Annotated in this window: 51 protein-coding genes (1 of these 51 running past the window's edge); 20 read left to right on the forward strand and 31 right to left on the reverse strand. The window is 74.8% G+C overall.

All coding sequences use genetic code 11. From position 1 onward, the window contains the following. Window positions 1-360, reverse strand: the start of a protein-coding gene (gene glnA, locus DQ238_RS04485; RefSeq protein ID WP_113780103.1) for a type I glutamate--ammonia ligase. 1,074 nt of this gene lie to the left of the window's left edge; 360 of the gene's 1,434 nt are visible here — the first part of the coding sequence; it begins with the start codon at window positions 358-360; the stop codon falls past the left edge of the window. A 306-nt stretch (window positions 361-666) separates the two neighbouring features. Between glnA and DQ238_RS04490 the strand changes: the two genes are divergently transcribed. Next, window positions 667-1,086, forward strand: a complete 420-nt coding sequence (locus DQ238_RS04490) for an RDD family protein (RefSeq protein ID WP_113780104.1) — start codon at window positions 667-669, stop codon at window positions 1,084-1,086. Here the strand turns inward: DQ238_RS04490 and DQ238_RS04495 are convergent. After that, entirely contained in the window at window positions 1,073-1,738 is a 666-nt protein-coding gene (locus DQ238_RS04495; RefSeq protein WP_113780105.1) for a response regulator transcription factor, read from the reverse strand. The genes DQ238_RS04490 and DQ238_RS04495 overlap by 14 nt on opposite strands. Continuing rightward, complete coding sequence (locus tag DQ238_RS04500; RefSeq protein WP_113780106.1) at window positions 1,735-2,904, reverse strand: sensor histidine kinase; 1,170 nt, start codon at window positions 2,902-2,904, stop codon at window positions 1,735-1,737. The genes DQ238_RS04495 and DQ238_RS04500 overlap by 4 nt, the downstream gene beginning before the upstream one ends. Before the next feature lie 134 nt (window positions 2,905-3,038). On the opposite strand from DQ238_RS04500, the gene DQ238_RS04505 reads away from it, so the two are divergent. Beyond that, the gene (locus tag DQ238_RS04505; protein ID WP_113780107.1) at window positions 3,039-3,947 is read left to right on the forward strand and encodes an ABC transporter ATP-binding protein; all 909 of its coding nucleotides are present in this window, start codon (window positions 3,039-3,041) and stop codon (window positions 3,945-3,947) included. Beyond that, window positions 3,944-4,801 carry an ABC transporter permease gene (locus tag DQ238_RS04510; RefSeq protein ID WP_113780108.1) on the forward strand — a complete coding sequence of 286 codons (858 nt, stop codon included), beginning with the start codon at window positions 3,944-3,946 and terminating at the stop codon, window positions 4,799-4,801. The genes DQ238_RS04505 and DQ238_RS04510 overlap by 4 nt, the downstream gene beginning before the upstream one ends. A 119-nt stretch (window positions 4,802-4,920) precedes the next feature. Here the strand turns inward: DQ238_RS04510 and DQ238_RS04515 are convergent, their stop codons facing one another. The 4 genes from DQ238_RS04515 to DQ238_RS04530 form a co-directional block, all read right to left on the reverse strand. Continuing rightward, entirely contained in the window at window positions 4,921-5,760 is an 840-nt protein-coding gene (locus tag DQ238_RS04515; protein WP_113780109.1) for a DUF4191 domain-containing protein, read from the reverse strand. A gap of 247 nt (window positions 5,761-6,007) precedes the next feature. Continuing rightward, on the reverse strand, window positions 6,008-6,973 hold the full coding sequence (gene lipA, locus DQ238_RS04520; protein WP_113780110.1) for a lipoyl synthase: 966 nt from the start codon (window positions 6,971-6,973) through the stop codon (window positions 6,008-6,010). 78 nt (window positions 6,974-7,051) lie between these two features. Next, window positions 7,052-8,197: a hypothetical protein gene (locus DQ238_RS04525; RefSeq protein WP_113780111.1), complete on the reverse strand. Its 1,146-nt coding sequence runs from the start codon at window positions 8,195-8,197 to the stop codon at window positions 7,052-7,054. Window positions 8,198-8,275: 78 nt separating this feature from the next. Then, window positions 8,276-8,728, reverse strand: a complete 453-nt coding sequence (locus tag DQ238_RS04530; protein ID WP_113780112.1) for a hypothetical protein — start codon at window positions 8,726-8,728, stop codon at window positions 8,276-8,278. A 253-nt stretch (window positions 8,729-8,981) separates the two neighbouring features. On the opposite strand from DQ238_RS04530, the gene leuS reads away from it, so the two are divergent. Continuing rightward, on the forward strand, window positions 8,982-11,912 hold the full coding sequence (gene leuS, locus DQ238_RS04535; RefSeq protein ID WP_113780113.1) for a leucine--tRNA ligase: 2,931 nt from the start codon (window positions 8,982-8,984) through the stop codon (window positions 11,910-11,912). A 122-nt stretch (window positions 11,913-12,034) separates the two neighbouring features. Here leuS and lipB read toward each other — a convergent pair whose 3' ends face one another. The 3 genes from lipB to DQ238_RS04550 form a co-directional block, all read right to left on the reverse strand. Further along, entirely contained in the window at window positions 12,035-12,697 is a 663-nt protein-coding gene (lipB, locus tag DQ238_RS04540) for a lipoyl(octanoyl) transferase LipB (RefSeq protein ID WP_113780114.1), read from the reverse strand. A gap of 124 nt (window positions 12,698-12,821) precedes the next feature. Next, the gene (locus DQ238_RS04545; RefSeq protein ID WP_233495696.1) at window positions 12,822-13,562 is read right to left on the reverse strand and encodes a peptidase E; all 741 of its coding nucleotides are present in this window, start codon (window positions 13,560-13,562) and stop codon (window positions 12,822-12,824) included. After that, on the reverse strand, window positions 13,559-14,803 hold the full coding sequence (locus tag DQ238_RS04550) for an NAD(P)/FAD-dependent oxidoreductase (protein ID WP_113780115.1): 1,245 nt from the start codon (window positions 14,801-14,803) through the stop codon (window positions 13,559-13,561). The genes DQ238_RS04545 and DQ238_RS04550 overlap by 4 nt, the downstream gene beginning before the upstream one ends. 119 nt (window positions 14,804-14,922) lie before the next feature. Between DQ238_RS04550 and DQ238_RS04555 the strand changes: the two genes are divergently transcribed. Then, entirely contained in the window at window positions 14,923-16,518 is a 1,596-nt protein-coding gene (locus DQ238_RS04555) for a serine/threonine-protein kinase (RefSeq protein WP_199506131.1), read from the forward strand. A gap of 26 nt (window positions 16,519-16,544) precedes the next feature. Here DQ238_RS04555 and DQ238_RS04560 read toward each other — a convergent pair whose 3' ends face one another. The 3 genes from DQ238_RS04560 to lpdA form a co-directional block, all read right to left on the reverse strand. Further along, window positions 16,545-17,453 (reverse strand): TIGR01777 family oxidoreductase, encoded by a 909-nt coding sequence (locus DQ238_RS04560; protein ID WP_113780116.1) that lies wholly within the window; start codon window positions 17,451-17,453, stop codon window positions 16,545-16,547. Window positions 17,454-17,537: 84 nt separating this feature from the next. Then, entirely contained in the window at window positions 17,538-19,406 is a 1,869-nt protein-coding gene (gene sucB / locus DQ238_RS04565) for a 2-oxoglutarate dehydrogenase, E2 component, dihydrolipoamide succinyltransferase (protein ID WP_113780117.1), read from the reverse strand. Between the two features lie 44 nt (window positions 19,407-19,450). Continuing rightward, entirely contained in the window at window positions 19,451-20,830 is a 1,380-nt protein-coding gene (gene lpdA / locus DQ238_RS04570) for a dihydrolipoyl dehydrogenase (protein ID WP_113780118.1), read from the reverse strand. A 151-nt stretch (window positions 20,831-20,981) separates the two neighbouring features. Here lpdA and DQ238_RS04575 point away from each other — a divergent pair, with 151 nt between their 5' ends. Next, the gene (locus tag DQ238_RS04575; RefSeq protein WP_113780119.1) at window positions 20,982-21,311 is read left to right on the forward strand and encodes an oxidoreductase; all 330 of its coding nucleotides are present in this window, start codon (window positions 20,982-20,984) and stop codon (window positions 21,309-21,311) included. 63 nt (window positions 21,312-21,374) lie between these two features. Here the strand turns inward: DQ238_RS04575 and DQ238_RS04580 are convergent, their stop codons facing one another. Further along, window positions 21,375-22,883, reverse strand: coding sequence for a leucyl aminopeptidase (locus tag DQ238_RS04580; RefSeq protein WP_113780120.1), 1,509 nt, complete (start codon window positions 22,881-22,883; stop codon window positions 21,375-21,377). Window positions 22,884-23,077: 194 nt separating this feature from the next. On the opposite strand from DQ238_RS04580, the gene gcvT reads away from it, so the two are divergent. Continuing rightward, window positions 23,078-24,196, forward strand: a complete 1,119-nt coding sequence (gene gcvT / locus DQ238_RS04585; RefSeq protein WP_113780165.1) for a glycine cleavage system aminomethyltransferase GcvT — start codon at window positions 23,078-23,080, stop codon at window positions 24,194-24,196. Between the two features lie 112 nt (window positions 24,197-24,308). Here the strand turns inward: gcvT and DQ238_RS04590 are convergent, their stop codons facing one another. Genes DQ238_RS04590 through DQ238_RS04605 form a run of 4 tightly spaced genes read right to left on the reverse strand, consistent with a single transcriptional unit; the run spans window position 24,309 to window position 26,713 of the window. After that, a complete protein-coding gene (locus DQ238_RS04590; RefSeq protein ID WP_113780121.1) occupies window positions 24,309-25,439 on the reverse strand; it encodes a YihY/virulence factor BrkB family protein in 1,131 nt (376 codons plus the stop codon). 1 nt (window position 25,440) lies between these two features. Next, window positions 25,441-25,716 carry a DUF4235 domain-containing protein gene (locus DQ238_RS04595; RefSeq protein WP_113780122.1) on the reverse strand — a complete coding sequence of 92 codons (276 nt, stop codon included), beginning with the start codon at window positions 25,714-25,716 and terminating at the stop codon, window positions 25,441-25,443. Beyond that, window positions 25,713-26,279 carry a DUF3618 domain-containing protein gene (locus DQ238_RS04600; RefSeq protein ID WP_113780123.1) on the reverse strand — a complete coding sequence of 189 codons (567 nt, stop codon included), beginning with the start codon at window positions 26,277-26,279 and terminating at the stop codon, window positions 25,713-25,715. Before DQ238_RS04600 ends, DQ238_RS04595 begins: the two co-directional genes overlap by 4 nt. Further along, window positions 26,276-26,713, reverse strand: coding sequence for a phage holin family protein (locus DQ238_RS04605; protein WP_113780124.1), 438 nt, complete (start codon window positions 26,711-26,713; stop codon window positions 26,276-26,278). The genes DQ238_RS04600 and DQ238_RS04605 overlap by 4 nt, the downstream gene beginning before the upstream one ends. A 123-nt stretch (window positions 26,714-26,836) precedes the next feature. On the opposite strand from DQ238_RS04605, the gene DQ238_RS04610 reads away from it, so the two are divergent. Beyond that, window positions 26,837-27,049, forward strand: a complete 213-nt coding sequence (locus DQ238_RS04610) for a hypothetical protein (protein WP_113780125.1) — start codon at window positions 26,837-26,839, stop codon at window positions 27,047-27,049. 35 nt (window positions 27,050-27,084) lie between these two features. On the opposite strand, the gene DQ238_RS04615 is transcribed toward DQ238_RS04610, so the two are convergent. Together DQ238_RS04615 and DQ238_RS04620 are read right to left on the reverse strand one after the other, a co-directional pair. After that, window positions 27,085-28,068: an aldo/keto reductase family protein gene (locus DQ238_RS04615; protein ID WP_113780126.1), complete on the reverse strand. Its 984-nt coding sequence runs from the start codon at window positions 28,066-28,068 to the stop codon at window positions 27,085-27,087. Between the two features lie 76 nt (window positions 28,069-28,144). Next, window positions 28,145-28,753, reverse strand: a complete 609-nt coding sequence (locus tag DQ238_RS04620) for a DUF3043 domain-containing protein (protein ID WP_113780127.1) — start codon at window positions 28,751-28,753, stop codon at window positions 28,145-28,147. Between the two features lie 145 nt (window positions 28,754-28,898). On the opposite strand from DQ238_RS04620, the gene DQ238_RS04625 reads away from it, so the two are divergent. Beyond that, the gene (locus tag DQ238_RS04625; protein ID WP_113780128.1) at window positions 28,899-29,246 is read left to right on the forward strand and encodes an iron-sulfur cluster assembly accessory protein; all 348 of its coding nucleotides are present in this window, start codon (window positions 28,899-28,901) and stop codon (window positions 29,244-29,246) included. 114 nt (window positions 29,247-29,360) lie between these two features. Here the strand turns inward: DQ238_RS04625 and asnB are convergent, their stop codons facing one another. From asnB to DQ238_RS04640, 3 genes are read right to left on the reverse strand one after another with little or no spacing between them, the layout of a single operon-like run. After that, a complete protein-coding gene (gene asnB / locus DQ238_RS04630; protein WP_113780129.1) occupies window positions 29,361-31,295 on the reverse strand; it encodes an asparagine synthase (glutamine-hydrolyzing) in 1,935 nt (644 codons plus the stop codon). Between the two features lie 52 nt (window positions 31,296-31,347). Then, window positions 31,348-31,734: a DUF3817 domain-containing protein gene (locus DQ238_RS04635; protein WP_113780130.1), complete on the reverse strand. Its 387-nt coding sequence runs from the start codon at window positions 31,732-31,734 to the stop codon at window positions 31,348-31,350. Then, the gene (locus tag DQ238_RS04640) at window positions 31,724-32,089 is read right to left on the reverse strand and encodes a metalloprotease (RefSeq protein ID WP_113780131.1); all 366 of its coding nucleotides are present in this window, start codon (window positions 32,087-32,089) and stop codon (window positions 31,724-31,726) included. Before DQ238_RS04640 ends, DQ238_RS04635 begins: the two co-directional genes overlap by 11 nt. Window positions 32,090-32,364: 275 nt before the next feature. Between DQ238_RS04640 and coxB the strand changes: the two genes are divergently transcribed. After that, on the forward strand, window positions 32,365-33,234 hold the full coding sequence (gene coxB, locus DQ238_RS04645) for a cytochrome c oxidase subunit II (protein ID WP_113780132.1): 870 nt from the start codon (window positions 32,365-32,367) through the stop codon (window positions 33,232-33,234). Between the two features lie 49 nt (window positions 33,235-33,283). Then, complete coding sequence (locus DQ238_RS04650; protein WP_113780133.1) at window positions 33,284-33,685, forward strand: cytochrome c oxidase subunit 4; 402 nt, start codon at window positions 33,284-33,286, stop codon at window positions 33,683-33,685. A 598-nt stretch (window positions 33,686-34,283) separates the two neighbouring features. On the opposite strand, the gene DQ238_RS04655 is transcribed toward DQ238_RS04650, so the two are convergent. From DQ238_RS04655 to DQ238_RS04670, 4 genes are read right to left on the reverse strand one after another with little or no spacing between them, the layout of a single operon-like run. Beyond that, complete coding sequence (locus tag DQ238_RS04655) at window positions 34,284-35,948, reverse strand: cytochrome bc complex cytochrome b subunit (protein ID WP_199506132.1); 1,665 nt, start codon at window positions 35,946-35,948, stop codon at window positions 34,284-34,286. Then, on the reverse strand, window positions 35,948-37,063 hold the full coding sequence (locus DQ238_RS04660) for a ubiquinol-cytochrome c reductase iron-sulfur subunit (protein ID WP_113780134.1): 1,116 nt from the start codon (window positions 37,061-37,063) through the stop codon (window positions 35,948-35,950). The genes DQ238_RS04655 and DQ238_RS04660 overlap by 1 nt, the downstream gene beginning before the upstream one ends. Then, on the reverse strand, window positions 37,060-37,947 hold the full coding sequence (locus DQ238_RS24200; RefSeq protein WP_113780135.1) for a cytochrome c: 888 nt from the start codon (window positions 37,945-37,947) through the stop codon (window positions 37,060-37,062). The genes DQ238_RS04660 and DQ238_RS24200 overlap by 4 nt, the downstream gene beginning before the upstream one ends. A gap of 7 nt (window positions 37,948-37,954) precedes the next feature. After that, window positions 37,955-38,569, reverse strand: a complete 615-nt coding sequence (locus DQ238_RS04670) for a heme-copper oxidase subunit III (RefSeq protein WP_113780136.1) — start codon at window positions 38,567-38,569, stop codon at window positions 37,955-37,957. 128 nt (window positions 38,570-38,697) lie between these two features. Between DQ238_RS04670 and DQ238_RS04675 the strand changes: the two genes are divergently transcribed. After that, window positions 38,698-39,114: a hypothetical protein gene (locus DQ238_RS04675; RefSeq protein WP_113780137.1), complete on the forward strand. Its 417-nt coding sequence runs from the start codon at window positions 38,698-38,700 to the stop codon at window positions 39,112-39,114. Then, complete coding sequence (gene trpD, locus DQ238_RS04680; RefSeq protein WP_113780138.1) at window positions 39,111-40,166, forward strand: anthranilate phosphoribosyltransferase; 1,056 nt, start codon at window positions 39,111-39,113, stop codon at window positions 40,164-40,166. The genes DQ238_RS04675 and trpD overlap by 4 nt, the downstream gene beginning before the upstream one ends. Window positions 40,167-40,467: 301 nt before the next feature. Here the strand turns inward: trpD and DQ238_RS04685 are convergent, their stop codons facing one another. Continuing rightward, complete coding sequence (locus tag DQ238_RS04685; RefSeq protein WP_113780139.1) at window positions 40,468-40,755, reverse strand: Lrp/AsnC family transcriptional regulator; 288 nt, start codon at window positions 40,753-40,755, stop codon at window positions 40,468-40,470. Then, complete coding sequence (locus DQ238_RS04690) at window positions 40,752-42,653, reverse strand: DEDD exonuclease domain-containing protein (protein WP_233495697.1); 1,902 nt, start codon at window positions 42,651-42,653, stop codon at window positions 40,752-40,754. The genes DQ238_RS04685 and DQ238_RS04690 overlap by 4 nt, the downstream gene beginning before the upstream one ends. A gap of 171 nt (window positions 42,654-42,824) precedes the next feature. On the opposite strand from DQ238_RS04690, the gene DQ238_RS04695 reads away from it, so the two are divergent. From DQ238_RS04695 to DQ238_RS04705, 3 genes are all read left to right on the forward strand, one after another. Then, window positions 42,825-43,145: a hypothetical protein gene (locus tag DQ238_RS04695; RefSeq protein ID WP_113780140.1), complete on the forward strand. Its 321-nt coding sequence runs from the start codon at window positions 42,825-42,827 to the stop codon at window positions 43,143-43,145. Between the two features lie 155 nt (window positions 43,146-43,300). Next, entirely contained in the window at window positions 43,301-44,584 is a 1,284-nt protein-coding gene (locus tag DQ238_RS04700; RefSeq protein ID WP_113780141.1) for a M48 family metallopeptidase, read from the forward strand. Then, complete coding sequence (locus DQ238_RS04705; RefSeq protein ID WP_113780142.1) at window positions 44,581-45,702, forward strand: glycosyltransferase family 4 protein; 1,122 nt, start codon at window positions 44,581-44,583, stop codon at window positions 45,700-45,702. The genes DQ238_RS04700 and DQ238_RS04705 overlap by 4 nt, the downstream gene beginning before the upstream one ends. A 124-nt stretch (window positions 45,703-45,826) precedes the next feature. On the opposite strand, the gene DQ238_RS04710 is transcribed toward DQ238_RS04705, so the two are convergent. Beyond that, window positions 45,827-47,641 (reverse strand): long-chain fatty acid--CoA ligase, encoded by a 1,815-nt coding sequence (locus DQ238_RS04710; RefSeq protein ID WP_113780143.1) that lies wholly within the window; start codon window positions 47,639-47,641, stop codon window positions 45,827-45,829. Between the two features lie 156 nt (window positions 47,642-47,797). Here DQ238_RS04710 and DQ238_RS04715 point away from each other — a divergent pair, with 156 nt between their 5' ends. The 4 genes from DQ238_RS04715 to DQ238_RS04730 all read left to right on the forward strand — a co-directional run bounded on the left by DQ238_RS04715 (window position 47,798) and on the right by DQ238_RS04730 (window position 50,857). After that, window positions 47,798-48,232, forward strand: coding sequence for an SRPBCC family protein (locus tag DQ238_RS04715; protein ID WP_113780144.1), 435 nt, complete (start codon window positions 47,798-47,800; stop codon window positions 48,230-48,232). A 7-nt stretch (window positions 48,233-48,239) separates the two neighbouring features. Further along, window positions 48,240-49,397 (forward strand): ArsA family ATPase, encoded by a 1,158-nt coding sequence (locus DQ238_RS04720; RefSeq protein ID WP_113780145.1) that lies wholly within the window; start codon window positions 48,240-48,242, stop codon window positions 49,395-49,397. Continuing rightward, entirely contained in the window at window positions 49,394-49,768 is a 375-nt protein-coding gene (locus DQ238_RS04725; RefSeq protein WP_113780146.1) for a hypothetical protein, read from the forward strand. The genes DQ238_RS04720 and DQ238_RS04725 overlap by 4 nt, the downstream gene beginning before the upstream one ends. A 105-nt stretch (window positions 49,769-49,873) precedes the next feature. Further along, a complete protein-coding gene (locus DQ238_RS04730; RefSeq protein WP_113780168.1) occupies window positions 49,874-50,857 on the forward strand; it encodes an ROK family protein in 984 nt (327 codons plus the stop codon). Between the two features lie 146 nt (window positions 50,858-51,003). Here the strand turns inward: DQ238_RS04730 and DQ238_RS04735 are convergent, their stop codons facing one another. Then, window positions 51,004-52,251: a TIGR00300 family protein gene (locus DQ238_RS04735; protein WP_233495698.1), complete on the reverse strand. Its 1,248-nt coding sequence runs from the start codon at window positions 52,249-52,251 to the stop codon at window positions 51,004-51,006. Window positions 52,252-52,388: the final 137 nt, after the last annotated feature.

The raw sequence follows: 52,388 nt of genomic DNA on the forward strand, positions 1-52,388 counted from the left end.
GGCGGACAGGTACGCCTCGGCCTTCTTCGCCACGTTGCGCGGGTCGCGGCTGTAGGCCTCCCGCGTGATCGGGTCGTGGATGAAGAAGTTCATGTTCAGCGTCTTGCGGGCCCGGAACGGGTCGAGGTAGGCGCTGTTGGCGTCGGGCAGCAGCAGCATGTCCGACTCGTTGATCGTCTGGAAACCGCGGATCGACGAGCCGTCGAAACCGAGCCCGTCGCTGAACGTGTCCTCGCCGAACGTCGACGCCGGGATGGTGAAGTGCTGCATGACGCCGGGCAGGTCGCAGAAGCGCACGTCGACGAACTCGACGTCGTTGTCGCTGATGTAGGCGGCGACTTCGTCGGGGCTGGTGAACATCGATCCTCCGGGAGTGGGCGGACGGCCGAGCCGAAAGCTACGTGCGGGGGGTTGCCCTCGGGTGTCCCGAGTGTTTCCGACCGGTAACAGCGCCCCCGGCGTCTCGCCGGCACGTCTCGACCATCCTCCAGCAGACCCCGTCCTCCCCAGCCCTCACGAGCTCGGGCCGGTGCCCCGGACGGGGCCGGAGCCTCGGCACGGGGCCGGGAGCCTGCGAGGCGGGGGGAGGATTGGCCCCCTGCAGGGGCCCGCCGCGAGCCTGCGAGCGGTGGGGGGGCAGGGGGTCCCTTCTCTACGCTGACGGTCATGGTCGGCGGAGCACAGCCACCCCCTCAGGAGCGCCCCCGCGGCGTCGCACTCGGGCTGCCCGCCGACGGTCCGGGGTCCCTGGCCAGCTTCTCCGGCCGGGTCGGCGCCTTCCTCGTCGACGCGCTCGCCGCGGCCCTCGTCGCCGGCCTGTTCACCGCACCCCGGCTGCCCGGCAACTGGAGCCTGGTGTCGTTCGGGCTGGTCACCGTGGTCACCCTCGTCGCCTTCGGGCAGACCCCGGGCATGCGGCTGCTGGGGCTGCGCCTGGCCCACCCGCGGGCGGGCGCGCGGCTGGCGCTGTGGCGGGCCGTCGTCCGCACGGCGCTGCTCATGCTGCTGCTGCCGGCGCTGGTGGTCGACTCCGACGGCCGCGGGCTGCACGACCGGCTGACCGACACCGCCGTCATCCGGTCCTAGGAGCCTGCAGCCCCGACTCGATCGCGAACACGACCAGCTGGGCGCGGTCCCGCGCGTGCAGCTTGAGCATCGCCCGGCCGACGTGCGTGCGGACCGTCGCCGGGCTGACCACGAGCTCCTCGGCGATCTCGTCGTTCGAGCGCCCCGTCGCGACCCAGGCGACGATCTCCCGTTCCCGCTCGGTGAGCTCGCCGATCCCCGGGCGGGGCGCGCTCCGCCGCGCCGGCGCCGTGGCGAACTGCGCGATCACCCGGCGGGTCACCGAGGGCGACAGCAGCGAGCCGCCGTCGGCCACGACCCGGATGGCCCGCAGCAGCTCGGTCGGCTCGCCGTCCTTGAGCACGAACCCGCTGGCGCCGGCGGCCAGCGCCTCGAAGACGTACTCGTCGAGCTCGAAGGTGGTCAGCACGACCACCCGCACGGCCGCCAGCGCCGGGTCCTCGGTGATCCGGCGCAGCGCGGTCAGCCCGTCCGTGCCGGGCATGCGGACGTCCATGAGGACGACGTCCGGCACGGTCGACCGGACCAGGTCCACGCCGGCGGCGCCGTCGGCCGCCTCGCCGACCAGCTCGGTGTCCGGCTCGCTGTCGAGCAGCACCCGCAGGCCCATGCGCACCAGTGCCTGGTCGTCGACGACCGCCACCCGGATCACGACGAGTCCCGGCCTGCCGGGGACGCGACGGCGAGAGGCAGCTCCGCCCGGACGACGAAACCGCCACCGGCCGCGGGCCCGGCGGTGAGCCGGCCGCCGACCGCGGCTGCCCGCCCGCGCATGCCGGCGATCCCGGACCCGGCACCCGGCCCCCGGGTCGGTGCGGCGGACCCGGAGTCGCGGACCTCGACCGTCAGCCGCCCCTCCGCGCAGCACACCGACACCCGCGCCGGGGCCTGGCCCGCGTGCCGCAGCACGTTGGTGAGCGACTCCTGCACGATCCGGTAGGCGGCGGCGCCGACCGCGTCGGGCACGCCGGAGCAGGGGTCGACCTCGGCGCGCAGCTCCAACCCACCGGCGCGCATGCGGGCCAGCAGCCCGGGCAGGTCGGCCAGCGCCGGGACGGGACGGCGGGCGGCCGCGTCGTCGGCCGACCGCCACCGGTCGAGGTCGGCGCGCAGCCCGTCGAGCGCCTCGCGGCTGGTCGCCTGGATGGCGGCCAGCAGCTGCCGGGCACGGTCGGTGTCGCGGTCGAGCACGTGCAGGGCGACGCCGGCGTGCATCGCCACGACCGCCAGCGCGTGGCCGACGCCGTCGTGCACGTCCTGCGCCATCTGCAGCCGTTCCTCCGAGACGGCCCGGCGGGCCTGTTCGGCACGGACGCCCGCCTCCGACCGTCGGCGCACCTGCCGGGCGGCGCCGATCGCCGCCACCCCGCCGACCGCCGCCGCCCACCCCGCGCCCCAGGCCAGGTGGGTCAGCCACCCCTCACCGGGAGCGCGGCCCATCGCGGGAGCCGCGCCCGTGAGCACGACGAACGCACCCGTCCACGCCGCCGCCTGCCGCCACGGCACCGAGGAGGCGACCGCCCACACCGCCACGGGAGCGCACAGCAGCACCGGACCGTTGGCGTACCCGGCGCCGAGGTAGGCGGTCGTCGCCAGCGCGCACACGACCAGCCCGGGCACCGGCGCCCGCCGGCGCAGCACGAGGGCCAGCGCGGCGACGGCGACCAGGACGTAGGCCCAGGTGTCCGGCGGGCGCACCCAGTCGGGCTGGTCGGCCGACGCGCGAGCCGTGCCGACCAGCCCGACCGCGAGCAGGGGCAGGGCGGGCACCAGGTCCCGCCATCCGGAGGGCGGTGCGGCCGCGGTCGCGGAGGCCACGCCGCGACCCTAGACGGCGCCGGAGGCCCTCGTCCTCCGCTCCGCAGCGGCCCTCGCGTACGCAGATCCGCGTAGCCGCGGAGCCGCCCGCCGGCCGACGCGGGAGACCGAGACCGGGCAGGACGCTGCTCGGCATGGACGAGACCGTGGTGACCACCGACTCCCTGACCAAGCGCTTCGGGGACCGGTTGGCCGTCGACTCCGTCAGCCTGACCGTGCGGCGCGGCGAGGTCTACGGCTTCCTCGGCCCCAACGGCGCGGGCAAGACCACGACCCTGCGGATGCTGCTGGGGCTGGTCCGCCCGACCTCGGGCCGGGCTCGCGTGCTGGGTGCGCCGCCGGGCACCCCGGCCGCCGTCGCCGGCACCGGGGCCCTGGTGGAAGGCCCGGGCTTCTACCCGTACCTGTCGGGCCGCGACAACCTGCGGGTGCTGGCCCGCTACCGCGGCCTGGACGACCGAGCCGTCGACGCCGCGCTCGACCGGGTGGACCTGGCCGCGCGCGGGCGGGACCGCTTCCGCGCCTACTCCCTGGGCATGAAGCAGCGGCTCGGGGTCGCGGCGGCGCTGCTGGGCGAGCCGGAGCTGCTGGTCCTCGACGAGCCCACCAACGGGCTCGACCCCGCCGGCATGGCCGACATGCGGGCGCTCGTCGTCGACGTCGCCGCGGGCGGGCAGACCGTGATCCTCTCCAGCCACCTGCTCGCCGAGGTCCAGGAGATCTGCGACCGCGTCGGGGTGGTCTCCGACGGCCGGCTGGTGGCCGAGAGCACCGTGGCCGAGCTGCGCGGGGCGACGGCCGTCCTGGTGCGGGCCGAGCCGCTGGACGCCGCGCTCGCCGTGGCCATGCGGGTCGCCGGCGACGACGCGGTGGCCGTCGTGGGGGAGGGCCACGACAGCGGGCTGCGGCTGCAGGCCGGCGCCCCGGTGGTGCCCGAGCTCACCCGCGCGCTGGTCGCGGAGGACGTCGACGTGCTGGAGATCCGGCCGGTCGAGCGGTCGCTGGAGGAGGTCTTCTTCGAGATGACGGAGGTGGCGCGGTGAGCGCGCTGTACGCGAGCACGAGAGCCGAGCTGCTGCGCCTGCGCCGCTGGCCGGCGCTGTGGGTGCTGCTGGGGGTGTGGATCACCCTCAACGTGACCTTCGGGTACGTCTTCGACTACGTCGCCTACCGCCGCGGCGACGCCTCGCCGATCGGTGACGGCGCCCCGCCCGACGCCCTGCTGGCCGGCCTGCTGCCGGCCGCCGCGCCGGTCACCCTCGTGCAGGGGATGCCGCTGTTCGGCGGCGCACTGGTGATGATCATGGGGGCGCTCACGGTGGGCAGCGGCTACGGCTGGGGCACGTGGAAGACGGTGCTCACCCAGGGGCCGGGCCGGGGAGCGGCCTTCGGCGGCACCCTCGTCGCGCTGTCGGTGTTCGTGACCGGACTGGTGCTCGCCTCGGCCCTCGTCGACCTGGGGATCTCGGTCGGGATCGCCGTCCTGGAAGGGCAGCCGGTCGACCTGCCGGCGGCCGGTGACGCGGTGCAGGCGGTCGGGGCCGGGCTGCTCGTGCTCGGCATGTGGGCCGCGGCGGGCGTGCTGGTCGGCGTCCTCACCCGCAGCCCCGCGCTGGGGGTCGGGCTCGGACTGGTGTGGGCGCTGGTCGTCGAGACGCTGCTGCGCGGAGTGGTGGGGGTGCTCCCCGGGATCGCACCGGTGACCGACCACCTGCCGGGCACCGCGGCCGGGTCGCTGGTGGGCGCGCTCGGTGGCGTCGCCGAGGGCACCGGGGACGGTACCCCGGGGGTGCTCGACGTCCTCGGCGGTGCGACGGCGACCGGGTGGCTGGTCGGCTACCTCGTCGGGTTCGCCGTCCTGGCGCTGCTGCTGGTGCGCCGCCGCGACGTCAGCTGACCGATGTGGGCATGGGAAGCGATACGTGCGTTCTGCCCGCGAGGACGCACGTATCGCTTCCCATGCCTGGTTCAGCGGCGGCCTGGTTCAGCGGCGGCCTGGTTCAGCGGCGGCCTGGTTCAGCGGCGGCGGACCTGCCGCTGGCTCACCGACATCTGCCGGCCGCCGGGCAGCGGGCCGCCGGGCACCGGCATCCGCGTGCCGCCGAGGGCCGACAGCCGCTTGCGCAGGGCGTTGAGCTCGGCGCCGGAGAGGTTGCGCGGCAGCTTCATGACGTGCGCGCTCAGCTTGCGCAGGGGCACCTGCCCCTCGCCGTCGCCGACCAGGACGTCGTAGATCGGGGTGTCGCCGGCGACGCGGGCGATCCGCTTCTTCTCCTGGGCCAGCAGCGGGCGCACCCGGGAGGGCACCCCCTCGCCGACGAGGATCACCCCGGGGCGGCCGAGCACCCGGTGGACGGCGTCCAGCTGGGTGGTGCCGGCGACGCCGGAGGACACCTGCCAGTCCCCGCGCATGCCCTCGAGCACCCAGGCGGCCGCTCCGGGCTGCCCCTCCACCTGCCGGTAGGCCGAGCCCTGCGCGCGGCGGCCGAAGACGACGAGCGCGGCGAGCGCCCCGAGGACGACCGCCAGCGGGAGGAAGAGGAACGGCGAGCCGAGCAGGATGCCGACCAGCTCCACGACCGCGGCCACCGCGACGAAGGCGATGAGCATGAACCAAGGCAGCCTGGGGTCGTTCCTGCGGGTCAGCGAGTAGGCCTGCTTGAGCATGCGGGCCTGGTTGCCGACCCGTTTGAGCCGGCCGGCCTTCGGTTCCCCGGTCGTGCCGCGGCCGGCCGCTCGCCCCTTGGCCCCGACGGCGGTCGCCCCGCTCCGGCCGCGTCCCCGGGCCGGGCGCCGGGTCGCGCCGTCGCCGGTGCCGGACGGCGCGGAGGAGTCGGTGGACCTGCTGCGTGCCATGCCCTAGAGGATAGAGAAAGGACCCTCCTGCCCCCCACCGTGGAAGGGCCCCGTCCTCCCCATGAAGGACCCCCTTGCCCCCCACCACTCGCAGGCTGGCCTCGCCCGGAGGCTCAGCCCGAGCTCGCGAGGGTTGAGAGGGGCGAGGTCCTTCTACCTGCAAGGGGGCCGTCAGGGCTCAGGGCGGGACCCGGGACGGGGCCGCGCCGGGACCCTGCAGGAGGGCCGTGGCCGACCCCGGCGCCGTTCAGACCGAGCGGGTCAGGCCGCGGGCCTCGACGGCCTGCCGGTAGAGCCGCCCGGCCCGGTAGGAGCTGCGCACCAGCGGCCCGGCCAGCACGCCGGGGAAGCCGATCTCCTCGGCGGTCCGCTGGAACTCAATGAACTCGTCGGGCTTCACCCAGCGCACCACCGGGTGGTGCCGCGGTGAGGGCCGCAGGTACTGGGTGATGGTGAGCAGGTCGCAGCCGGCGTCGTGCAGCGCCTGCATCGTCTCGACGACCTCGTGCGGCTCCTCGCCCATGCCGAGGATGAGGTTGGACTTGGTCACCAGCCCGGCCTCGCGAGCGGCGGTGAGCACCGACAGCGACCGCTCGAAGCGGAAGCCGGGGCGGATGCGGCGGAAGATGCGCGGCACGGTCTCGACGTTGTGCGCCAGCACCTCGGGCCGCGAGGAGAAGACCTCGGCCAGCTGGTCTGGCTCCGCGTCGAAGTCGGGGATGAGCAGCTCCACCCCGCAGCCGGGGACGGCGGCGTGGATCTGCCGGACGGTCTCGGCGTACAGCCACGCTCCGCCGTCGGGCAGGTCGTCGCGCGCCACACCGGTGACGGTCGCGTACCGCAGCCCCATCGTCGCGACGCTCTCGGCGACCCGGCGCGGCTCGTCGGCGTCGAAGGCAGCCGGCTTGCCGGTGTCGATCTGGCAGAAGTCGCAGCGGCGGGTGCACTGGTCACCGCCGATGAGGAAGGTGGCCTCGCGGTCCTCCCAGCACTCGTAGATGTTGGGGCAGCCGGCCTCCTCGCAGACGGTGTGCAGGCCCTCGCGGCGGACCAGCGACTTCAGCTCGGTGTACTCCGGGCCGGTCCGCAGCCGGGTCTTGATCCACTCGGGCTTGCGCTCGATCGGCACCTGGCTGTTGCGGACCTCCAAGCGCAGCAGCCTGCGGCCCTGGGGCGCCGGAGAGGCAGGGGTCGGGGCCACCGTCTCGCTCACGGTCGATCACGGTACTCCGGCAGACGGCCGCGCCCGCCCGGTCGAGGCGGGCGCGGCCGTCCGCGCGGCGGTGCAGGGTCAGGACGCCGGGTTGCGCTCGTCGTCGGCGTCGGAGCCGATCCCGGCGCTGCCGGTCTGCGGCTGGCCGGTCGGCGAGGCCGTGGCCGTGTCGAGCGCCGGGTCGTCCCGGCTGGTCGTCGCGGTGCCGGGGGTCGCGGCGTTCTCCGCGTCGCCGTAGGCCAGCTGCTGCGGCTGCTCGCCGAGGTCGGTGTCCGGGGGTGTGGCGTCCCCGGGCGTGGTCTGGGCGGTCGAGACCGTCTTGCCGGAGTCGTTCGGTGGAGTGGGCACGGGATCCTCTCGGTAACTGGGGACGGGGCCGTCGCCGACGACGGCCGGGGACCACAGGTCATCGGTGCCGCGGCGGCGGCGCAGCACCACGAAGACGACGGTGGCGGCGCCGAGGAACGCGCCCAGCCACGGCCACCGCCGCGGCTCGGACTGCGCACCGACCCTCCGCCGGGCCTTGCCGCCGGCCTTGGCCGCCTTCTTCGTCAGGGCGCGGCGCCTCCCGGCGGCCTGCTTCCTCGCCCCGGCGGTGGTGGCGGTGAGCTCCCGCCGCCGGACGTCGAGCTCGCCGAGGGCGCCGTGCAGCCCCGCGGCGATCGACTCCCGCGTGCTCGCCAGCACCGGGGTGACGGTCTCGCGGGCGGCCAGCACCTTCGGCACCGCGTAGGTCAGGGCCGCGGTCTGGGCGGCGGTGAGCCGGGGGACGACGTCCTCCCCCAGGGCCTTCCGGGCCGCTCCCACCCGGGGCGCGAGGTCGGCCGCGGCCCGGGTGGCCGCCGTCTGGGCGGCCGTCACCGCCGAGGAGACCCGGGGCGCGGCGGCCTCGCGGGCAGCCTCGACGTGGGGGGTGAGCGCGACGCGGGCGGCCTCGACCCGCGGGGTGAGCGCGTCGCGGGCGGTTCCCACCTGCGCGGTGAGCGTGTCGCGGGCGGTCTCGACGGCCGGCGCCGCGACCGCGGCCGCGGCCGCCATCCTGGGCACCACCGCCAGCTTCGCCGCCTCGAGGGTCGGGCCGGTCGCCTCGCGGGCGGCCTCGACGCGCGGGGCCAGCTGTTCGGCCGCCGCCCGGCCGGCCTCCGCCAGCGCCGCCTCGATGTGGGCGAGGCCCTCCTGCAGCTCCTCGCCGATGATCTGGCCGTGCGTCTTCTTGCGGGCCACGGGATGCACCTCCGGTTGATCGTCTCGGCGGTCATCCTGCCCGTTCGTCGCGGACGGCACACCCCGAACGCGGAGCCGTCACCGCCCGCCGAGGTCGCCGGCCTCGGCGGGCGACCGGAGGTCACCGCGCCGGCGGACGCCCGCGTGGAAGCGGGCCACGCGGGCACGGATCAGGGCCACGAGGGCGACGTACAGCGGCAGGTGGTGGGCGAGGTAGAAGGCGTCCGCGACCGACGGGAACGGCTTCTCCGGCATCCTCGCGACCACCAGGGTGTAGACGAGGTTGCCGGCCACGCCCAGCGCGTGGGCGCAAGCCAGGGCCCACCACGCCACCCGGTCGGCACGGGCCCGGCGCGCGGCGGTGGTACAGACGAGCGCCGCGCCGACGAAGACGGCGTTGTAGAGGACGACGTCGTACACGGCCGCCCAGGCACCGCCGTCCGGGCGCCCGGCCACCCCGGTGGTGAACGCCGCCAGGGCGGCGAGGGTCGCGCCCAGGTACCACCGGGAGCGGCGTCCGGCCCCGGTCACCGCCCGCCGTCCCCGTCGCACCCGACCGGTCTCGGCCGATCGGGTCCCGTTCTGCACCGGGAACCGCCGGGAAGTGCCCCTCGCGGGTGAGATCGGCCCGCCGGCCCGAACGGGGTAGGCTCGACGGGTGACCAGGCGGCTCCTCCTCGCCCGGCCGTGCTGACCTGACACCTCCAGTCAGCACGGCGACCCCTCCTGCGTGAGGGGTCTTTTGCTGTCCGCCGCCGGTACCGCAGACCTGGGAGCGCGAACGATGAGCCAGACGGCCGACAGGCCCGACGTCGAGCAGACGGCGGGCGGCGCCGCGGACGGGGCGGTCCCGCCGCACCGGTACACCCCGGCGCTGGCGCAGCAGATCGAGCTGGCGTGGCAGGACCGGTGGGAGCGCGAGGGCACGTTCCACACCCCGAACCCGACCGGGCGCCTCTCCGAGGGGTTCGACGAGGTCGCCGACCGGCCCAAGTTCTTCGTGATGGACATGTTCCCCTACCCCTCGGGCACCGGCCTGCACGTCGGCCACCCGCTGGGCTACCTGGGCACCGACGCCACCAGCCGGTTCCGCCGGATGGACGGCGACAACGTGCTGCACCCCATGGGCTACGACGCCTTCGGCCTGCCCGCCGAGCAGTACGCCGTCCAGACCGGGCAGCACCCGCGCACCACCACCGAGGCCAACATCGCGGCGATCAGGGGGCAGCTGCGCCGGCTGGGCGTCGACCACGACGAGCGCCGGACCTTCGCCACGATCGACCCGGGCTACTACAGGTGGACCCAGTGGATCTTCCTGAAGATCTTCGGGTCCTGGTTCGACGCCGACGCCGGCCGCGCCCGCCCGATCGCCGAGCTGGTCGCCGAGCTGGACGCCGGGACCCGAGAGCCCGCGCCCGGAACCAACGAGACCGGCCGGCCGTGGCCCGAGCTGGACGACGTCGAGCGGCGCAGGGTCGTCGACGCCCACCGGCTGGCCTACCTGCACCAGGCGCCGGTGAACTGGTGCCCGGGTCTGGGCACCGTGCTGTCCAACGAGGAGGTCACCCCCGACGGGCGCTCCGAGCGGGGCAACTTCCCGGTGTTCCGGCGTCCGCTGACCCAGTGGATGATGCGGATCACCGCCTACGCCGAGCGGCTGCTGGCCGACCTGGACCGGCTGGACTGGTCGGACTCGGTCAAGCAGATGCAGCGCAACTGGATCGGCCGCTCGACCGGCGCGCGGATCGGCTTCTCCGTCGGGGTGGCGGGGCGGGCGGACGACGCGGCCGACCAGACCATCGAGGTCTTCACCACCCGGCCGGACACCCTCTTCGGCGCCACCTACGTGGTGCTGGCGCCCGAGCACCCGCTGGTCGACGCGCTGACCGCCGGCTCCTGGCCGTCCGGCGTCGACCCGCGGTGGACCGGCGGGGAGGCCACCCCCCGCGAGGCGGTCACCGCCTACCAGCGGCAGGCGTCGCGGCGCTCGGAGCTGGACCGGCAGAACGAGAACCGGGAGAAGACCGGCGTCTGGCTGGGCGTCACCGCGGTCAACCCGGTCAACGGCCGCGAGCTGCCGGTGTTCGTCGCCGACTACGTGCTGACCGGGTACGGCACCGGCGCGATCATGGCGGTGCCCGGTGAGGACACCCGCGACTGGGACTTCGCCGAGGCCTTCGGGCTGCCCGTCGTCCGCACCGTGCAGCCGCCCGCGGACTTCGCCGGCGGCGCGTGGACCGGCGCCGGTCCGGTGATCAACTCGGCGAACGACGACATCTCGCTGAACGGGCTGGACAGGGCGACGGCGATCGCGACGGTCACCGAGTGGCTGGTGCGGCACGGCTCCGGCGAGGCGACGACCACCTACAAGCTGCGCGACTGGCTGTTCAGCCGGCAGCGGTACTGGGGCGAGCCGTTCCCGGTCGTCTACGACGAGCACGACCTGCCGGTCGCCGTCCCGGAGTCGATGCTGCCGGTGCTGCTACCGGACGTCGACGACTACTCGCCGAAGACCTTCGCCGACGACGACGCCGAGTCCGCGCCCGAGCCGCCGCTGTCCCGGGTCACCGACTGGACGACGGTCGAGCTCGACCTGGGCGAGGGCCCGAAGAAGTACCGCCGCGAGACCAACACGATGCCCAACTGGGCCGGCTCGTGCTGGTACTACCTGCGCTACATCGACCCCGACGACGACCGGCGCATGGTCGACCCGGACAACGAGCGCTACTGGCTGGGGCCGCGCGAGCCCGGGGACGTCGGCGGCGTCGACCTGTACGTGGGCGGCATGGAACACGCCGTGCTGCACCTGCTGTACGCCCGGTTCTGGCACAAGGTGCTCTTCGACCTGGGCTACGTGTCCAGCGAGGAGCCGTTCCGCCGGCTGGTCAACCAGGGCTACATCTCCGCCTACGCCTACACCGACGAGCGGGGCTTCTACGTGCCCGCCGCCGAGGTGGAGGAGCGCGACGGGCGGTTCTTCTTCCAGGGCCGGCCGGTCAACCGCGAGTACGGGAAGATCGGCAAGAGCCTCAAGAACATGGTCACGCCCGACGAGATGATCGGCGCCTACGGGGCCGACACCTTCCGGGTCTACGAGATGTCGACCGGGCCGCTGGAGCAGTCGCGGCCGTGGGAGACCAAGGCCGTCGTCGGCTCCCAGCGGCTGCTGCAACGGATCTGGCGGGTGGTCGTCGACGAGTCGTCGGGCGTTGCCCGGGCGGCCGACGTCGAACCGGACGAGGACACCCTGCGGGCGCTGCACCGGACGATCGCAGGCGTCCGCGACGGGATGGCGACCCTGCGGTTCAACATCGCGGTCGCCCGGATCACCGAGCTGACCAACCACCTGACGTCCGCCTACGGCGCCGACCGGCCCGTGCCGCGGTCCGTGGCCGAGCCGCTGGTGCTGATGGTGGCGCCGCTGGCCCCGCACATCGCCGAGGAGCTGTGGTCGCGCCTGGGCCACAGCCGGTCGCTGGCCTGGCACCCGTTCCCGGTGGCCGACGAGCGCTGGCTGGTCGAGGACACCGTGCAGGTCGCCGTCCAGGTCAACGGCAAGGTGCGGGCACAGGTCACCGTGCCGGCGGACGCCGACGCCGCCGCGCTGGAGGCCGCCGCCCGCGCCGACGAGAAGGTGGCCGGGCACCTGGCCGGCAGGACGGTGCGCCGCGTGGTCGCCGTCCCCGGCCGGCTGGTCAACTTCGTCGTCGGCTGACAAAGAGCCCCCTGCCCCCCACCGCTCGCAAGCTCGCGGCGGGACTCTGCAGGAGGCCGTCGTGCTGAGCCGTTCCGTCACGCCTGCGCGGACCCCTGCGGGCCCACTGGGCGCGACACCGGTCAGACGGTGGCGGGCTGCGGAGCCAGCACGCGCCGCACCGCCGCCTCGACCGCGTCGATCACCTCGGCGACGGTCACGTCGCGGCCCAGTTCGGCCGACAGCGAGGTGACGCCGGCGTCGGCGATGCCGCACGGGACGATCGCCCCGAAGGCGGCCAGGTCGGGGTCGCAGTTGAGCGCGAAGCCGTGCATCGTGACCCCGCGGGCGACCCGCACGCCGATCGCGGCGATCTTGCGCTCGGGACGGAACCGGCTGGCCGGGCCCGGCTCGTCGGCCGCCACCCACACGCCGCTGCGGCCCTCGACCCGCAGGGTGGCGACGCCGAACCCGGCGCAGACCTCCATCAGCGCCTCTTCCAGCCGGCGGACGTGCGCGACGACGTCCACCGGGGCGGGCAGCGCGACGATCGGGTACCCGACCAGCTGACCCGGCCCGTGCCAGGTGATCTTCCCGCCGCGGTCGACGTCGACCACCGGCGTGCCGTCCTGGGGGCGCTCGTGCGGCTCGGTCCGCTTGCCGGCGGTGTAGACCGACGGGTGCTCGAGCAGCAGCAGCGTGTCGGGGCCCTCGCCGGCGACGCGGGCGGCGTGCAGCTCACGCTGCCGGGCCCAGGCTCGCTCGTAGTCGACGGTGCTCAGGCGGAGTACCTGCAGGTCGGTCACGTGTGCTCCTCGCTCGCGCTGGTGCTCCCGGCGACACGCTCCTCGGGTGCGGCCACCCGGTCCAGCCTAGGCCCCGTCCGGGGCACCGCCCCGAGCGTGCGAGGGGTGGGGAGGACGGGGCCGCTCAGCGCAGCCGGCGCGGCTCGATGCGGGTCTCCACCGCGGCGCCGTCCGGGCCCCGCTCGACCCGGTAGGCGGCCCTGCCCGGCCGGTCGGCCACGGCCTCGACCAGGTCGGTGCTCCGGTAGACCAGCCCGACGCCGTCGTCGGTGGCGTGCCCGGGCGGCAGCGTGCCGTCGGCGACGAGGCGGTGGTAGAGCGGGCGGCGCTGCTCCTCGCTGTCGAAGTGGACGCCGTTGGAGGCCGGGATCAACCCCAGCCCGTCGGTGACCGGCCGCAGCTCGGGGCCGTAGGAGTCCGTCGTCCCCCCGACGTGCCAGCACAGCGACCCGGCCGACACCCCGCCGAGCACCACCCCGGCCGTCCAGACCTCCCGGAACACCTCGTCCAGGCCGTGCACCCGCCAGACCGCCAGCAGGTTGGCCACGCTGCCACCGCCCACCCACACGACGTCCTGGGCCAGCAGGTGCGCGCGCACGTCGGGCACCGTGGGCATCGGGAACAGGCTGAGGTGACTGACCTGTACCGCGCTGCCCGCGAAGGCGCCGTAGACGCCGGCCACCCGCACCGGGTCGTCGCCCGTGGCCGTCCCCAGGTAGCACAGCCGCGGCCGCTGCGGTGCGCCCGCCAGCTCGACGGCGAGGTCGAAGACCGGCCCGGGCGCCCAGTCGTAGGGGCCCCGGCCGCGCGAGTCGAAGCCGATGCTGGTGGCCAGGATGGTCGGCGCGGTGGCGGGCACGGTCACGCAGCTCCGCGCAGGCCGGGACGCACGGCGCGCAGGACGGCGCGGGCGGCTCTCGCCCCGCTGGCCATGGCCCCCTGGATGGACGGGGTGTCGCGGTGGTCGCCGGCGACGTAGAGCCCGCCGCCGAGGTCGACCGGCTGCCGCAGTCGCAGCGGCGGGACGGCGGCCGGCTGGGCTCCGGGCACGGTGACCGACGTCAGGTGTTCCAGGTCGCCGGCGCCGACCCCGTGCAGCGCGGCGACCTCGGCGCGCACCTCGTCCTCACGCGTGGGGGCGAGGCTCGAGCTGGCCACCAGGGCCCGCCGGTCGGGGCTGTAGGCGGGTTGGGCGTCGGTGAGGACGACGCTGTTGACCAGCCGTCCGCCGGGTGAACCGAGCACGATGAGCGGGTCGCCGCTCGGGGAGGCCGGCAGCACGTGCAGGTGCGTCGTGACCTGCCGGGGCGCCGACGCCGCCACGCCGGGGACGAGCGCGGCGGCCGTGTCCGGGTCGGTGGCGACGACGACCGCGTCCGCGCGCACGCCGCCGCTGTCGGTGGTGACCGCACCGCCGCGCACGGCGGTGACCCGGACCCCCAGGTGCACGCGGTCCGCGCCGACGCGGGCCGCCAGCTGCTCGCCCACGGACTGCATGCCCCGGGCGGGCAGCCCGATGGGTCCGCGGGCGAAGCTGCGCCAGAGCAGGTCGAGGTACCGGCTGGAGGTCTCCAGCCGGTCCTCCAGCAGCACTCCGGCCAGGAACGGCCGGAAGAACCGCTCGAGCGCGGCGTCGCCGACCCCGGCCGCCCGCAGCCGTTGCTCGGCGGTGGTCTCGGGCGCCCGGAGCAACCGGTCGACCGGCGCGTAGGCCGCCCGGACGGAGTATGCGGCGATGGCCGCCTTGTGCAGCGGGGAGCCGATCGGGGCGCGCAGCGTGTCCAGGGCCGCCGACGGCCGTCGGCGCGGGTCGACGACCCGGTGCGCACGGCCGCCGACCCGCACCACGGCGCCGGGCCAGAACCAGCCGAGGTCGAGAGCGGGCAGGTCGAGGTCGGCGGCGCGCGGGTAGCCGGTGTTGAGCACCTGGAAGCCCCGGTCGACGACGAAGCCGTCGATCCGCTCGGTGGCCAGCCGGCCGCCCGTGTACTGCCCGGCCTCCACGAGGTGGACGTCGCAGCCGGCGGCGACCAGCCGCACGGCCGCCGACAGCCCGGCCAGCCCGGCTCCGACGACCACGACCTCGGCACGAGCGGGGAGCGGCATGGCACCGAACCTAGGCCGCGCGGCCGCCGTGCACCCGTCCGGTGCGGCGGCTGTGGATGGGGACGCCGCCTGTGGACGACGCCGGCGGGACGGCCGACAGGAGCTCTACGGTGCCCGCCATGCCGACGTCCGTGCCCGCGTCCCCTCCCGCGCCCGTCGTCCCCGGCTACCGGCTGGAGCAGCTGCTGGGCCGCGGCGGGTCCGGGGAGGTGTGGCGGGCGGTGCCCCGGGCGGGCGGTCCGCCGGTGGCGGTCAAGCTGCTCGTCGCCGGCGACCCGGAGCGGCAGGCCCGTGAGGCCGCCCTGCTCGGGGAGCTCGACCACCCGCACCTGGTCCGCCTGCACGAGGTGGTTCACCAGCCGCGCCGGGGTGGGCAGCCGCGGGTGGCCCTGGTGCTCGACCTGCTGCCCGGCGGCAGCCTCGCCGCGCTGCTCGCCCGACGTGGGCGGCTGCGCCCGGGCGAGGTGGTCACCGCCACCGCTCCCGTGGCGGCTGCCCTGGCGCACGCCCACGAGCGCGGGGTGGTCCACGGCGACCTCTCACCCGGCAACATCGTCTTCACCGCCGAGGGGCGGCCGGTGCTCACCGACCTGGGGGTGGCTCGGGTCCTCGGGGAGAGCGCCGCGGGGGAGGTGACCCCGGCCTACGTCGACCCGACGGTGGCCCGCGGCGGCGCACCCGGGCCCGCCTCGGACGTGTTCGGGGTGGCGGCCGCGGCGTTCCACGCGCTCACCGGCATCGCCCCCTGGAACGCCGCGACCCCTGCTGACACGCTGCGCATCGCCGCCGAGGGCCCGGTGCCCGACCTCGCCGAGCTCGCGCCGGAGGCTCCGGCGGACCTGCTGGCCGTCGTCGCCCGTGGCCTGTCGCCCGATCCGCACGAACGCGGATCCGCGGCGGCGTTCGCCCTCGACCTGCGGCACGCCTGCCGGCCCGAGCCGGTGCGGCTGCCACGACCGGGCGTGCCCGACGAGGAGCTGGGGCGCACCGGCCGGGGGCTCCGGACCGAGCTGACCCACCAGGTGCCCGGACGGCACCGCCGGCCTCCGGAGGAGCCCGAGCCGGCGGGGAGAGGCCGGGCCCGGGCCGCAGCAGCACGACCGCTGCTGCGCTGGGCCGGTGCCCTGACGGCCGCGGCCGCCGTCCTCACCGCGGTGGTGTGGCTCGGCGGCCGGTGGACGGCGCCCGCGGCACCGGTCGCCGAGCCCGCTGCGGAACTGGCCGACCGCGCAGCCGGTGTGCCGCGCCCGACGGCAGGCCCGGGAGCCGCCGTGTCGGAGTCGGCAGGGGACGGCTCCGGGTCGGAGCCGGACCGGGCCGCCGACTGGACCGCCCGGCTCACCGAGCTCTACGAGCGCCGGGCCGTCGCCTTCTGCACCGGCGCTCCACGGGCGCTGGCCGACGTGCACGCCGCGGGCAGCCCCCTGCTGGCCGCCGACCAGGAGGGCGTGTCGGCCCTCGTGGCCGCGGGGGAGCGGCTGCGCGGCTTCACGCCGGCGGTGGTCAGCGCCGCCGTGGTCGACGGCGGGGCGGAGCAGGGACGGGTGACCCTGCGGGTGGTGGACAGCTGGCCGGCGTACGAGGTGGTGCCGGTGGCGGCCCTCGACGGCCCGGCGCTGCGTTCCGTCGACGGCCGTGGGCAGGCGGAGGTGCGGATGACGCTGGTCGAGACCGAGGGCGGGTGGCGCATCGAGGCGGCCGAGCGGATCCCGTGACGCGGCCCGAGGCCGTGGGGCCGACGTCAGGGGCGCTGGAGCGCCACCCGCAGCGCGTCGTCGAGGTCGGGGTGGGTCCAGGTGAACCCGGCTCGCTCCAGCACGGCCGGCACGGCCCGCTGACCGGCCAGCACGCTCGACCGGGCGAACTCGCCCAGGACCAGGGACAGGACCGGGCCGGGGACGGGGAGGACGGCGGGCCGGTGCACCGCCCGGGCCAGGTGCTGCACGAACTCGGCGTTGGTCACGGGAACGGGCGCGGTGAGGTCCACCGGGCCGGAGAGGTCGGTGGTGAGCAGGAAGCGGATGGCCGCGACCTCGTCGTCCAGGCTGACCCAGGGCCAGTACTGCCGGCCCGACCCCACCCGGCCCCCGAGGCCGGCCCGGAAGACCAGGCCGAGGATGCGCACGAGCATCGCGTCCCGGTCCACCACCAGGCCGGTGCGCAGGTGGACCACCCGGACCCCGGCCTCCTCGGCCGGCCGCGTGGCGGCCTCCCACTCGACGCACAGCCGGGCCAGGAAGTCCGTACCCGGCGGTGCAGTCTCGTCGACGACCCGGTCGCCGGTGTCGCCGTAGTACCCGACGGCCGAGGCCGACAGCAGCACCCGGGGGCGCTGCGGGTCGGCCGTCGCCGCGGTGGCCAGTGCGGCGCTCACGGTGGCGGTGCTGTCCAGCCGGCTGGAGCGCAGCTGGTCCTTGTACGCGGCGGTGAAGGGCCTCGGCCGGATCGGTGTCCCGGCCAGGTTCACCACCGCGTCGACGTCGGCCAGCAGCGCCGGGTCGATCCGGTGGTGCTGCGGGTCCCAGCGGTGCTCGTCGGTGGTGCGCGGCGTCCGTCGGACCAGTCGCAGCACCTCGTGCCCGTGGGCGCGCAGGACCGGTGTCAGGCGGGACCCGATCAGTCCGGAGGAACCGGTGACCGCGACCTTCATGGATCTCCTCCCGACGGCACGGGACCGGACAGCAAAGGACGCGATCGGGGCCCCGGCCGTCGCCGGGGCCCCGATCGGTGCGGATCAGGCGAGGCCGAGCTCGCCGTGGAACTGCCCGCCCTCCAGCCGCTGCCGCACCGTGGTGAGGAAGCGGGCGGCGTCGGCGCCGTCGACGATCCGGTGGTCGTAGGTCAGCGCCAGGTAGACCATCGACCGGACCGCGATGACCTCACCCAGGTTCGGGTCCTGGACGACGACCGGGCGCTTGACCACCGAGCCGGTGCCGAGGATGGCGACCTGCGGCTGGTTGATGATCGGCGTGTCGAACAGCGCGCCGCGGCTGCCGGTGTTGGTCAGCGTGAAGGTGCCGCCACCGAGCTCGTCGGGGGTGACCTTGTTCGTACGCGTCCGCTCGGCCAGGTCGGCGATCTTGCGGGCCAGCCCGCCCAGGCTGAGGTCCCCGGCGTCGCGGATGACCGGGACCAGCAGCCCCCGCTCGGTGTCCACCGCGATGCCCAGGTTCTCCGAGTCGTGGTAGGTCACCGTGCCGGCCTCGAGGTCGATCGAGGAGTTCACGGCCGGGTGGGCCTTGAGCGCCTCGACCGCCGCCTTGGCGAAGAACGGCAGGAACGACAGCTTGACGCTCTCCCGGGCCTCGAAGTCCCGCTTGGCCCGGTCACGCAGCCGCGCGATCGCGGTGATGTCGGCCTCGACGACCGTGGTCAGCTGAGCGCTGACCGCCAGCGACTCGACCATCCGGCGGGCGATGACGGTGCGCAGCCGGGAGAGCTTCTCGGTGCGACCGCGCAGCGAGGTGTCGGGCTGCGCCGCCGGCGAGGGGGTGGGCGCCGTCCGCTCGGCCGCGGCGGCCGCCGGAGCGGCAGCTGCGGGTGCGGGCGTCGGGGCCGGGGCCGGGGCCGGGGCCTCCTCGGCGGCGGCAAGGACGTCCTGCTTGCGGATCCTCCCGCCGACGCCGGTGCCTGTGACGGTGGAGAGGTCGACGCCGTGCTCGGCTGCCAGCCGGCGCACCAGCGGCGTGACGTACTGGCCGCCGCCGTCGCCACCGGTGGCCGGCGCGGGTGCGGGTGCCTGGGGGGCCACCGCCTCGGCCGGGGAGGGGGCGGACGTGGGCGACGTCGCCGGCAGCACCCCGCTGGAGCCGTAGTCGGCGCCCGGCTGCTGGGAGGCCGGCTGGGCGCGCTGCGGGGTGGGGTCGGCCTGCGGAGTCGGAGCCGTCGCCTGCGCCGGGGCCGCCGGGGACGGGGCCTGCTGCTGGGCAGGGGCCTCCTGCTGCGCCGGAGCGGATGGCGCGGGCGCCGCCGCGGCGCCGCCACCCGCGGTGGGGGAGCCGATGACCGCGAGTCGCGTGCCGACCTCGACGGTCTCGTCCTCGTTCACCGCGATCGACAGCAGGGTGCCCGATGCCGGCGCCGGGATCTCGGTGTCGACTTTGTCGGTGGAGACCTCGAGCAGCGGTTCGTCGGCGGTCACCTCGTCGCCGACCGACTTCAACCATCGGGTGACCGTGCCCTCGGTGACGCTCTCACCCAGCGCCGGCATGGTCACCGGCGTCCCCTCGACGTCACCGGAGCCGGCGGACGGCGCCGCGGCGGCCGGTTCCGGCTGCGCAGTCGGCTGCGGCTCGGGCGCGGGCTCGGCGGCCGGCGCCTCGGCGGCTGCCGTGCCCGCGCCGCCGGCCGGTGCGCCGCCGCCGCCGTCCCCGCCGATGACCGCCAGCTCGGCGCCGACCTCGACGGTCTCGTCCTCCGCGACCAGGATCTTGGAGAGCACGCCGGCGGCCGGCGAGGGGATCTCGGTGTCGACCTTGTCGGTGGAGACCTCGAGGAGCGGCTCGTCGACCTCGACCTGTTCACCCTCCTGCTTGAGCCATCGGGTGACCGTGCCCTCGGTGACGCTCTCGCCCAGGGCGGGCATGGTGACGGACGTCGGCATCGGGGCAGGGCTCCTTCTGGCTCTGGGGGTGGGGACGGTGCGGGTCAGCCGTGCACGTGCAGGGGCTTGCCGGCCAGGGCCAGGTGCGCCTCGCCGACGGCCTCGCTCTGCGTCGGGTGCGGGTGGATGAGGCTGGCCACGTCGTCCGGCTCGGCCTCCCAGTTGTAGATGAGCTGGGCCTCGGCGATGAGCTCACCGACCCGGCTGCCGACCATGTGCACGCCCACCACCGGGCCGTCGACCGCCTGCACCAGTTTCACCGCGCCCTGCGTCTTGAGGATCTGGCTGCGGCCGTTGCCGCCGAGGTCGTAGGTGAGGGTCTTGACCTCGCCGTAGCGCTCCTTGGCCTGCGCCTCGGTCAGGCCGACCGAGGCGACCTCGGGCTCGGAGTAGGTGATCCGCGGCACGCCGGCGTAGTCGATCGGTGCCGGGTCGAGCCCGGCCAGCCGCTCGGCGACGAGGATGCCCTCCCCGAAGCCGACGTGCGCCAGCTGCAGGGTGGGGACGAGGTCGCCGACGGCGGAGATGGTCGGCACGTTGGTGCGGCAGTACTCGTCGACGAGCACGTAGCCGCGCTCCATCGCGACCCCGACCTCCTCGTAGCCCAGGCCCTGACTGACCGGGCCGCGGCCGACGGCGACGAGCACGAGCTCGGCCTCGAACTCCTTGCCGTTCTCCAGCTTCACCTTGACGCCGTCCGCGGTGGTCTCGACACCGGAGACCTTGTTGCCCAGCTCGAAGTTGATCTTCCGGCGGCGGAACGCGCGCTCGAGCAACTTGGAGGAGGACTCGTCCTCCAGCGGGACGAGGTGGGGGAAGGCCTCGACGATGGTCACGTCGACGCCGAAGGACTTCCAGGCGCTGGCGAACTCACAGCCGATCACGCCGCCGCCGAGGATGATCGCCGAGGTCGGCACGCGGTCGAGGTTGAGCGCGTGGTCGCTGGTGATGACCTTGGTGCCGTCGATCTCGATCCCGGGCAGGGTGCGGGCGTAGGAGCCGGTGGCCAGCAGCACGTGCCGGCCTTCGTAGCGCTGCCCGTTCACCTCGACCGCGGTGGGGGAGACCAGTCGGCCCTCACCCTCCACGTAGTGGATCTTGCGGCTCTTGACCAGGCCCTGAAGGCCCTTGTAGAGCCGGGAGATGACGCCGTCCTTGTAGGCGTTGACGCCGTCCATGTCGATGCCGGCCAACGACGTCTTGACGCCGAACTGCTCGCCCTCGCGAGCGTTGTCGGCGATCTCGCCGCTGTGCAGCAGCGCCTTGGTGGGGATGCAGCCGCGGTGCAGGCAGGTGCCCCCGACCTTGTCCCGCTCGATGAGGACGACGGACATGCCCAGCTCGGCGGCCCGCAGCGCGGCGGCGTAGCCACCCGAGCCACCACCGAGGATGACCAGGTCGGCGGGCGAGGTGGGTGCGCTCACGAGATCTCCTCGGGTGCAGTGGTCCCGCTCGTCTCCACGGGCGGCGGGTGGTCCGCGCCCATCCTGCCACTCCGGGAACGCGGAAGCGGCGAGCACCGTTGCCAGCGCGGACGTCGCGGACGCGACCGCGACCGGCAGGACGGGAGCGGGCATGGGGCTGTGGAGGCGACGGCGGCGGGCGCCCGGGCGCGGCACCCTCGACCGCGGGGCCGGGCGCGCCGACCTCACCCACCTCGAGCAGTTCGTCGCCACCCGCCGTGGGGTCGAGGGGTACGTCGAGCCGCGGACGGCGGTCACCGAGACCACCATCGTGCTGGTGGCCGCCGACGGCGAGTGGACGCGGCGCCGGATCGACGGCCCGGGCACCGCCCGCCGGCTGTCCCGCGACCTCGGTGTCCCCGTCTACGACGCGCAGGTCACCGGCTATCCACAGCGCATGCGGGAGTGGAACGCCCGGCAGCGCACCGACCGGCTCGGCTGAGGACGGTCCGGAGCACGCCCGCGGACCCGCGCCGGTGCAGGTCCGCGGGCGTGCTCGCGGGGATCAGCCCGCGACGAGGTCCTCGATGGTGGCCAGGAGGGTCCGCACCGGGACGCCGGTCCCACCCTTGGGCGTGTAGCCCCACGGCGCGCCGGTGTTGTAGCTCGGGCCGGCGATGTCGATGTGCGCCCACGGCAGGCCGGCCGGCACGAACTCGGCCAGGAAGTGCGCGCCGACGAGCATGCCGCCCATCCGGTCGGCGTTGGCGTTGACGAAGTCGGCGACCGGTGAGTCCAGCCCGCGGCGCAGCTCGGCCGGCATGGGCATCGGCCACATCGGCTCGCCGCTGCGACCGGCGGCGGCCACGACCGCGTCGCGCAGCTCGTCGCTGCCCATGACCCCGGCGGTGCGCGAGCCCAGGGCCACCAGCTGCGCGCCGGTGAGGGTGGAGGTCTCCAGCAGGGCGTCGGGGGAGTCCTCGGCGGCGCGGGCGATGGCGTCGGCCAGGATGACGCGGCCCTCGGCGTCGGTGTTGGTGATCTCGGCCTTCTTGCCGTTGCGGAAGGTGACCACGTCGGCCGGGCGGTAGGCGCTGCCGCTGGGCAGGTTCTCGGCGATCGGCACGGTGGCGGTGACCTCGACCGGCAGGCCGAGCTCGGCGACGAGGCAGACGGTGGCGATGACCGCCGCCGCGCCGGCCATGTCGCTGGTCATGTGGTGCATGTTCTGCGCCGGCTTGATCGACAGGCCACCGCTGTCGAACGTGATCCCCTTGCCGACCAGGGCGATCTTCTTCTGCGCCTTCTTGCCGGTGTAGGTCAGCCGCAGCAGCCGGGGTCCCCGCACCGAGCCGCCGCCGACGGCGAGGATGCCGCCGTAGCCGCCGGCGGCCAGGGCGTCCTCGTCGAGGACCTCGACCTTGAGTCCGGCCTTCTTCCCGGCGGCCGCACCGCGCTCGGCGAGCTCGGCGGGGTGGAGGTCGTTGGGCGGGGTGTTGACCAGGTCGCGGACGAGCGCGACCGCGTCGGCGACCGCACGGACACGGGCGAGCGCCGGGCGGGCGTCGCCGGCGTCGGGGACGACGACGGTGAACTCCCGCGGCGGGGTGGGCCGGCCGTCGAGGTCGGACTTGTACGCAGTGAACTCGTAGGCGCCGAGCAGGCTGCCCTCGCCCACCGCGTGCAGGCGCTGCTCGTCCGGCGTTCCGCCGACCGCGGCCAGCAGGCTGACCACGGAGCGGCGGCCGGACAGCGCCCGACTGGCGGCGCCGGCGGCCCGGCGCACCGCCTCGGCGGCGTACCCGCCGCCCGGCTGCGGGGCTCCGAGGCCGACGGCGGCGACGACGGGGAAGGGCCCCTGGCCGAGGCTGGCGACCCGGGTGACCTCGTCCTCCGCGCCGCGGGCACCGAGGTCGGCCAGCGCCGGCAGCAGCCGGCCACCGAGCAGCCGGTCGACGGCCTCCGCACCGGGGGTGGGCAGCGGGCCGTCGGCTCCCTTGCCGACGCCGACGACGACGGCGTCGGCGGAGAGCTTCTCGAGCGGGCGGTCGGTGGCGGTGAGCGTCGGCGGCACCGTTCGATCCTAGAAGGACCCCTCTGCCCCCCACCGTTCGCAAGCTCACGGCGGGCCCCTGCAGAGGGGCCGCCCCTGCCCCCACGGTTCGGAGAAGGGCCCCTGCAGAGGGGCCGCCCCTGCCCCCACCGTTCGGAGAAGGGCCCCTGCAGAGGGGCCGCCTGGTGCCCGCGGCGAGAGCTAGCGTGCCGTCCGTGAGTTCGCGGAGATCGCCCCTGTACGAACGGCACGTCGCTGCCGGCGCCAAGCTGGCCGACTTCGGGGGCTGGTCGATGCCCATCGAGTACGCCGGCGGCGGGGTCCTCGCCGAGCACGACGCCGTCCGCACCGGGGTGGGACTGTTCGACGTCTCGCACCTGGGCACGGTCACCGTGCGGGGCCCGGGGGCCGCGGCCTTCCTCGACAGCTGCCTGACCAACGACCTGTCCCGCATCGGGCCCGGCCAGGCCCAGTACACGATGTGCTGCCTGCCCGACGGCGACCCGCGCGCCGGCGGCGTCGTCGACGACCTCATCGCCTACCTGCACGGACCGGACGACGTGCTGCTGATCCCCAACGCGGCCAACGCCGCCGAGGTCGTCGACCGGCTGACCGAGGCCGCGCCCGCCGGGGTGATCGTCACCGACCGCCACGCCGAGGTCGCCGTCCTCGCGGTGCAGGGACCCAGGTCACCGCAGGTGCTGTCGTTGCTGGGGCTGCCGGGTGAGCTGCCGTACATGTCGTTCGTCACCGGCACGGGCGGCGGTCGCACCGAGGTCACCGTCTGCCGGACCGGCTACACCGGCGAGCACGGCTACGAGCTCCTGGTGGGGGCCGAGCGGGCCGGCGAGCTGTGGGACGTGCTGGTCGACACCGGATCCGACGAGGGGCTGCGGCTGTGCGGCTTGGGAGCGCGGGACACCCTGCGCACCGAGATGGGCTACCCGCTGCACGGCCACGAGCTCACCCTCGACACCACCCCGAACCAGGCCCGTGCCGGGTGGGTGGTGGGCTGGCGCAAGCCGGCGTTCTGGGGCCGGGCGGCACTGACGGCGGAGCGGGAGGCCGGGCCCGCGCGGCTGCTGTGGGGACTGCGGGTGACCGGCCGGGGGATCCCGCGGCCAGGCATGGCGGTGCTCGACGCCGACGGCGTCCGCGTCGGCGAGGTCACCAGCGGGACCTTCTCGCCCACGCTGCGCACCGGCATCGCCCTGGCCCTGCTGGACACCACGTCCAGCGCCGGCGAGGGCAGCGAGCTGGCCGTCGACGTGCGGGGGCGGCCGCAGACCGTGCAGGTCCTGCGGCCGCCCCTGGTGCCCTCACACGTGCGCTGAGGCCCCGACCCGGGTCCCGCCCCGAGCCCACATGGCCCCTTTGCAGGGTCCCGCCGCGAGCCTGCGAGTGGCGGGGGATGAGGGGGTCCTTCACGGGGAGGACGGGGTCCTCCTACTTGCGGGTGGGGTTCTTGTCCTCCTTGGTCGGCTCGGGGCGCTCGGGCAGGTTGTCGGCGACGACGGCGTCCCGCTTTCCCATGGGCAGGGGTTCGCCCTCTGTGGTGTCCACCGCCGTCTGGTGCTCGGCCTCGGAGTTGATCTCCGCGCCGAACAGGATGAGAAAGCAGGTCAGGTACAGCCACAGCATCAGCACGATGACGCCGGCGATCGTCCCGTAGGTCTCGTTGTACGAGCCGAAGTTGTCGACGTAGAAGCTGAACGCCACGCTGACCACGGCCCACACGACGGTGACCACGACCGCACCCAGGCTGACCCAGCGGAACCGTGGGGCGTCGCGGTCGGGGGCGATCCGGTAGAGGACCGCCAGCGACCCGGCGAACACGGCCAGCAGCAGCACCCACCGGACCACCTGCGCCAGGACGGTGGTGAAGGGCCCCAGGGGGAGCGCGTCCAGCACGTTGGGCACCACGGCGACCAGGGTGAAGGTGACGAGCACGAACACGATCGCGCCCAGGGTCAGCACCAGTGACAGCGCCCGCCGCTTGATGAAGTTGCGGGTCTCCACCTCGTCGTAGGCCAGGTTCACCGCGGTGATGAGGTTGTTCACCCCGCCCGACGCGCTCCACAGCGCACCCAGCACCGAGATCACCAACCCGAAGGTCAGCGCCCCGCCGCTGCGGCTGGCGATCGCGCCGAGCTGGTCCCCGATCAGGGAGGCGGCGCTGTCCGGCAGCTGTTGGGACAGGCTCTCGACCTGCGCGGCCACCGTCTCCGGCGAGGAGACCAGGCCGTAGATCGAGATCATCGCGATCAGCGCCGGGAAGACGGCCAGGAAGGCCCAGAACGCCACGCCGGCGCCGATGATCGGCATGTTGTCGGCGTTGTTCTCGGCCCAGGCCCGCTTGAGGATCTGCTTCCACCCGCGGGCCGGGATCCGCGTCGGCTTGTCGGCGCGGATCCCGGGCAGCTCGCGCTCGCTGGGCGCCCCGGGCGGCAGCCGGTCGGCGTGCGGATGGGGACCGCGATCCTCGGCCGCCTTCGCCGCTGCCCGCCGGGCGGCCTTCTCCTCGACCCGCTCCTTGATCCGGTCGACGGCGCTCTCGCGGGGTCGGATGCTCGACACGTCAGTCGCCCGGCCAGTTGCCGGTCAACTTGGTGAAGCCCTGTGCGCCGGCGCGGTCGATGGCGGCCTTGGTGGCGGCGAAGATCGCACCCTGCAGGGCGGCGGCCAGGATGACCTGCCACATCGGGTACTCACCCTGCAGGGCGTCGGGGGCGTCGTCCTCGTCGGCGATGCGTTTCCAGACCTGCTTGAAGATCGCACCGGAGATGGTGCCGGCGAGGATCCCGCTCAGCAGGCCGATCGGCCGGTAGGCGAGCTTGGCTCCCTTGCTGCTCACTTGGCCCTCCTCACGGCCCGCCGGGCCTTCTTCTGCGCCGTCCTGGCGGTCTTCTTGGCCGTCGTGCGCGCGGCCTCGACCCGCTTCTGCCTGGCCTTCGCCCGCTGCTTGGCGGCCTCCACCCGCTTCTGCCTGGCCTTCGCCCGCTGCTTCGCGGCCTTCTCGGCCGCCTTCTGCGTCGCGGCGCGACGGGCGGCCACGGCCTTGGCGGCCCGCTTCGCCTCGCGCTTCGCCGCCCGCCTGGCCGCCCGGCGGTCCTTGGTGGCCCGCCGCCAGGTGAGCAGGCCGACGAGCCCGGCCACGCCGGCGCCGGCACCGATGACCGCGGGGGGGTTCTCCCGGTAGGTCTCGACGGCGGTGTCCCGGGCGCGGAAGGCGCTCTCCCTGGCCCGCTCCTTGGCCCGGGCCGGCACGTCGAGCCGCTGGGAGAGCTCGTCCACGGTGCGGCCGAGCTGCTCGCGGGTGGCTTCGATCTCGGCCTTGATGGCGTCGGGGTCGTTGGACGTGGTGCCGCCGGTCGTCCGGGCGGACCCGTCCGGTCCGGGGCTGGTCGGGGTGCTCACCGGCGGACACTCTCCTTCACCGTCTCGATGTCGGCCTTGGTGCTCGCGATGGCCTCGGTCGGCACCGGGGGCGTCGCCTTCTCGACGTCCTTCTTGCCGACCAGCGCCAGGACGCCGGCGACGGCGAACAGCACCACGGCGATGACGAGCGCGGCCAGCCAGCCGGGCACGGCGAGGGCCAGCGCCAGGACGGCGGCGGCGATGAGCACCGCCAGGCCGAGGAAGGCGAACAGGCCGGCGCCGCCGAACAGGCCCGCGCCGACGCCCAGGCGCTTGGCCTTCTGGGTGACCTCGGCCTGGGCGAGCCGGGCCTCGTCGCGCACGAGGCGGCTGATCTGTTCGGTCAGCTGGCCGATCAGCTGACCGGTCGAGGCGCCCTCGGGAGCGGGGGGTGGTGCGGTCGCGCGGCTCGCGCCCGCGGTGGGGTCGATCATCGGTCCTCCGGTCCTGGGTGGACTGTCGCGCCCTCCCATGCCCGCGATGATCGCAGGGGTAACCAGGTCCAGGTCACACTCCGGTGAACGGCCGGTCCGCGAACGGCTCACTAGCCTTCGGCCATGAGCTGGTACTGGCGGCTGGAGGACCCCTCGGGCGCGGAGGTCGACCCGGCCTCGGTCGGGGTCGAGGTCCCGCGGGCGGACAACCAGGGCGACGCGGAGTCCTGGCTGGGGGAGAACTGGCGGGACCTGCTCGAGCGTGGGGTCGCCACGGTCACGCTCTTCGACGGCGAGCAGGAGGTCTACGGGCCCATGGGCCTGGCGGCCACATGAGCAGCGGAGCCGAGCGGGGCGGCGCGATGGCTCCCTCAGCCGCGGGCGGTCTTCGCGGGGTCGCGCTCGACGACGTCGCCGAGGACCTCGTCGATGCGGGCCAGGACGTCGGCGTCGAGCCGCACGCCAGCGGCCTGCGCGTTGTCCTGCACCTGCTCGGGCCGGGTGGCGCCGATGATGGCCGCGGCGACGTTGCGGTTCTGCAGCACCCAGGCGACGGCGAGCTGGGCCATCGACAGGCCGAGGTCGTCGGCGATCGGGCGCAGCTGCTGCACCCGGGTGAGGACGTCGTCCCGCAGGAACCGCCGCATGGACCCGCCGGCCTCGGCGTGCCCGCCGCGGCTGTCCGGCGAGGGCTGCTGCCCGGGCTGGTACTTGCCGGTGAGCACGCCCTGGGCCAGCGGCGACCACACGATCTGTGAGATGCCCTCCTCCTCGCAGGTGGGGACGACCTCGGCCTCGACGACCCGCCACAGCATCGAGTACTGCGGCTGGTTGCTGATCAGCTGGATGCCGAGGTCTCGGGCCAGAGCGGCGCCGGCCGCGATCTCGTCGGCACGCCACTCGGAGACCCCGACGTAGAGGACCTTGCCCGCCCGCACCAGGTCGGCGAAGGCGGTCATCGTCTCCTCGAGGGGCACCGTGGGGTCGTAACGGTGCGCCTGGTAGAGGTCGACGTAGTCGGTCTGCAGCCGCCGCAGCGAGGCGTGGCAGCTCTCGACGAGGTGCTTGCGGCCCAGCCCGCGGTCGTTGTGGCCCGGGCCGGTCGGCCAATAGACCTTGGTGAACAGCTCCAGGCCCTCGCGTCGTTGGCCGGCCAGGGCGCGGCCGAGCACGGCCTCGGCTCGGGTACCGGCGTAGACGTCGGCGGTGTCGAAGGTCGTGATGCCGGCGTCCAGGGCGGCGCTGACGCAGGCGTGCGCGGCGTCCTCCTCGACCTGGCCCCCGTGGGTCAGCCAGTTGCCGTAGGCGATCGCGGAGATGGAGAGGCCGGAACGGCCCAGTCGTCTGGATTCCACGGGGCCCGACGCTAACCCGGCCCCGTCCAGGGCACCGCCCTGAGCCTGCGAGGGGTGGGGAGGACGGGGTCCTCTCTCAGACCTGGGCGCCCACCGGCACCTCGGGCTTGGGGAAGCGCCAGCGACGGATCATGGTCGCCCGCGTGACGCCGTACCACACCAGTCCGCGCATGTTGTGGTCCTGGGCGGGGAAGCGCTCGAGCACCTTCCGCCGGACCCGCCGGCCGAGGACGACGGAATCGGCGATGATCACCAGGAAGAAGACCATCCACAGCAGGACCGTGTAGCTCTGCACCGCGGCGCTGGGGATGAAGTACCCGACCAGGACGAGGGCTGCCACGGGGAGGAAGAAGCTCCCGGCGTTGCGCCGCGCGTCGACGACGTTGCGCACCAGCCTGCGCACGGGGCCACGGTCGCGGGCGGGCAGATGGGCGTCGTCCCCCCGCGCGGCGCCGGCCCGGGCGGTGCGGCGGCTGGCCGCCTCCTGCTCCCGCATCCGCCGGTAGGCCTCCTTGCGGGTGGTCGGCGGCGGCGGAGGAGGGCCGGGACGGCGCCCCTGGGCCTCGCTGCGCTTGGGCGTGGGCCGCCCCTTGCCCGTGGTCTTCACCAGCCGGGAGGCCGTGGCGCCGGCGGGAGCCGGCGCGGCGTCGGTGCGGTCCCGGCGTCCGGGCAGGCGGAGCTTCACCCCCGCGAGTCTACGGGTGGCCTCGGCCGCTCCCGGTCCGGGCGCGATCCGGCACCGTACAGTGGGAAGAGGCTCCGCTCCGGCGGTGTTGGCCTGCTGCAGGACGTGCCGCAGCAGGCACCCTCGAACGTGGGAGGACAACGAGATGACGGTGCAGGACACCGCAGCGACCGGCGTGATCCTGAGCGAGCCGGCGGCCGTCAAGGTCAAGGCGCTGCTGGACCAGGAGGGACGCGACGACCTCCGGCTGCGCATCGCCGTCCAGCCCGGCGGCTGCTCGGGCCTGCGCTACCAGCTCTTCTTCGACGAGCGGTTCCTCGACGGTGACCAGACCTACGACTTCAACGGCGTCGAGGTCATCGTCGACCGGATGAGCGGCCCCTACCTCGGTGGCGCGGTCATCGACTTCGTCGACACCATCGAGAAGCAGGGCTTCACGATCGACAACCCGAACGCGACCGGCTCCTGCGCCTGCGGCGACTCCTTCAGCTGAGCCCGCCACCGCGGTCCTCCGGACCGCACCTCGGCGACACCGCGGTCCTGCGGGCCGCCACTGGTCACGACAGCGAGCCCGGCTCCTCGGCGGAGGAGCCGGGCTCGCTGCTTGCTACAACCGGACCGGGTAGACCGTCTCCGGGATGACGGGCTCGATCCGCTCCTCCACGAAGATGCCGTGCCAGACCATGAACACCAGCACCTCCCACGCCTGGCGGGCGGTGCGCTTGCTGGGCACCTCCGCCTCGCGCAGCCGGTCCAGCAGGCCGAGCACGTGCCCGCGGTCGAGCCACTCGTCGGTCTGGCTCCCGGTGACGATGTCGCGGGCCCACTCGTGGAGGGGGCCGGCCAGGAACTCCGCCGTCGGCACGGGGAACCCCAGCTTGCGTCGGTGCAGGATCGAGGGCGGGACGATCTGCTCCATGGCGCGGCGCAGGGCGTACTTGGTGGCGTCGCTGCCGCGCGGGACGCGCTGCTCGAGCGGGACGGTGCTGGCCAGGGCGAACACCTCGGGGTCGAGGAAGGGCACCCGCAGCTCCAGGGAGTTCGCCATGGTCATCTTGTCGGCCTTGACCAGGATGTCGCCGCGCAGCCAGGTGAACAGGTCGACGTACTGCATCGCCGTGACGTCGTCGTAGCCGGCCTCGCGGGTCTGCCGGTAGAGGGCCTCGGTGACCGTGACGTGGGAGAGGTCCGGGTCGTGGCCCCGCATGAGCTGCGCCAGCTCGACAGGGGAGAAGTTGCGGGCGTTGCCGTAGTACCGCTCCTCCAGCGGGATCGAGGCCCGGCGCAGCAGGTCCTTGCCGCGCACCCCCTCCGGCAGCCGCTCGGACAGCGCGGCCATCGCCCGCTTGCCGATCCGCGGGAGCCGCTCGGCCCATGCCAGGCTGAGCGGCTCCCGGTAGATGGTGTAGCCGCCGAACAGCTCGTCGGCCCCCTCGCCGGAGAGGACCACCTTGACGTGCTTGCGGGCCTCCCGGGCGACGAAGTAGAGGGGCACGAGGGCGGGGTCGGCCACCGGGTCGTCGAGGTACCAGACCACCTCGGGGATGGCGGCGGCGAACTGCTCGGCGGTGATCACCACCGGCACGTGCCTCACCCCGAGCGTCGCCGCCGACTCGGCGGCGATGTCCACCTCAGAGGTCGACTCCCGTTCGAAGCCGACGGTGAAGGTCATCAGGTCGGGGTTGTACCGGTGGGCCAGGGCGGCGATGGCGGTGGAGTCGATGCCGCTGGACAGGAACGAGCCGACCGTGACGTCGGCGCGCATGTGCTTGGCCACCGACTCGTCGAGCGCCGCCGCGATCCGGTCGTAGAGCTCCTGCTCGCGCCCGGCCGGCACCGGCTGCGGGCGGAAGGTCGGGTGGAAGTAGCGGGAGGTGTGCAGCTCGCCGTCCACCACGGTGAAGCTGGTGCCGCTCTCGATCCGGCGGATGCCGCGGTGCAGCGTGGCCGGCTCGGGCACGTACTGCAGGGTCAGGTAGTGCTGCAGCGAGGCGGCGTCCACCCCGCCGGCACCCTTGCTGCCGCCCAGCAGCTCGAGCACGGCCTTCTCCTCGGAGGAGAACACCAGTCCGCCGTCGGCCAGGCGGGCGGTGAACAGCGGCTTGATGCCGAAGGGGTCGCGGGCGCCGAACGCCGTCCGGGTGTGGGTGTCCCAGATGACGAACGCGAACATGCCGCGCAACCGGAGGACGACGTCTGGACCCCACAGGTGGTAGCCGGCGACGATCGTCTCGGTGTCGCCGTGCGTGGTCAGCTCCGCGCCGGCGGCGGCCAGCTCCTCGCGCAGCTCCACGTAGTTGTAGATCTCGCCGTTGAACAGGATCCGGTAGCGGTCCCGCGCGTGGGGCAGCGGCTGGGGGCTGCCCTCGAGGTCGATGATCGACAGCCGGTTGAAGCCGAGGACGACCCGGGAGTCCGACCACACGGCGGTGTCGTCGGGCCCGCGGTGGTGCAGGCAGTGCAGGGCGTCGCGGACGCCGTCGACGTGGGCGTCGCCGACCCGGTCGGCGTCGGTGGACAGATAGGCCAGCAGGCCGCACATGAGGCGCAGGTCTCCGGGGGTCGGCTCGAGTCCGGCGGGTGCCGGGACGGGGTCAGACGCGCTCGCCGGCGCGGGTCTTGCGGGTGGCGATCCGCTCGGCGACGAAGGACAGGATGGGGATGGTGCCCGCCAGCACGACGAGCACCGTGCCGCGCAGCGTCCACCGGGCCCGCAGGGCCAGGTCGCAGGCGGTCAGGAAGAAGATGGCGTAGAGCCAGCCGTGCAGCGTGCCGACGACGGTGACCGGCTCGTCGAGCCCGCCTGCGTACTTCAGCGGCACGGCCACGAGGATCAGCGCGATGAGCAGGATGCCGACGATCCAGGCCATCACCCGGTAGCGGAGCAGGGCGGCGGGGACGCCCCGCCCGACACGGCGGGCGAGGGCGCGGGGGAGCGGGCTGCGCCGTCGGGACGGCGCAGCCGCGGGTTCAGCGGCCATCGCCGCCCCGCCGCCCCAGCGCCCGCTCGTTGAGCTCCGCCAGGTAGGCGTTGTAGGCGGCCAGCTCGGGGTCGCCGGTGGTGTCGATCCGCGGCCGCTGGTAGAGCACCAGGTCGGCGCCGGGCTCGTCCGCGTCCGGGTCGCGGCGGAGCTCCTCGCGGACCATGCGCAGGTAGAACCACAGCCCCATGAACCCGTACAGCGGCCACTGCACCGCGTAGCTCCAGTTGACCGCGCCGCCCCCGGCCTCGGCCTTGGACAGCTGCCAGTACCCCAGGAAGAAGGTCGCCGCGAAGAGGGCGGCCACGACCAGGTGCAGGAGCACCCACTTGGGGGTCAGCAGCCGGGAGTGCACGACCTCGACTGTAACCGGCCGGGCACGCGTCGAGGGCCCGGTGAGAGGGGCCGCCGCGGCGCGGCGGCCGTCCGGGACGCCCGGAGCGGGCGACGCCGGTCCTCCCGGCGTCCCGACCCACCGGCAGGGCGTCTCCGGTGGTCGGCCGCCGTGCGAGGTCGGCTAGTCTCCCCGCAGACTGTGGTCGGCACAGGAGCCGTCTGCCGGGCACCGGCCGACGGCCCGCCGGGACGACCGTCCGGGCAGTTCGGCGGAGGACGAGGAGGCAGCGGGCAGTGGCTCGAGGCAGCAGGCTCGCGCGGGTCGCCGCGCTCGCTCTCCTGGGGGTGGTCACCCTCACCGGGTGCACCCCGAACAACGAGTTCTGGCGCTGGGGCTGGCCGGACGGCATCACCGACGAGGCCGTCTCGATGCGCAACCTGTGGATCTGGTCGGTGATCGCGGCGCTGATCGTCGGCTTCATCGTGTGGGGCCTGATCCTGTGGTCGGTCGTGCGGCACCGGAAGCGCAGCGACGATCTGCCCCGGCAGACGGCGTACAACCTGCCGCTGGAGATCGTCTACACGATCATCCCGTTCCTGATCATCGCCGGGCTGTTCTTCTTCACCGTCACGGTGCAGAACCGGGTCCAGGAGCGCAGCGCCGACCCCGACGTCACCGTCGCGGTGAACGCCTTCAAGTGGAACTGGCAGTTCGTCTACCCGGAGACCACCGGCCCCGACGGCGAGCCGGTGAACACCGTCGGCACCAGCGACGAGATCCCCATCCTGGTCCTGCCGGTCGACGAGACCGTCCGCTTCGAGGTCGCCTCCGCCGACGTCATCCACTCGTTCTGGGTGCCGGAGTTCCTGTTCAAGCTCGACGTGATCCCGGGCAACGAGAACGGCCGGGACAACGTCTTCGAGGTCACCGTCCGGGAGCAGGGTGCCTTCGTCGGGCGCTGCGCCGAGCTGTGCGGCACCTACCACGCGTACATGAACTTCGAGGTGCGCGCCGTCTCCCCGTCCGACTACGACGCCTACCTGGCCGCCCGGGAGTCGGGCCTGAGCACGCACGACGCTCTCGAGAGCATCGGCCAGCCCGGCGATGCGACGACCACGCACCCGTGGGACCTCGTCGACGACGCGCAGCGAGCCGACGGCTGACCATGCCCGTCACCGGCGCACCGCTCACGCTGCAGCAGGAGGGACGGCCGTGAAGGTCGAAGCGCTCATCTTCAACGTCGTCAGCGGCGCCTGCATCCTCGCGGCCATCGTGTACGGGACCTGGGCCCGGGAACCGATCGGCACGACCGCGCTCGTCCTGTCCGGCGGCTTGACCGGGCTCATCGGCGGGTTCTTCTGGTTCGTCTCCCGGCGCATCGATCCCCGGCCCGAGGACCGCAAGGACGCCGACATCGCCGACGGTGCGGGCGAGCTGGGCTTCTTCAGCCCGAGCAGCTACTGGCCCTTCGCCGTCGCCCTGTCGGCGGCCCTGATGGGGCTGGCTCTGGCCTTCTTCTACACCTGGATGATCATCCTCGCCGCGGCGGCGCTGCTGATCACCATCGGCGGTCTGCTCTTCGAGTACTACGTCGGGCAGAACGCGCACAGCTGAGCCGGCGACGCTCGCCACCCAGGGCCCCTCTCCACGCCGGCGGGCAGGGGCCTCGTCGGTCCGGGCGGCGGACGAGCACCGGGCAGGCCGGTGGATCGGGCGGGCCTCCCGTGCCGGTGGACCGCGGGCCTCCGTGCCGGTGGATCGGTGGTCTCCGTCCGCTGCCCCGTCGGGAAGCCGGTCGGCGGTGCGGGCCCAGGGCGGCGGCCGGCGGTCGCCCTCGACGGCCGGGCCGGTGGTCGACGGGTGCGCACGGGATCCGCGCCGGCCTGAGCGCTGGCAGCGCCGGTCAGGTGGCTCGCGCCGTCCTGGACCCCCCGGCCGGTGGCCGGAGAGCCCGGCCGCCTCCCGCTCGACCGAACCGGTCGGCCGAGCCCTCCGCCGGGAGCCGAGGAGCGTCCGGGAGGTCATCGTGCCGGTCGGCCGGCCCTCTCGGGTGCGCCTCGAGGTGAGCGCCGGCACGGTCCTGGTCGCCGGGATCCGCCGTCGGTCCGTCGTCCGGCCAGCCCGGCGGCGCAGCGGCTCGGACGCGCGGGGGCTCGGACGCGAGGAGGCCCCGACGGGTGTCCGTCGGGGCCTCCTCGGGTGAGCGCTCCGGTCAGTCGCGCGGCTCCTGCGGCCGGCCGCCGTCCGAGGGACGGCCGGAGGTGGTGAGCTCCCGGTCCCCTTCGGCCGCGGCCAGGCCGTGCGCCTCACGCCGCTGCTCGATCTCCACCTGGGCCGGTTCCTCGATCGGGCGGAAGAACCCGCGGATGGCCCTGCGGGCGCCGCCCACCTGGTTCATCTTCTTGGGCACCGGAGCGCCGCCGTAGGCCAGCTCGCCGTGACCGTGTTCGTCGACCGGGCCGAGAGGCTGGTGCACCTCGATGAACTCACCGTGTGGCAGCCGCCGGATGACCCCGGTCTCGATGCCGTGCTCGAGCACCTCGCGGTCGTGCTTCTCCAGACCCAGGCAGATCCGGTAGGTGAGCACGTAGGCGATCGGCGGCAGGATGACCACACCGATCCGGCCGATCCAGGTCATGGCGTTGAGGCTGATGTCGAACTTGTCGGCGATCACGTCGTTGCCGCCGGAGAGGAGCAGCACGACGTAGAAGGTGATCGCCATGACGCCCAGCGACGTCCGCACCGGCACGTCGCGGGGGCGCTGGAGCAGGTGGTGCGAGGCCGTGTCGCGGGTCAGCTTGCGCTCGATGATCGGGTAGAGCGCCAGGACGGTGAAGATGATCCCCGCGATGACGACCGTGGGCCAGAACAGCGCCGGGATCGTGTAGTTGCCGGGGAGGTTGATGTCCCAGGCCGGGAACAGACGGGTCGACCCGTCGAGGAACATGACGTACCAGTCCGGCTGCGACGCGGAGGAGACCTGCGCCGGGTTGTACGGACCCCACAGCCACACCGGGTTGATCTGCACCAGACCGCCGAGGGCGGCGCAGACGCCGAACACGATGAAGAACAGCCCGGTCGCCTTGCCCGCGAAGGTGGGGAAGAGCCGGTTGCCGACCACGTTGTGCTCGGTGCGACCCGGGCCGGGGAACTGGGTGTGCTTCTGCTTCACCAGCACCAGCAGGTGGACGGCGATCAGGCCCAGCATGATCGCCGGGACGAGGAGCACGTGGGCGATGTAGAGGCGCCCGACGATGTACTCGCCCACGTAGTCCCCGTTGAAGACCGCCCAGTGCACCCAGGTGCCGACCACCGGGATGGACAGCATGATCGCCGAGGCGATCCGCAGGCCGGTGCCCGAGAGCAGGTCGTCGGGCATCGAGTAGCCGGCGAAGCCCTCGAGGATCGCCAGGACCAACAGGGCCACCCCGATCAGCCAGTTGGTCTCGCGCGGCCGGCGGAAGGCGCCGGTGAAGAAGATGCGCAGCAGGTGCACGACGATCGAGGCGACGAAGAGCAGGGCCGCCCAGTGGTGCAGCTGCCGCACGAAGAGGCCGCCGCGGACGTCGAAGGACAGGCCCAGGGTGGACTCGTAAGCCGCCGACATCTCCACGCCCCGCAGCGGCGCGTACGACCCCTCGTAGACGACCTCACGCATCGAGGCGTCGAAGAAGAAGGTCAGGTACGTGCCCGACAGCAGCAGGATGACGAAGGAGTAGAGCGCGATCTCGCCGAGCAGGAACGACCAGTGGTCGGGGAAGACCTTGTTGAGGGTGCGGCGCAGCGGACCGGCGACGATCAGCCGGTCGTCGATCTCCAGCGCGGCCTTGCCCAGCGGTGTGGTCGGGACACCCGGCGCCGTGGCGGTGCGAGCCATCAGATGCGCTCCCGATTCCAATAGGTGGGGCCTACAGCCTCAATGTAGTCACTACGAGCAACGAAGTAGCCCTGGTCGTCGACCGTGATCGGCAGCTGGGGCAGCGGGCGGGTGGCCGGACCGAAGACCGGCTTGGCTCCCTGGGTGACGTCGAACTGCGACTGGTGGCAGGGACACAGGATGCGGCTGGTCTCCTGCTCGTACAACGAGACCGGGCACCCGGCGTGCGTGCAGATCTTGGAGTAGGCCACGTAGTCGCCGTAGCCGAAGTCGGCCTGGCCTTCGCGGGGGCGGTCGACCGCGACCTGCTCGGGACGGAGCCGGATGAGCATGGTGGCGGCGTCGGCCTCCCGGTTGCCGCCGGGGACCGCCGGGAAGACCGTCTCCAGCGAGCCGGGCAGCTGGTCGCCCGGACGGATGGGGCTGCCGTCGTCGCGGACGAGGCGGACCCCCCGGGCCCAGCTGGTGGTGCCCAGGGGGTTGCCCTTGTTCGGGTTCTTGATCAGCCCACCCAGCGGCATGAGCAGCATGAGCCCGACCCCGCCGCCCATGAACACCAGGGAGCGGGTGAGCAGCTTGCGGCGGGCCAGGCCGCTGTTGTGCAGGCCGCCGACGAGCGTGGCCGCGGTGGTGACCCGGTCGAAGTGGGACCCGTCGTGCTTGTCCTGCACCGCGGTCTCGTGCGGCAGCAGCTTCTTGGTGTAGAGCACCAGCCCGACGCCGACCAGGATCAGGGACAGCCCGCCGAGCGCCCCGACCAGCGGGGTGAACAGGGCGCTCCAGCCCCCCTCGCTGATCGTCCAGTGCCAGTCGGGCAGGAACCAGCCCGAGCCGACGTACACGACGAGGGCCGCGAACGCGGCCAGCCCGGCGATGCCGAAGGCCAGCGCGACCTGGCGGACGGCCCGCCGCTCGACCGGGGAGCCCGGCTCGGGACCCGGGTCCACGTGCAGGATCTGCACGCTGTCGTACCGGGCGCCCAGGCGGTCGAGCTCCTCGCGGGGCATCGCCGCCAGCTGCTCGGGTGTGTAGTCGTCGTCCGGCCCGCCGTGCAGCGGCCCCGGGACGTCCGCGCCGCCGGTGGAGCCGGCCCGGTGGGTCTCGCCCGTCGTCATGCCTTGCTCCCCATCCAGAAGACGCCGAACAGCAGCACGGCCATGCCGACCACCCAGATCACCACGCCCTCGGCGACCGGGCCGATCCGCCCGACGCCGGCGCCGCCGGGGTCGGCCTGCTCCTTGATGGTCTGGACGTAGGTGATGATCGAGCGCTTCTCGGCGGGGGTCAGCTGGTTGTCCCCGAACACCGGCATGTTCTCCGGACCGGTCAGCATCGCGGTGTAGATCTCGAGGTCGTTGGCGTCCTCGAGGCTGGGCGCGCGCTTGCCGGAGGAGAGGGCGCCGCCCTCGCCGACGAAGTTGTGGCAGGACGAGCAGTTGAGCCGGAACAGCTCGCCGCCCTCGGCCAGGTCGCCGGTGCGCAGGTCGCCGGAGGGCAGGGTCGGCCCACCGCCGTTGGCCTGCACGTAGGCCATCAGCTGGTCGATCTCCTCGTCGGAGAAGACGGCCGGCTTGTCGGCGGCCTGCGCCTCCTGGCGGACCAGCGGCATGCGGCCGGTGTGCACCTGGAAGTAGACGGCGGCCTCGCCGACCCCGATGAGCGAGGGGCCGCGGTTGGGCACGCCCTCGAGGTTCTCGCCGTGGCAGGTGATGCAGCTGCGCTCGTAGAGCTCGCGGCCCGCGGCCTCGGCAGAGGACGCGCTGGGAGCGCCCTCGTCGCTGGCGTACGCCGGGGAGAACACCGAGTACAGCGTGCCGGTGAGCACGAGGCCGAGCATCAGGCCGGCGACGTTGACCACGCGGCGGCGCTGCTTGGACCGCCGGCGGGCGCGGGCCGCGGCGGCAGGGGTCCCGCCGGCCGGCCGGCGGAACCGGCGGCGGTGGCCGCCGGGCGTCCCGTCGTCGGGCCGTGCGTCGGACTGCGGGTTCGGAGTGGACACCGTTTCCTCAGCGGATCAGGTAGATCGTGGCGAAGAGCCCGACCCACACGACGTCGACGAAGTGCCAGTAGTAGGAGACCACGATGGCCGAGGTCGCCTGTGCCGGCGTGAACCGGCCCATGGTGGACCGGATGAGCAGGTACACGAAGGCGACGAGGCCCCCGATGACGTGCAGCGCGTGGAAGCCGGTCGTCAGGTAGAAGACCGAGCCGTACGTGGAGCTGGAGATCGTGGTGTCGTGGTGGGTCACGAGCACGCGGTACTCGTTGGTCTGACCCAGCACGAACACCAGGCCCATGACGAAGGTGATGGTGAACCAGCGGCGCAGGCCGTAGACGTTGCCGTTCTCCGCCGCGAAGACGCCGAGCTGGCAGGTGACCGAGGAGGCCACCAGGATGATCGTGAAGACCAGCGCATAGGGCAGGTTGAGTTCGGTCGGCTCCGGTGGCCACCCGTCCGTGGCCCGGGCGCGCGCGGTGAAGTACATGGCGAACAGCCCGGCGAAGAACATCAGCTCGCTGGAGAGCCAGATGATCGTGCCGACGCTGACCATGTTCGGTCGGGTCAGGGAGTGCACCCGGGAGGTGTCGAAGGTGCCGCTCGCCACGGGAGCCGTTGTCACGGGCTCATCATGGCATCGCTGCTGTCAAGGTCACGACCGCAGGTGGGCGATGTGCCGGCTCCGTGACCTCCTCGACACTTGGCCCGTGCCGCCCGGTCGGCACCCGTGCTGCCACTAGGCTCGGCGCCGTGAGTGACGCCGCACCGGCCACCGTCGTGGTCTACAGCTCCCGGCCCGAGGTGCGGGCCGCCGTGCGCACCGCGGTGGGCCGCCGTCCGGCCGCGGACGTGGGCCCGCTGACCTGGGTGGAGTGCGCGACCGGTGAGCAGGTCGTCGACGCCGTGGACGGCGGCGGCGTGGACCTCTGCGTGCTCGACGGCGAGGCGCAGCCGACCGGTGGGCTGGCGCTGGCCCGCCAGCTCACCGTCGAGGTGGCCGACCGGCCGGCGCTGTGCGTCCTCGTCGCCCGGCAGCCCGACCGGTGGCTGGCCCACTGGTCGCAGGCCGACGCCACGTTGCCCTTCCCGGTCGACCCGCTCACCGCCCCCACCGTCGTCGCCGGCCTGCTGCGCGACCGGGCGGGACGGCGGCCGGTCGCCCGGTGACCCCGCGGGCCACCAGCGGGCCGACCTGGCCGGCACTGCTCACCCGCCTCCTCGCGCGGCAGGACCTCGCCTCGACCGACACCGCCTGGGCGATGGGTGAGGTCATGTCCGGCGAGGCGACCCCGGCCCAGATCGCCGGCTTCGTCGTGGCGCTGCGGGCCAAGGGTGAGTCGCCGGCGGAGGTCGCCGGCATGGCCGGGACGATGCTCGAGCGGGCCACCCCGGTGCAGCTCCCCCTGGCGTGCGTCGACATCGTGGGCACCGGCGGCGACGGGGCGCACACGGTGAACATCTCCTCGATGGCGGCGGTCGTCACCGCCGCCGCCGGGGTGCCGGTGGCCAAGCACGGCAACCGCGCCGCGTCGTCGTCCTCCGGGGCCGCGGACGTGCTCGAGGCGCTGGGCGTGGTCATCGACCTGCCCGCGGCCGCGGTGGCCCGCTGCGTCGAGGAGGCCGGCATCGGCTTCTTCTTCGCCCCGGTCTTCCACCCCGGCATGCGGCACGCCGCCGTCCCCCGCCGGGAGATGGGGATCGGCACGGTCTTCAACTTCCTCGGCCCGCTGACCAACCCCGCCCGCCCGGCGGCCGCGGCCATCGGCTGCGCGGACCCGCGGATGGCGCCGGTGCTGGCCGAGGTCCTCGCCTACCGCGGGACGCGGGCGCTGGTCTTCCGCGGGGACGACGGCCTCGACGAGCTGACCACCGTGACCACGTCCTCGGTGTGGGCGGTGCGCGACGGCGAGGTCGAACCCGACCGGGTCGACCCCTCGGCGCTGGGGATCCCTGCACCCCCGCAGGGGGCGCTGCGCGGCGGCGACCCGGCGTTCAACGCCGACGTCTTCCGACGGGTGGTGGCCGGCGAGCCCGGCCCGGTGCGGGACGCGGTGCTGCTCAACGCCGCCGCCGCGCTGGCCGCCTTCGACGAGCGCGGTGTGCGGCTGCACGACGCGCTGGCCGCCGGGCTCGAGCGGGCGGCCGCCGCGGTCGACGACGGCCGGGCGCAGGCGCAGCTGGAGCGCTGGGTGCGGACCAGCCGGGCGTTGCGCAGCTGAACCCACCGGCCGGCTCCTGCGCCTTGGCCGCTGCCTTGCGTCGGCCCCCTCCCGGGCACCGCCCCGAGCTCGCGAGGGGTGGGCAGGAGGACGGCCCCTTGCCGGGTTCCGCCGCGAGCCTGCGAGCGGTGGGGGGCAGAGGCGGCCCCGTCCAGAGGCTCCGGCCCCCTGCAGGGTCCCACCGCCGGCCCCGTCCCGGGTCCCGCCCTGAGCTTGCGAAGGGTGGGGAGGACGTGGTCCTTCCATGGCGGAGGGCAGGGGGTCCTTCCACTGCGAGGGGTGAGGAGGACGGGGTCCTCCTTCAGTCGGCGGTGTCGAAGCCGATGGAGAACGCCGCCTCGAGGTCGTGCCGGGAGTAGGCCCGGAAGGCGATGTGCGTGGCGGTCTCCAGGACGCCGGGCACCTTGTCGATCCCCCCGGCGATCACCGCAGCGATCTGCTCGAACTCGCGGACCCGCACGACGGCGATGAGGTCGGCGTCGCCCGCGACGGAGTAGACCTCGCTCACGCCGTCGAGGTCGGCGACGGCCTCGGCCACCTCCGGGATCGCGTCGGTGGCCGCGTCGATCATGACGATGGCGGTGATCACGCCGGGGATGCTAACCGGGGTGCCGCCGGCTCGGTGGGGCCCCGCAGGCCGGCGGAGACCCGCTCGGGACGGGCCCGGGTGCCCAGGGGACGGTCGTCGGCGAACGGGTCACGGACGGCGCGGCCGGCCGCGACCCGGTCGAGGAACGCGGTGTAGCCGCCGGTGCCGGGCGCCGGGCAGGCCAGCGTCCCGGACACCTGCACCAGCCGGGTGCCCGGCTTCTCCATCCAGCGCAGCACCAGTTCGGTCTCGTCGACCGAGGCGGCCAGCTCGTCGTCGGGCCCCAGCGGCGTCTCCGCCGTGGCGACCAGCCCCTCGAGGCTGGCCCGCACCGAGACGCCGCGGGGCGCGCAGCCGGCCGCGGCCAGGCGGCCCCGGCGGACGACGGACAGCTGCCAGCCGCCCTCGCCGTCCGGCCGGGCGAGGACCAGCTCCGGCACCGCGGCGAGGGTCTCCAGCCGCTGCCGCCGGCGCACCGCGCGCACGAGGACGGCGACCCGGTCGCGCAGGACGGCGGCGTCCTCGTAGCGCTCCTCGGCGGCCAGCCGGGCGATCCGGGCCAGCAGGGGGGCCAGCAGCGCCTGCGGGTCGGCGGCCACCGCCGCCTGGAGGACGGCGGTGATCCCCGCGTACTCCTCGACCGACTGCGCACCGGTGCACGGGGCGCCGCAGCGACCCATGCCGGCCAGCGCGCAGGCGGGCCTGCGCACCCACGGCGACAGCCGGCCGGTGCACTGCCGCAGCGGCAGCGACTCGTGGACGGCGGCCACGGCGGCGTCGGCCGCGCGCCGGTCGGGGAACGGGCCGAGGAAGACGCCGGCGCCCGGGCGCACCCGGCGGACCACCGACAGCCGGGGGAACGGCTCCTCGGTCAGCCGCACCCACAGCGCCCGCTCGGGGAAGCGGGAGCGCCGGTTGTAGCGCGGCTTGTGCTGAGCGATCAGCCGCAGCTCCCGGACGGCGGCCTCGAGGTCGTGCGCGCAGGGGATCGCGTCCACCCGCTGGGCGAGCGCGACCATCTCGGTGATCCGGCTGCGCTGCTCGCCGGCGGTGAAGTAGCTGCGCACCCGGCTGCGCAGGTCGGTCGACGTCCCGACGTAGAGGGGTTCGTCGCGGGGACCGCGGAACACGTACACGCCGGGGCCGCCGGGGACGCCGTCGGCCAGGTGCCGCTTGCGCAGCCGCTCGGGGTCGACCTGCCGGGTGAGGCTGGTCAGCTCCTCCAGGGTGGTGATGCCGAGCGGGCCCAGCCGCTCGACGAGCCCGTGCAGCACGTCGACGGTGGCGCGCGCGTCGGCCAGCGCGCGGTGGCACGGCTCGGTGGTGGTGCGGAAGTAGGGCGCGAGGGTGGCCAGCTTGCAGTTGGGCACCTCGTCGCGGGTCAGCAGCCGGCGGGCGAGGACGGCGGTGTCGACCGAGGCCGCCGCGGGCCAGGGGATGCCGTTCTCCGCGCAGGCGGCCCTGAGGAACCCGAGGTCGAACGGCGCGTTGTGCGCCACCAGGACCGCGCCGTGGGCGAACTCCAGGAAGCTGGGCAGCACCGCGCCGACGTGGGGTGCGGTGGCCACCATCGTCGCGGTGATCCCGGTCAGGACGCTGATGTAGGGCGGGATCTCGCAGCCGGGGTCGACGAGGGTCTGGAACTCGCCGAGGACCGCTCCGCCGCGCACCTTCACCGCGCCGATCTCGGTGATCGCGCTGTCCTTGGGCGACCCGCCGGTGGTCTCGAGGTCGACGACGACGAACGTGACCTCCGCCAGCGGAGTGCCCAGCTCGTCGATGGTGCCCTGCTCGTAGCGGGGGAGCGCGGCGGCGGCCCGGGCGGTGGGGTGGGTGTGGCCGGCCGGTACCGGGGCGGCGGCGGAGAGCGACACCTGCCGGGAGGGGGAGGACGGCACGGGGCGGACGGTAGGTCGCGGCAGTGACAGTCCCGGGGACGCGCGCCGCGGCGCGCCGTGGGACCGGGAACTGTCGGTGTCCGTTCCTACCGTGCGCTCCGGACCGACCGGGGCCGTGGAGGGCCGCGCGCCACGGGGTCGGCGAGCAGAGGACGAGCAGAGGAGTGGACCGTGTACATCGACTGCGACACCTGCACCGCCCGCGGCGCCGGCTGCGCCGACTGCGTCGTGACCGTGCTGCTGGGCGCCCCACCGGGCTGGCAGGGCGCGGAGCCGACCGTGGTGCCGATGACCGGCTGGCGGGACGGCGGGCCGGCCCTGACCGCCGAGGACGTCGTCGTGCCCCGGCCCGGTGTGGTCGTGGAGTTCGACGAGGTCGAGCGGCGCGCCGTGCGGGCGCTGGCCGACGGCGGCCTGGTGCCTCCGCTGCGCCACGAGCCCGCCCCGGGACGGCGGGCCGGGAGGCCGGCGCCGCGGCGGCGCACCGGGTGACCGGCGCGTCGGGAGCCCGCCCGCGCCGGTGACGGGAGTCGACCGCGCTGGTCCCCGTGCGCCGTCGGCGGCGCGTCCCGGGTCGGTCGTGCGGGGGGCCCCGAGAGCCCGGCCTGCTGCGGTGGGGCCCGCCGAACGGTTCTAGGATCGCCCGGGTGAGCGGGGCGGGTCGGGCAGGTGCTCGTGCCGCGCTGCTGGTCGCGGTCGTGCTCGGCGCCGCGTTCGTCGTCCTCGTCGCCGTCCGCACGCCGTGGACGCTGCTGCCCGAGCCGCCGGGCGGCCGGACGCCGGTCCGCCCCGGAGCCGGTCTGCCGCCCGGGGTCGCCGAGCGCGCGGCGTCCTTCGCCGCCGCCCTGCGCCCGGCCTCCCTCGCGTCGCTGCTGCTGGGCCTGGCCGTCTCCGCCGTCCTCGCGCTGACCCCGCTCGGGCGCCGGCTGGTCACCGCCGTGGCGCGGCCGCTCGGCGGCCGCTGGACCTGGCAGGTGCTGCTCGGCACCGTCGCGCTCCTGGTCGCGGGACGGCTGGTCACCCTGCCGCTGGCCGCCTACGGCGAAGTGGTCCGCCACCGCTACGGGCTGTCCACCCGCAGCTGGGCGCTGTGGGCGCGGGACGTGGCGGTCTCCACCGCGATCGACGCCGCGATCACGGCGGTCGTGCTGCTGGTGCTGGTGTGGCTGGCCCGCCGGGCGCCGCGCACCTGGTGGGCGTGGGCGGCGGCCGCCGCGGCGGGGTTCGTCGTCGTCGGCTCGTTCCTCTACCCGGTTGTCATCGAGCCGGCGTTCAACCGCTTCACGCCGCTGGCGGCCGGGCAGCTGCGCAGCGACCTGCTGGCCCTGGCCCAGGAGAACGGCACGCCGGTCCAGGACGTGCTGGTCGCCGACGCCTCCCGGCGGACGACGGCGCTCAACGCCTACGTCTCCGGGTTCGGGTCGACCCGGCGGATCGTCCTCTACGACACGACTCTCGAGCAGCTGCCCGATGCCGAGATCGAGTCGATCGTCGCCCACGAGCTCGGCCACGTCGCCACCGACGACGTCCTCACCGGCACCCTCATGGGTGCGTTGGGCGCCGGCGCCGCGGTCGCCCTGCTGGGCTGGCTGCTGACCTGGACGCCGCTGCTGCGCCGGACCGGCGCCGACGGGCCGGGCGACCCCCGGGTGGTGCCGCTGGTGCTGCTGCTGGCCTCCCTCGGCACGCTGGTGGCCACACCGGTGCAGAACCTCGTGTCCCGGCACGTCGAGGCCCGCGCCGACCTGCACGCGCTCGACCTCACCCGGGACGCCGCGGCGTTCACCGCCATGCAGGACCGGCTCGCCGCCACCAACCTCGCCGATCCCGATCCGCCCGCCGCCTGGCAGTGGTTCTTCGGCTCGCACCCGACCGGGCCGCAGCGGGTGGCCCTGGCACGGGACTGGCAGCGGCTGCAGGAGGCCGGGTGAGGACGCTGGTCGTCACCAACGACTTCCCGCCGCGCCAGGGCGGCATCCAGACCTTCGTCGCCGCCCTGCTCGCCCGCCGGCCACCGTGGTCCCTGGTCGTGCTCGCCTCCCGGTCGCCGGGCTGGGAGGCGTACGACGCGGCGCTGCCCTACCCGGTGGTGCGCCGCCCCACCGGGGTGTTGCTGCCCACCCCGGCCACGGCGCGGACCGCGGCCGGTCTCGCCCGCCGGTACGGGTGCGACACCGCCTTCTTCGGCGCGGCCGCGCCGCTGGGCCTGCTCGCCCCCGCACTGCGCGAGGTCGGCGTGCGGCACCTGGTCGGGGCCACCCACGGGCACGAGACCGGCTGGGTCGCCCTGCCCGGCGCGCGGCAGCTGGTGCGGCGGATCGCCGGCGGGCTGGACGTCCTCACCTACATCAGCGGGTACACCCGCGCCCGGCTCGCACCGGTCCTGGGCGGGGTCACCCGCATGGCGCAGCTGTCACCCGGCGTGGACGTCGACCTGTTCACCCCGGCCGCCGACGGCGCGGCCGTGCGCGAGCGGTACGGGCTGGGCGAGGCGCCGGTCGTCGTGTGCGTGTCCCGGCTGGTCGCCCGCAAGGGCCAGGACGTGCTCGTCGCCGGCTGGCCGCGGGTGCTGGCCCGCCACCCCGACGCCCGGCTGCTCCTGGTCGGCGGCGGCCCGCTGGAGGGCCGCCTGCGCCGGGCCGTCGCCGCCCGCGGGCTGGCGCACTCGGTCGTCCTCACCGGGCCGGTCCCGCCGCAGCAGCTGCCCGAGCACTACGCCGCCGGCGACGTGTTCGCCATGCCCTGCCGCACCCGCCGCGGCGGGCTGGACGTCGAGGGGCTGGGCATGGTCTACCTCGAGGCGGCCGCCTGCGGCCTGCCGGTGGTGGCCGGCACCTCCGGGGGCGCCCCGGAGACGGTCCGGGAGGGGGTGACCGGGCACGTCGTCGCCGACCCGCGGTCGCCGGGAGCGGTGGCGGAGGCGGTGGCCGGTCTGCTCGACGACCCCGTGCGGGCACGGCGGATGGGTGCGGCGGGCCGGGCCTGGGTGGAGCGGCGCTGGTCCTGGGCGACGATCGCCGCGACCTTCGCCGAGCTGCTCGAGGGTTGACGGCGGAAGGACCCCGTCCTCCTCACCCCTCGCAGTGGAAGGACCCCCTGCCCCCCGCCACTCGCACGCTCTCGGCGGGACCCTGCAGGGGGCCGGAGCCTCGGGACGGGGCCGGAGGGGCCTCTCAGGGGTGGGGGGCAGCGGGGTCCTTCTGGTACATCGCCTCGACCTCGGCGTCGAACTCCTTGAGCACCACGGCACGCTTGAGCTTGAGGCTCGGCGTCAGCATCCCGTTCTCCTCGGTGAAGTCGGTGTCCAGCACCCGGAACTGCTTGATCGCCTCCGCGTGCGAGACCGCCCGGTTGGCCTCGGCGACCGCCGCCTCGAGCTCGGCGCGCAGGTCGGGGTCCTCGCGCAGCTGCGCGGGCGTCAGACCGGTGTCCTTGCCCTCGGCCTGCAGCCAGGCCGGCAGCGCCTCCTCGTCGAGGGTGACCAGCGCGCCGATGAAGGGACGCTGGTCGCCGACGACGATGCACTGGCTGACCAGCCGGTGCGCGCGCAGCCGGTCCTCGAGGACGGCGGGGGCGACGTTCTTGCCGCCGGCGGTCACCAGGATCTCCTTCTTGCGGCCGGTGATCCGGATGAAGCCGTCGCTGTCGATCTCGCCGAGGTCGCCGGTGTGGAGCCAGCCGTCGGCGTCGACCGCCTCCCGGGTGGCCTGCTCGTCGTGCCAGTAGCCGCGCATCACGATGCCGCCGCGGACCAGGATCTCGCCGTCGTCGGCGGTCGCCACCTCGACGCCGGGCAGCGGGCGCCCGACGGTGCCGATGCGCAGGGCCCCGTCGTGGTTCACCGACGCCGCCGCGGTGGTCTCGGTCAGCCCGTAGCCCTCGTAGACGGTGACGCCGATGCCGCGGAAGAAGTGGCCCAGCCGTTCGCCCAGCGGGGCGCCGCCGGAGACCGCACCCTGGCAGCGCCCGCCCAGCGCGGCGCGCAGCCTGCCGTAGACCAGCCTGTCGAACAGCGCGTGCTGGGCGCGCAGCACCGGGCTGGGGCCGCCGGTGTCCTGGGCGCGCGACCAGTCGACGGCGACCCGGGCCGCCCGGTCGAAGACCCGCCCCTTGCCGTCGGCCTCCGCCTTGGCCTTGGCCTGGTTGTAGACCTTCTCGAACACCCGGGGGACGGCGAGGACGAAGGTCGGCCGGAACCCGCCGAGGTCCTCCACCAGGTTCTTCACGTCCGGGGTGTGCCCGAGGACGGTGCGGGTCTTGACCGCGCCGACCTCCAGCACCCGGGCGAGCACGTGGGCCAGCGGGATGAACAGCAGCAGCGAGCTGCCCGGGGCGAGCAGCCGGCTGAGCAGGCTCATGCCGTTGCCGATCTCGAACAGGAAGTTGGCGTGGGTGAGCTCGCAGCCCTTGGGGCGGCCGGTGGTGCCGCTGGTGTAGATCAGCGTGGCCAGGCTGGAGGAGCGCAGCACCGCCCGGCGGGCCGCCAGCTCGGCGTCCGGGACGCCGGCGCCGGCCGCGGTGAGGGTGCCCAGGGCGTCGTCGTCGATGACCCACAGCGGGCCGAGGTCGGGGGCCTGCTCGCGCACCGAGTCCACCGCGGCGGCGTGCTCGGCCCGCTCGACGACGGCGGCGGTGGCGCCGGAGTCGGAGAGGATCCAGGCCACCTGGTCGGGGCTGGAGGTCTCGTAGACCGGGACGACGACCGCGCCCGCGGTCCAGATCGCGAAGTCGAGGACCGTCCACTCGTAGCGCGTCCTGGCCTGCAGGGCCACCCGGTCGCCGACCTGCACGCCGGAGGCGATCAACCCCTTGGCGACCCCGGCCACCTGGGCGCCGAACTCGCGCCAGGTGACGTCCTCCCACCGGCCGCCGCGCCGGATCCGCAGGCCGACCTCGTCGCCGTGCTCGGCCACGTTGGTGGCGAGCAGGTCCGGCAGCGCCTCGTCGAGCCCCACCTCGGTCGTCGCGGGGACGCTGAACTCGCGCACGCCTCGTCCTCCCCTCCCGCCCGGCCACGGCCCGTCGCCTGCGGCACCGGTCGCGGGACGTCCTCGACCGAATCTAGCCGCCGGCGGCTACCCGCGAGTAGCAGGAGCCGGCGCCGCCGGCCGCCCGGTGGGCGGCGAGCGGTTAGCCTGCTGCGCATGGCCGACCAGTCCACGCAGTCGATCACCGTCGAGGCGCCGCCGGCCGACGTCATGGCGGTGATCGCCGACTTCCCGGCCTATCCGCAGTGGGTCGCCGCGGCCAGGACGGTCGAGGTCCTCGAGCCCGGCCCCGACGGCCGGGCGCGGCGGGTGCACTTCGTCCTCGACGCCGGCGCGGTCAAGGACGACTACGTGCTCGAGTACACCTGGGACGACGACCGCCGGGTGACCTGGACCCTGGTGAAGGGCCAGATGCAGAAGCGGCAGGAGGGCTCCTACACCCTCACCGAGACCGTGCCGGGCACCACCGACGTCACCTACGCGATCACCATCGACCTGGCCATCCCGATGCTGGGGATGATCAAGCGCAAGGCGGAGAAGGTCATCCTCGACACGGCTCTCAAGGAGCTCAAGAAGCGCGTGGAGGGCTGAGCGGCCGGTGTGCACGCTCCTGCTCACCGGGCCCGGCGGGGCCGGGACCTCGACCCTCGCCGCGGCGGCCGCCGTCCGCGCCGCCCGGTCCGGCCGGCGCACGCTGCTGCTGACCCGCCCGGGTGGGTGCCCGGCCGGGGTGGCCGACGTACCGGGCCTGGCCGTCGACCCGGTCGAGCCCCTCGCCGCGCTCGAGACGCTGTGGGCCGCCGCCGGGGAGCTGGCCGGCGCCGTCCCGGGCCTGACGCCGCCGCCGGCGAGCTCGGTCGTGCCGCTGCCGGGCGTCGCCGAGCTCGCCCTGCTGGTCCGGCTGGCCCGCGCGGCCCGCGACGGCGAGGCCGACACGGTGGTCGTCGACGCCGGCCCGCTGCAGACCGGCACCGCGCTGGTCGGCCTGCCCGGTGCGCTGCGCTGGTGGCTGGACCAGGCGCTGCCCACCCGGCTGCGCGTGCTGGGCGCCGTCCGGACCGCCGCGGTGCGCTCCGGGGCGGTGTCCCGCAGGCCGGTCGACGCCGTCCTGGACGCGGTGCCCGTCCTGGAGGAGCTGCTCGGCCGGCTGGCCCTGACCGACCCGGCCGCGACCGAGGTCCGGCTGGTCGCCGTCCCCCGCCCGGGCGCCGTCGCGGCGCTGCGCACCGCGGTGACCGCGCTGGCCCTGCACGGTCAGCGGCCGACCGCCGTCCTCGCGCGGGTGCTCCCGGCCGGCGTCCCGGGGCAGTGGTGGGCCGCGCGCCGGGTCGAGCAGGACGCCGTCCTCGCCGAGCTGGCCGAGCTGGCCCCGGTGCGGCGGGTCCCGGAGGCCGCGCGGGCGCCGGCAGGCGCCGCGGCGTTGGCCGCGCTGCTGCCCGACGGGGACGACGGCCCGCCGGCGGTCCCGCGGCGGCCGCTGACCGACCGGGTGGACGGCGGCCGGCGGCTGGTGCTGCCGCTGCCCTTCGCCGAGCGCGCCGACCTGGAGCTGACCCGCTGGCAGGACGACCTGGTGGTCACCGTGGCCGGGACGCGCCGGTCGATCCGGCTCGACGCCCTGCTGCGCCGCTGCCTGGTCACTGCCGGCGCCCTCACCGACGCCGGCACCGCGCGGGCGCGGCTCGAGGTCACCTTCACACCCGATCCGCAGCAGTGGCCGGCCGACCTGCTGGCCGCCGAGGGGAGCACGAGATGAGCGACGGACCCGACTGGGTCGAGCAGACCCGCCGGCTGGTGGCCGGGCTGGGCCGCACCGTCGGTCAGGCGCTGCAAGAGGCGCGGGCGACCCCCGCGGACCACCCCGCCGACTGTCGCTGGTGCCCGGTCTGCCAGGCCGCGGCGGTGGTCCGCGGCGAGCGTCCCGAGGTGACCGCCGCGCTGGCCGACGTCCTGGGTGCGGCGGCGTCCGCGCTGCGGGCCTTCGCCGAGTCGGGCCCCGCGGGGGGACGCCCCGCCTGGGGCGGGCAACCGGCCTCCGAGCAGCCGGGCTCCGAGCAACCGGCCTCCGAGCAGCCGGCAGCGCCCGCCGAGCCCGCGCCGACGGTCCAGCGGATCGAGATCGTCTGAGTGGCCGCCGCGCAGCCCCCCTCGCACCCCGCCGCGCAGCCCCCCACCCACCCCGCCGCGCAGCCCCCCACCCACCCCGCCGCGCAGCCCCCCACCCGCCCCGCCGTGACCGACGCCGCCGACCTGCCCGCCCTGGGCATCGACATCGGCGGCACGAAGGTGGCCGGCGGCGTCGTCGCCCCCGACGGGACGGTGCTGGCCACCGCGCGCCGGGCGACCCCGGGCGCGTCGGTGGTCGAGACCGAGGACGCGATCGCCGCGGTGGTCGAGGAGCTCGCGCTGTGGCACGGCGGGCCGCTGGTCGGTGTCGGCGTGGGGGCGGCCGGCTGGTTCGACCGCACCGGGGACACGGTGCTGTTCAGCCCGCACCTGGCCTGGCGCAACTCCACCCTGCGCAAGGACCTCGCGGTGCGGCTGCAGCGGCCGATGTGGGTGGGGAACGACGCCGACGCCGCCGCCTGGGCCGAGTACCGCTACGGCGCGGCCCGCGGCGCCGACCTCGCGCTGATGATCACCCTGGGCACCGGCATCGGCGGCGGGATCGTCGTGGACGGCCGGCTGCAGCGCGGCTCCCACGGCGTCGCGGGGGAGTGGGGGCACATGCGCGTCGTCCCCGACGGCCGGCTGTGCGCGTGCGGCAACCGGGGCTGCTGGGAGCAGTACGCCAGCGGGACCGCCCTGGGGCAGACGGCGCGGGAGGTGGCCCGCAGCTCCCCGGCGGCCGCCGCGCTGCTGCTCGAGCGGGTCGACGGCGAGGCCGACCGGCTCACCGGGGAGCACGTCGCCACGTCCGCCGCCGACGGCGACCCGCTCGCGCTGGAGCTGCTGGCCGAGGTGGGCTCCTGGCTCGGGCAGGGGATCGCCGACCTCGCCGCCGTCCTGGATCCCGAGGTGGTCGTCATCGGCGGCGGGGTGAGCGTGCTCGGCGAGATGGTGCTCGGCCCGGCGCGGGAGCGGTTGGACCGGGCGCTGCCCGGCCGCGGGTTCCGGCCCGGTCCGCGGGTGGCGGCCGCCCGGCTGGGCGCGCAGGCCGGCCTGGTCGGCGCCGCGGACCTGGTGCGCCGCGCCGTCTGCGAGGGCGAGGCGTAGTCACCGTCGTCCTACCGGGCGACACCGCGGGCGATGACACGGTCGTCCTACCGGGCGACACCGCGGCCACTGCCGTTCCCCGGTCGCGTGGAGCCGCTGCGTCGCGCCTGCGCGGACCCCTCCGGGCCCCACTCGGCGCGACATGACTACGGGGCCAGCTCGCGGGCGAGCTGTTCGAGGAACAGGCCGATGTCGGTGACGATGCCCATCGCCTGGGCGCTGCCACGGTCGGCCAGCTTGGTGACCGTCGCGGGGTTGATGTCCACGCACACCAGCGGCACCGACGCCGGCAGGATGTTCCCCGTCGCGATCGCGTGCAGCATCGTCGCCACCATGATGCAGAAGCCGACACCGGGCAGCTGGGCGCGCATCGCCCGCTGACCCCCGATCACGTCGGTGTACACGTCGGGCAGCGGGCCGTCGTCGCGCACCGAGCCGACCAGCACGAACGGCCTGCCGGCCCGCACCATCGCGTGCATGACCCCGCCGGTGAGGACGCCGGACGCCACGGCCGCGGCGATCGAGCCGGCCCGCCGGATCGTGTTGATCGCCCGGATGTGGTGCTCGTGGCCGTGCGGCACGCCGGCGCCCTTGGCCAGGTCGACGCCGAGGGAGGTGCCGAACAGCGCCGCCTCGATGTCGTGCGTGGCCAGCGCGTTGCCGGCGAACAGGACGTCGACGTAGCCGGCCTCCACCAGCCGGACCATCGCCGGCGCCGCACCGGTGTGGACGACGGCCGGCCCGCCGACCCACAGCACCTTCTGCCCGGCCGCCTTCACCTCCCGCATCCGCTCGGCGATCTGGCGGACCAGCACCACCTGCGGCTTCTCGCTGGAGGCCGCCGACGACATGAACCCGAACGCCTCCTCCTCGCCGCGGGCCACCGCCGGGGGCATCTCCACCCGGACGCCGCGCGCGCCGCACACCACGGCCGCACCGGCCCGGACGTCGCTGACCGGCACGGTCCGGACGACCACTCGTCCACCCGCCCCACCGTCGACCTCGTCGACGACCAGGCCGCAGTCCATCTCGGCGCGGTCGACCGGCAGCCACTCCCGGTCCAGGCGGACGCAGGTGTCGAGGTTGGTCGTCGAGTAGAAGTCGTCGGGGAAGACGCCGTCGGCCGGCGCCGGCCGCAGGGTCGCCGTCCCGGGGTCGACGGGGTTGGCGCCGTGGGTCTGCAGGCGCATGACGATCCGCTCGAGCAGGTCGCCCTCGCCGGCGCTGACCCGCACCAGCGCCCGCGACTCGTCCTCGTGCCGGCGTCCCAGGTCGAGGGACTCGATGAGGTAGTCGCCGCCGTACTCGAGCACGTCATCGAGCACCCGGGCGAGGATGCCGGTGTCCATCAGGTGGCCGGTCACGGCGACCGTGGTCGAGTGCGGGGCGTCCACCCGCCGCAGGCTAGTATCCTGCACCGAAAATCCGCAGGATAAATTGTAGACTGGGGTATGCCGAGAACGGGGCGACCGAAGGCCGAGCTGGTGCTCAGCGACGAGGAGCGCGCGCAGTTGCTGCGCTGGTCGCGGCG

Source organism: Geodermatophilus sp. TF02-6, assembly GCF_003319115.1.
Classification (GTDB): domain Bacteria; phylum Actinomycetota; class Actinomycetes; order Mycobacteriales; family Geodermatophilaceae; genus Geodermatophilus.

Bases quoted from the DNA above. Each gene is read 5' to 3' on its own strand.
- DQ238_RS04490 (WP_113780104.1), top strand. From the start codon at position 667: ATGGTCGGCGGAGCACAGCCACCCCCTCAGGAGCGCCCCCGCGGCGTC.
- DQ238_RS04505 (WP_113780107.1), top strand. From the start codon at position 3,039: ATGGACGAGACCGTGGTGACCACCGACTCCCTGACCAAGCGCTTCGGG.
- DQ238_RS04515 (WP_113780109.1), bottom strand. From the start codon at position 5,760: ATGGCACGCAGCAGGTCCACCGACTCCTCCGCGCCGTCCGGCACCGGC.
- leuS (WP_113780113.1), top strand. From the start codon at position 8,982: ATGAGCCAGACGGCCGACAGGCCCGACGTCGAGCAGACGGCGGGCGGC.
- DQ238_RS04550 (WP_113780115.1), bottom strand. From the start codon at position 14,803: ATGCCGCTCCCCGCTCGTGCCGAGGTCGTGGTCGTCGGAGCCGGGCTG.
- DQ238_RS04555 (WP_199506131.1), top strand. From the start codon at position 14,923: ATGCCGACGTCCGTGCCCGCGTCCCCTCCCGCGCCCGTCGTCCCCGGC.
- DQ238_RS04560 (WP_113780116.1), bottom strand. From the start codon at position 17,453: ATGAAGGTCGCGGTCACCGGTTCCTCCGGACTGATCGGGTCCCGCCTG.
- sucB (WP_113780117.1), bottom strand. From the start codon at position 19,406: ATGCCGACGTCCGTCACCATGCCCGCCCTGGGCGAGAGCGTCACCGAG.
- DQ238_RS04575 (WP_113780119.1), top strand. From the start codon at position 20,982: ATGGGGCTGTGGAGGCGACGGCGGCGGGCGCCCGGGCGCGGCACCCTC.
- DQ238_RS04605 (WP_113780124.1), bottom strand. From the start codon at position 26,713: ATGATCGACCCCACCGCGGGCGCGAGCCGCGCGACCGCACCACCCCCC.
- DQ238_RS04610 (WP_113780125.1), top strand. From the start codon at position 26,837: ATGAGCTGGTACTGGCGGCTGGAGGACCCCTCGGGCGCGGAGGTCGAC.
- DQ238_RS04625 (WP_113780128.1), top strand. From the start codon at position 28,899: ATGACGGTGCAGGACACCGCAGCGACCGGCGTGATCCTGAGCGAGCCG.
- asnB (WP_113780129.1), bottom strand. From the start codon at position 31,295: ATGTGCGGCCTGCTGGCCTATCTGTCCACCGACGCCGACCGGGTCGGC.
- DQ238_RS04635 (WP_113780130.1), bottom strand. From the start codon at position 31,734: ATGGCCGCTGAACCCGCGGCTGCGCCGTCCCGACGGCGCAGCCCGCTC.
- DQ238_RS04655 (WP_199506132.1), bottom strand. From the start codon at position 35,948: ATGGCTCGCACCGCCACGGCGCCGGGTGTCCCGACCACACCGCTGGGC.
- DQ238_RS04660 (WP_113780134.1), bottom strand. From the start codon at position 37,063: ATGACGACGGGCGAGACCCACCGGGCCGGCTCCACCGGCGGCGCGGAC.
- DQ238_RS04715 (WP_113780144.1), top strand. From the start codon at position 47,798: ATGGCCGACCAGTCCACGCAGTCGATCACCGTCGAGGCGCCGCCGGCC.
- DQ238_RS04725 (WP_113780146.1), top strand. From the start codon at position 49,394: ATGAGCGACGGACCCGACTGGGTCGAGCAGACCCGCCGGCTGGTGGCC.